We start from the raw sequence: 57671 nt of genomic DNA on the forward strand, positions 1-57671 counted from the left end.
ATGCATATCCAATTGAAGATGCACAAATAATAAATAATGACCAGGAATGGCTTAAAAGCAATCAAACTTATACCTTTTATAATACCCAATTTCTAATCTTCTCCGTTATATGGAACTTGCAGAAGAGATACCTATATGCCTAAAAAGATTAAAAATATTTCATCAATTTGATGATGAGAATTATATACCCAATGAAGCGTTAGCCTCTCATAAGCTCATAAATAACTTTTCTAATTTATTGAAGCATTTTAAACTAACTCCTCTTATAGATTCTACTGATTTTAATCCTAACTATTTTATGGTATGGAGTTGGGCAAAAAATTTAGGGAATATTCCTAAATATTTTGGTCAAAAACTAAAGCGTGTTTGTAATAATATAGAAGAAGCAGAAAATTATTGGGAGAGTTATGAACCGGAGGCATTCTCTCATTTTTCTACCTTTCATGAGTTTATAAATACAATAACACGTTGTAATGATGCATTATTAGGTTGTAGAGATATTAGATCAGATATATATTACAATGAACTATAGTTAATTCAGATGAATACAACTTTCTTCTTTAGCAAATAAAGCAATTAATGCCTATATAGTCAAATGCACATTTAAACCGCTTCAACACACATAGCCATACCCATACCGCCACCGATACATAAAGTAACTAAGCCTTTTTTAGCTTTAGCTCTTCGTAAGCCGTGTATCAGAGTAATCAGTACACGTCCGCCGCTTGCCCCGATCGGATGACCGATTGCTATTGCTCCACCGTTAACATTAACCTTCTCCATATCCCATTTCATTTCACGGTTTACATAAATACTTTGAGCGGCAAACGCCTCATTAACCTCGATAACTTCCAAATCATTAACGCTCCAACCTGCTTTACTTAAAGCTTTTTTGGATGCAGGAACAGGGGCAGTACCCATAATACTTGGATCAACACCGGCTGAAGCATAAGAAACAATACGAGCTAGCGGCGTTAAATTATGCTTTTTCAAAGCTTCTTCGGAAACTACCATAAGACATGCCGCACCGTCATTAATAGCGGAAGCATTACCCGCTGTAACTACACCGTTTTTATCAAAAGCAGGACGTAATTTACTCAGAATTTCAAGGCTGGTATCAGGTCTTACTGTTTCATCATGATCAAACAAACTAGTAGTTTTTTTAATCGTTACTTCGATAGGTAAGATTTCATCTTTAAAAACTCCTGCTAGCTGTGCTTTAGCTGCTTTCTTGTGAGAGCTTAAGGCAAACTCGTCCTGCTGTTGTCTGCTAATATTAAACTGTTTCGAGATATTTTCGGCTGTAATACCCATAAATACTCCTGAAAATACATCGGTTAATCCGTCATACTGCATTAGATCAACCATTTTAATATCGCCGAATTTAGCTCCTGCTCTGATATAGCTACCGTGCATACCGAGCGACATATTCTCCTGCCCACCTGCTATAACTATTTCATTATCACCCGTCATAATTGAATTTGCTGCAAGTGCTACGCTTTTAAGACCTGAGCCGCATACTTTATTAATCGTATAGCCCGGCACTTCTTTCGGTATTCCCGCATAAATCAGAGTTTGCCTCGCCGGATTCTGCCCGCTACCGCCGGTTATTACCTGTCCAAGGATTACCTCACCTACTAAAGCTGGATCGATTTTGCTGTTTTGCAGTATATCCTTTATTAAATGAGCAGCAAGCATAGGTGCAGCTGTTGTACTAAGGCTACCTATAAACGAGCCGAAAGCAGTCCTTTTCGCATAAGTTATATAAACCGGTTTTGTCATAATGTGTACTCCTTAAACAATTTATCTAGTTTATCATTTATTAAATAACTAATATGTCCGCCTGCTACATCTATAAGCTTAGAGTTTTTAATAATTTTTGCAAAGGTAAAATAGAAGCTTTATGTACTATTTGATCATCTTCTGCTGCTACTATATATACAGGACAATGAATTAAACTCGGATCAATAATAAAATTATCGATTTTCCATTTAAGATTTATAAACATATTTTCATCTAATATATTTTGTGTAATTTGATTATAAATCTCCTTAGATATACTATTTTACCTGACATAAGCCAATTCTCTATTCTCAATGCTAATTCTTGCTCCTTATCGGAAGTTATAGAGAAAAATTTTTTTAATTTAGCATTGAAATAATCAGGGAATAAAAGAAAAAATAAAATTTGAATATGAATTTTAGGAATTATCGGTAAATTGTCTATGCCACTATCTAGTTTTAAATATCGATGCAACATCCTTATATAGAAAAAATGAGAAAAATCCCACGGGCAGGTAAGTCAAGTCAGAGTTTTGATAAATTTAGGCATAAGTACGTTTGTAGCTATCGCAAGGTTACCGCCGATACAATGACCTATTAAATTAATGTCTTTAATTTTCAAATTATCTATTACTTCGATTATTTTATGCACATAGTCGTCTAGGTTCCTCAATCTCTAGCCAATCTATTAAATAAACTTCACCGTAGCTTCTCAAATTTTCAATAAAACTTTTGTCACGAGCTAACAGTGAGTTGAAGATAGAGAGGATGATTAGGAAAGTTTTGATGTCATCCTGATTTCTTTCTATGTCATTCCCGACTTCCCCTTTGTCATTCTCACAAAAGCGGGAATCCATTTTTAATTTATTTTTACTGGAACCTGTGGACAAACCACGGGATAACACCGAGTAATACAACACCCTATAATGCTCTGTTTGCATTACTATTTTACCTAATTTTAAATATTTATTACCTAAATTATGTGTCTTTGTATATATAATTATTATAAAGGTCAAAATATTCCTGTAGTTTATTACTATCTAGGCATTGAGAGTATCTAATCTTATATTAGTAATTCTTGACAAAAGGCTAAATATATTGTATAAGTTCAACACCTTCAGAATGTAATAACAAGTATATAGGCTCTAAAGTTTTAGGGGAAATACATAAAATCTTGAAGTGCTTAAGTTTTTTTTTTGTCCTTAGGGATTTATAATGCTAAGTACCTCATCACGATCGTTTAAAAACAAATTCAGAGCGGCATTTTGGCCTGTGCATAATTACGAACTCGGAAAGTTTATTCCGATGAGTACCTTAATGTTTTGTATTTTGTTTAATCAAAATGTTTTACGAATCTTAAAAGATAGTATTTTAATCTCCGAGATTAGTGCAGAAATAGCAGGTTTTGCTAAAGTTTATTGCGTTACGCCTGCCGCTGCTTTATTCGTGATTATTTATGCTAAAATGATTAATTATCTTACTTTTGAAAAGATCTTTTATTATTTAAGTGCATTTTTTATCAGCTTTTTTGTTTTATTCACTTTTGTAATTTATCCTAATATTCATATTTTTCATATACATCCCGATAATCTAGCTGACTGGATGGAACGTTATCCTCATTTTAAGTGGTATATCTCATTAGTAGGTAATTGGGGTTATATAGTATATTATAGTCTTGCCGAGCTTTGGCCTAATATTTTTTACGTATTATTATTTTGGCAGTTTGCTAATGAACTTACTACTACCGAAGAAGCAAAAAGATTTTATACTCTCTTTTCGCTATTCGGCAACTCTTCTTTAATATTAGTTGGCTTTTTAATGATGAATCTATCATCGGAAGATACTATTATTAAGAAGTTTATGAGTATTTCGGATAGTAAAATCACTTTAGTTCAAGTATCCACGACAATTGTGGCAATTGTTGCTATTATTTGTTGTTTGTTAGTTAGATTTATTAGCAAGAACGTTTTTACTAATCCGTTATTTTATGCTAAAGCAAAAAGCGGTAGCTCAACTTCAGAACGTATGGGGCTAATTAAAAGCTTTAAATATATTGCGAAATCAAAATATTTATGGCTACTTTTAATTTGTTCGGCAGCTTTCGGATTTGCTATTAACTTAGTCGAAGCCGTATGGAAAGCAAAAATTAAGGAATTATATCCGACTGTAAATACCTATGCTGAATTTAACAGTCTGTATATACTTTGGACAGGCGTGGCAATAATGGTTATGACCATCATCGGTAATAACATTATGCGTATGCACAACTGGTTTGTAGCAGCAGTTATTTCACCGGTTATAATAATGGTGACCGGCATTTTGTTCTTTGTACTTATCGTATTTGACCAACAAATTTTATCATTATTTGATGGAGCAATTTTAATGTCACCTCTTGCTCTTGCCGTTTCAATCGGTGGCATTCAAAATATTTTAGCTAAAGGTACTAAATATTCTATATGGGATACTTCAAGAGAAATGTTATATATCCCTCTTGATGAGGAGCTTAAAACCAAAGGCAAAGCTGCGGTTGACGTGATAAGTGCAAAAGTCGGCAAATCCTCTAGCGGTCTTGTGCAATCTATTATTTTTACTTTAGTTCCAACCGCTACTTTTACCTTAATCTCACCAATTCTAATGCTGGTATTTACTTTTGTATGCTTAGCATGGATTTATGCAGTAAGAAAAATATATTGTGAATATCAAAAAATAGCATAAAATAAATTATTATCATCCCGCGACTTGATCACGGGATCTAAGGATACAGTCTGTGACCAAGATACCGTTGCTTGACCACGGTATGACACCGAACGCGTTTTTTGATCCACGCGGGTAATGCCCTTTTTAGCTAGGAACCTTACAGCATAAAACTATCGATGTTACTATGAATCAATCTCTCCTAAAGCTTTAGTCTCTATAATAAGAAAATCTCAAAATCCTTTAAGATATTTTCAACATCTTTTAAGATAGGATCAAATTCGTCTTTACTTTGAGAAGAAGGCAGTTTAAATGAAGTTAGGGTAACTTTTTCACTCTTTATAAAATTATGAGGCTGAGGCTGATCCTTAAGTTTAATAGTAACAACTTCGCCTGCTAGAGAGTTTGGATGTCTGTTCTCATTAATTGAATCTGGATGCATAATTTCTAGGTTTTTTGGAGTATTATCTTCCTTGTTCTTACTACGGAATGAAAAAATTCTAGATGATGGCATTTGATTTACATTTTATTTAAAAAACGCTATTTATTATAGGGCAATAATTTATATTTAACAAGCAGGATGGTTAATTGTCATAAACTTTTCTATCATTCTAGTAACGGAACGTTCTAGTTCAATATCTAATTTTGAATAATCAGAAAAGTTAAACCATTTAAGTTCATTCGATTCGTTATTTTTTATAAAATTATCATTATTTACTGTTTTTAGTAAAAATCGTACATCATAGTGATAATGAGCAGGCTCCTTATGAGTTTGCGGAATATAATGGGTGTCTATATCAAAAATCTCCTTATTTATCGTTTTGATTTCATTAATTCCAGATTCTTCTATAGCTTCTTTAACCGCTACATTTAATATATTACTATCTCCATCACAATGACCGCCTGGTTGAAGCCACTTATCAAGCTTTTTATGGTGCATCAATAAAAATTTAGTTTTATCATTATTAAGTAAAAAAGCCGAAGCAGTGAAATGTCCTATTTGTAAATCTCGGCTAAAAGGGTTTTCATATTCATTTAAAAATTCAAGCATTTTTGTTTTTGTAACAATTTCTTCAGGATATGTACTACTGTAATTTTGTAGTTTAATATGTAATTCATTCATAATGATAATTTTTTATGTATAGAGCTTCGATATTTAACTCAAATTTCTCTGCTAAATCAAATGAAAATAATGTCATAAAATTATATTGTCCATGTTTCATGGTAATTATCATTGACAATTAGTTAATGTTTAGTTATATATCGCATAACTAAAATTTAATATTAACTAATTAGGTTTATTTTTATACTTAACAAAATAGTCGAGTTATTTAGAAGTGATGGTACCACCCCCTTGGTATGGTAAGATTGCAGTAGTAGGAGCATGTGCTGTTGGAATTTATGTGATAGCAGGTGATTTACTTAAATCTCCGGCTTTTATTCTCAAATGTGGTGCCGATGTAGTAGCAACAATGGGAGCAATTCTAGCATATGAGCATTATACAGACGCAACTTCGCAAGAAAGTCCGATGGAATTGATAGACAATGAAGCACAAGCTGAAATATAATAATAAAATATTTTTAACGAATTTAGAGGACACACCGACTCTAAATTCGTATTCATTTACCATTCAAACCGTTTTTTAGTCTAATTTTGACTTGTTTTAAAGAACGAGGAGTTGCGTCCGTAACTTCAATTTCAATATTTTCTGAAATATCTATTCTAGTACCGATAGCCGGAACACTACTGACTCTAGTCAATACTAATCCACCTATCGTATCAAACTCATCATAATCATTTTGTAGCTTTTCTCCTATTATTTCTTCAAGCACTTCTACTTCAACACGTGCATTTGAAATAATTGTTGAGTTATTAATAACCTTGAAATTATCGCTATCTAATTGCTGATCATGCTCATCATCTATTCGTCCTACTATTTCTTCTATAAGATCTTCAATAGTAACTAAACCGTCAGTACCGCCATACTCATCAACAACTATTGCAATATGTGTTCTCTCACGACGCATTTTTGCTAGCAAATCTAATAATTTCATAGAAGGAGCTGCAATTATATGCTTACGTATAAGCTTTTTTAAACGACCGTTTTGCTTTGTAGCCAATGCTTTAAATAAATCCTTGATATGAATGAACCCTACTACATTATCCAAAGTACCGTCATATATAAGAGTTCGTGTATGTGGGACTTCTAACTTAATAGACTCACTTAATTCTTCTAGATTCGTAGTTAATTTTATTGCCGCAATATCAGAACGCGGTACCATTATATCTTCAATAGTTTTATCTTCTAGCTCCAATAAATTAGCTAAAATATTACGCTCGTCTAAAGTCATTTTTTGGCTATTAATTTTAAGGCGTTTTATGACACCAAAAAAATTATCGGGCGTTTTTGTTTTTCTAAAAAAATTTTTTATCGGAGAGAATAATTTTCGTACAGTAAAAATTAACTTATTATTTTGATTTTTTTTACTAGAATCTTCTTTTTTTGAAGATTTTAACATAAATTTTTTTATTTAGTTAATAAGGGGGGAAAATACCGAAATATGATAATATTTCAATTTCTAGATTTTCCATAATATTTGCTTCTGTGTCATTTTGATGATCAAAACCAATTAAGTGTAAAATACTATGTATTAAAAGATGAATAAAATGATTCTCAAAAGTTTTGTGCTGCTCGCACGATTCATTATATATGACCTCATAACAAAATGCTATATCACCTAAATGCATATAATCAGAGTCACCTAAAAATTCAAGTTTAGAATATAAATCCTGCCAATTTAATTCGTTGCTTGGAAAAGAAAGAACGTTAGTAGCTTTTTCTATATTACGAAATTGTTTGTTTAAGGTCAATATTTCTGCAGCATTTGTTAGTAAAATTGATAATTCAAATTGTTTTATTTTACTAAAATTATCAAACCGCAATAAAATATTTTGAGTTATTTTTTTGATTAAACTCTTATTTATCTGCTTATGCTCACGCCATTTGTTGTAGTTTCTTACAATTTCTACGTTTATCATTGTACCAAATATTGAATAAATAGTCGTTATAGACTTAGCTGTAATTTAAGAACATATTTTAAAAGCTGTATATCTTCATTAGAGATAACGTTAATTTTAGATTTTAATCTTAATTTGCTTACTGTCATTATTTGATCAGTCATGGCTTTACCTTTTTTGCTACCTATCATTACGTAGGCTTCACAAAGATAGCATTTATCGATGTTACTAGTTAAAGGTATTACTTGAACACGATTTAATGAAGCATTTGAGTAATTATTGCCGGTCTTACCTTAGCGACTTCCCACCTAACAAAGGATTAAAGTCGACTACCATACCTCAGCTCTTTTCATAAAAATCGCGTTCTATTAACCCTTCTACCCACTCATTGGCCTTCGCCTCAGCTTTTGTATCTTGAGCCATGGCTTTGTAAGCGGCTCCAAGCTCCTTATTAATTACATACATAAGGTTTTACAAGTTGCTCAATAAATTTGCTAATTTTACGTTCACCTATTACAGAATAAAACCTATAATAAACCGCTTAATCTATAGTAATTGTCAATTTCTTCTGCATAAAATACTCGTATACACGTATGATATCATATATATAAATTAATCAACATGAGGATTATTTACTTTAGTAAACAAAGATAATAGCTATGAAAACTGACCACACAGGCAATAAGATGATATTTTAAGACACCAGTTTTTGTTGGTAATTCTCTTTTAATTTTTGAAAATCCTCATCGGCATGGTATGAAGAACGGGTTAGCGGGCTTGCCGAAACCATCAAGAATCCTTTTGTTTTTGCGACTCGCTCTAGATATTTAAACTCTTCCGGCGTAACATATTTTGCGACCTCAGCATGATTTTTGGTAGGCTGCAGATACTGCCCGATAGTTAGGAAATCAACCTTTGCTTCTCTTAAATCATCTATAACCTGTACTACTTCATTTATTTCTTCCCCAAGTCCTACCATCATACCGGATTTTGTAAAAATTTCAGGAGATAATTTTTTGATATTATGAAGTAAGCTTAAAGAATTATAATATCTAGCCCCCGGTCTAATCGTTTTGTATAAAGACGGTACTGTTTCGACATTATGGTTAAAAACGTCAGGTTTTGCGTTTGCTATTATTTCAGCTGCTCCTTCTTTTCTTAAAAAATCGGGTGTTAGAATCTCAATAGTAGTATTTGGCGATGATTTTCGGATTTCGCTAATACACTCCGCAAAATGTGAAGCTCCGCCATCCTCAAGATCATCACGATCGACGGAAGTAATTACTACATGCTTAAGATTTAGCTTTTGTACCGCCTCCGCTAACCTTTGCGGTTCATGCGGATCAAGTAAATCCGGTCTACCCGTTTTAACGTTACAAAACCTACAGGCTCTAGTACAAACCGAACCTAAAATCATCACAGTTGTATGTTTTTTTGACCAGCACTCACCAATATTAGGACAAGCAGCTTCCTCGCACACAGTATTTAACCTCAGATTCTTTATTAAATCTTTTGTATTATAGTACTCTGTAGAATTAGGAGCTTTTACTTTTATCCAATCAGGTCGTTTATTTAAATTAGCCATAAAACGGAAATAATTTAATTAATTTTGTCACTTCATTTAATACTTTCTGCTCAAGATCGCTATTATCTTCATTATTTTTTAAGCCGTCTAAAATATCTGCTACCATATGACCGACTAATACAAAATCCTTTTCTTTAAAGCCTCTAGTAGTACATGCGGGAGTACCAAGGCGAATACCTGAAGTGATAAAAGGTGAAGTTTTATCAAACGGGATAGCATTCTTATTACACGTAATCCCTGCTCTATCCAAAGAATTTGCTGCAAGCTTACCCGTGATTCCGTCTTTACACAAATTCACTAAAACAATATGATTATCGGTACCACCTGTTAATATATCATATCCTCTTTCTTGCAAGCTACTTGCTAAAGCTTTAGCGTTACTGATTACCTGCTGAATATAACTTTTATATTCAGGCTGCAAATTTTCTAAAAAAGCTACGGCTTTTGCAGCGATTATATGCATTAACGGACCACCTTGTAGTCCTGGAAATAATGCAGAATTTATTTTGTGACCTATCTCTTCATCGTTAGATAAAATTAAACCGCCTCTTGGACCTCTAAGTGTTTTATGAGTAGTAGAGGTAACAACGTGAGCGTAAGGAATAGGGCTTTGATGCTCACCTGTGGCAACAAGTCCTGCAATATGAGCAATATCTGCCATAAAGTAAGCTCCTACTTTATCCACGATTTCTCTAAATTTTGCAAAATCAATATTACGAGGATAAGCAGAAAAACCGGCTATAAGTAATTTTGGTTTATGCAAATCCGCTAAGCGTTCAATCTCATCATAATCGATTAAATAAGTCTCTTTATTTACGCTATAAGAAACAGCATTAAACCATTTACCGGACATATTAGGAGCTGCACCGTGCGTTAGATGCCCACCGCTATCTAAGGACATACCAAGAACCGTATCACCCGGCTGTAATAAAGCAAGATATACAGCCTGATTTGCTTGTGATCCTGAATGAGGTTGGACATTTGCATATTTGCAGTTAAAGAGTTTTTTTACTCGTTCTATAGCTAAATTTTCAGCTTTATCTACTTCCTCGCAACCGTTATAGAATCGCTTACTTGGGTATCCTTCGGCATATTTGTTAGTCAGAAGCGACCCTTGAGCTTCAAACACAGCAGGACTTACAAAATTTTCTGATGCAATAAGCTCGATTACGCTACTTTGACGTAGCTTTTCATGCTTTATTATTTCATTAATCTCTTTATCCGTTTCGTGTAAATTATTATTAAAAATATTCATTCATCCTCATATTTTTTTGGTTTTGTTGTGTGGATATCTAATCGTCATTGCGAGAAAAAATTGAAAATTTTGACGAAGCAATCTCATACCAAAATCCTAAGATTGCCACGCAGCCTACGGCTGCTCGCAATGACGGTTATTTATAAAATTAATCGCAATCTCAAGCCCCCGTCCATCTATTGAATGAGCAAGAGACGTTAATTTATGTCCGCTATGCTCTATATGCAGCTTAGATAAATAGTTTGAAGCATTATACATCTCGCTAACACCGACCACCTCATCTAATTCCCCATGAATCAAGCATATAGGAGTAAGCTTATTATTAACTTCCATAGGTGGAATTAATGCACCCGAAAAACCTATAGTACAGAAAAACGGCTCTTTTTGAACTAGTGTTAAATATAACCCTATCATCGTACCTTGAGAAAAGCCAATAATGATAGTATCTTTGTTGGTTAGATTTAACTCGTCCTGCTTTTGCTTTATTATATCTTCAACCTTAGAAATATTATTTGCAATTAGCTTTGCCATAATATGCGGGCCGCGGTCTTGCAAACTAAACCATTGTCTACCATAAGGCATCATATCATAAGCCTCGATACCATGCGGGGAAATAAAATGACAATTGGGTAAATAATTTTTGATATAAGGCACAAGTCCTATTAAATCATGTCCGTCCGAGCCGACACCGTGCAGTAATACTACTAGCTTCTTCGGCGGCTGCTCTTTACTTTCTACTTCGGGGTATTCTAAATATTTGCTCATGTTTTTATATGTTTATGTACTTAAAATATTAAGGTTGAGTAGTAGTATACGAAGGTCAATTTCAAAAAGAGCAAGGAGTCTGCAAGGCGAGGAGCGTATACTGAATACGTGAGCACCGCAGAACTTGCTAGACGACTACGCCAATTTTTGAAATTCACCGAGTATACGCTTTCAACATCTTCTCAAGTTCTCCACTTTGATATAACTCTCTAGCAATATCACACCCGCCGACTAATTCTCCGTTAATGTATAATTGTGGGAATGTCGGCCAGTCGCTAAATTTTTTTAAATCTTCACGTAATTCAGCATCAAAAAGTACATTAATATCACGAAATTCTACACCTAATTTATTCAAAATAGCTACTACGGTTCCTGAAAATCCGCATGCAGGCGACTTTTTAGTACCTTTCATGAACAATACTACTTTATTATTTTTTATTTCATTTTCTATAAATTTAAAATTTTTATTTTCTAGCATTTTAAGACTCAATAATTTATCTTCTAAAATACACTTTCTATAGCAATATATGCAAGCACAAATAGTTAATAAAATTTTTGAGATTTTTAGCAAGAATAATCCAAATCCGAAAACCGAATTAATATATAAGAATGATTTTACCTTATTAGTAGCGGTAATATTATCTGCTCAAGCCACCGATATATCAGTAAATTTAGCAACTAAATCTTTATTTGAAACTTATGATACACCAGAAAAAATTTTAGAACTCGGCGAAGAAGGACTTAAAAAATATATAAAATCTATCGGACTATTTAACAACAAAGCAAAAAATATTATCGCATTATGTAAAATATTGATAAGCAATTATCAAGCTTCAGTACCGAATGATTTTAAGGCATTAATTAAACTACCGGGCGTTGGCAGAAAAACTGCTAATGTTGTACTAAATTGCTTATTCGGCATGCCTACAATGGCAGTTGATACGCATGTCTTTAGATTAGCCAAAAGAATCGGGCTTGCTAAAGGCGGTACTCCTGAAATAGTAGAAAAAGAGCTACTGCAGATTATCGATAAAAAATGGCTAAAGCATGCCCATCACTGGCTAATTCTGCACGGCAGATATATATGCAAAGCTAAAAAACCCGATTGCGAAATCTGCCCTATTAAAGAGTATTGCGATTATTATTTTAACCTTAAATAAGAGTTATAGTAAATCTTATAAATTACCAATTATTTCTGAATAATCTTCATGTTCTATAGCATTAGGTTTAGGATCAAGTGTTGCTAATGTTTCTAAATGACAAGTAACGAACGGTGCACCTTTTACCTTGCCCCCTGAATAGATACAGATGTTTGCAAAACCAAGCGAATTCTCCTTCCATTTGTGCACTAGTTAATTCATGTAATATATTACAGTTTTTATCATAAAGACTAAATAAAGTTTTGTCATTATCCTCAATAAGTTTTATAGGGGTTTGTTTATTATCTAAATTTTCTTGCTGATGTCCTATATATATTTTATCTAAAACTCCTTTTTTCTCATATTCTTTAAAAATTATTTGTGTCATTTCCTTTACCGGTACAGTAATCATATATTCTTTTTTATTAGAATAAATATCTTTGGCATAGGCGGCAATAAAACTATGAAGTTTAACTGCAAGATTTTTATGTTTTATAATAAAAGGTTTTTCTTGATATATTGGAAGTCTTGCTATACCAGAATGCGAAATAAAGCTTGAATTTTGAGAAGTCAGCATGGTTATAAACATCTCTATAGATGAAGTATCACGCGAGTCATATTTTATTGGAAACAAAGGCTACATAATACATCGGTTAAGCCTTGATCATGATAATCTAAGCTAGCGGAAAAGGCATACTTCCCCTTATCAAAAATTTTTATCACCAGATCATTGCCTTGATAAGAACTTTGAAAGCTACTCTGCTTACCCAAAAAATCTTGCCAAGCAGACATATTCGCTCCGTTGACTTTTACCATATAAAAATGTAAATCATCTTCCTGTTTATAATGATGAATTTCTGAATTTACTTTTTGTATTTGTGTCTCTTGTAACTTTTTAAAAATACCCTGTAAATCAGAATATTGTTTATCTATTTTACTGAAATTATACTTAGAACCAAGCTGTAAAGCTCGCCCATATTGCATTTCGATTCCATCCGGGGTTTTAGCTTCTTTACACACAGCTTTTATAAATTGACTTAACTGTTCTTCATCTTTAGTAAAATTATTTTTTTAAATCTCTCTAAGAATTTTTTTAATAAAGCCTCTTTTCTGCGATCTGTCATATTAACATCAGTATGATTAGTAATATTTATGCCTGTTTTTAATCTTAAATTCAAAATATCTTCCATATATCTATAGAAGGTATAAATTTCTATAGTTTGGGGCTTAAAAGATGAATTATCATTTAATTGCAAAATAAAATCATTTACTTCTTTCCAATGTTCATAAGTTGATATATCAAGAGCGATAATTGTATCCTTTACTATATAAGGACTTTGCAGAAAATTAAAAATCTCTTGTAAGCTTATTCCCTCTAAATTTGTACAATCTAAGACACCGTCTTGCATAAAATATAGTGCTTCTTTCAATTGATCATTGATTTCTTTCATTTTATAAATACTTTTAAATATTAATTCTTAAAGAAATACTAAAAATTAATATTTTATCAACAAAATATCTTATGTGATTATAAAGATACGGCTAAGTGATGTGTACAAATACTTTAAATTTTAATATATTTTCAAGTTGACAATTTTTTACTTACTTCATAATATCTCAGCTCAATTTGATAAAGGTAAAATGTATGCGTTTAGCACTTATAACTTCTATATTAGTAGCTGTAGCTCTCTTAACAAGTGCTTGTAATACAATGCAAGGTGCAGGTCAAGATATGCAGGCAGCCGGTAAAAAACTTAAAGATTCGGCAGAAAGCAATAAGCCTCAAAAAGGTTGCGGCTGTCCTTACAGCTCAGCTAACTAAATATACTGTTTTTTATAATGGGTCGTCTGCCGATTCTTCATTTACTCGGAGTATATATCGCAAACGACTTTTTATTTTTCCGCCTTATCGATTTCCGCTTTTAGCTTTTCTATTTCTTCTTTTAAAAGTTTAGTATATTTAATTATTGTTTCTAGAGGCTCTTTATCAATTAGCATTTCTTTTGCTATTTCAATATTTCTTCTAGCTTCGCCTTCAGCTCTTCCTGCCTCTTTCATCTTTTTAAAAGCACTAGTTTCAATTCTAAGCCACTCTAAACGATTTTCATATTCCTCTCTTTCTGCATCATTTAAATTTATTACCTCAAGCACGGTTAATGCTTTTTTCAATACATCATTATCCAATTCTTTCGGTAAATTATCTTTATTTAATAAATCATTACGTGTTAAAAATGCTAGCCATATATCTAAAGCATTTTTAACTTTCTTGACGACATCAGATAACTCCTCCTTAGGATTCTTAGCAAATTTATTAAGCTCTATCGTATGTAACTCTATATCTTTAAAATATACTAAACCACTTTTTATTTCCTTTAACTGAAAAGAATTATGATATTCATCTGTATCTGTAATACTGGTAAAGTTAAGTATGTGTATCCCTATTGTTTTATTTAATGCCGCATAATCTGATCCCTCTTTCAGTTGCTCCGTATACATTTTTGCCCAGTAATACAAAGCTCTTTTATCGTAATCCGCTTCATCGGTTACTTGGATTTCGATATTATACCTTTTACTGCTTTCACTTTTGGCTTTTATATCAAGTATAGATAGTTTATCGGCTTTAAAATTCTTTGGATTATACGGATTTAAGTAATGTTACTTCTACAATCTGATCTTTCTCACTTACTATCGCATTAATAAGCGATATCAATAAATCTTTATTCTCTTCTACTCCAAAGATTTTTTTAAACGCTAAATCTACTCTAGGATTAACTTTTGACATATTATTATGTTACTGAATGTGATTTTCTCTTTATTTTAGCATATTCTGAGGTAAATATCTACTATAAATTTATATTAAATCTTTTGCTTATTCACTAATCTATATATCTCTTTTTTACTATAAACATCTTTGAATTTGTCATAAACAAGTTCGGTAGTAGTTTTGCTACTTAAGTTTTTACTTAAGCAAAGTTCTATAAATTTTTCTAAATTTTTGTGTTGGTTTTGTTCCTGTATATTTCCTGCAATCAACAATACTATCTCACCTTTTAAAATATTATTTTGATAGAACTTTATTATTTCATCTATATCCCCTGTTTTTATTTCTTGATACAGTTTAGTTAACTCACGAGCTACACATATTTCTCGGTTTCCTAATATTTCCTTAGCTACCGATAAAGTATTTATCAAACGAGGGGCCGTTTCAAAAAAAATCAAAGTAGCCTTAAGATTTACTAGTTCAGAAAAAATCTTTTTCTTACTTTCTATAGTTTTAGGTAAAAACCCGTGAAATAAAAATCGATCAGTAGGAAGAGCCGATAAAGTTAGAGCAGTAACCGGTGCAGATACTCCCGGTACTACGTCTATATAACAATTAAGATTGCGTATACCTCTAACTAACTTATAGCCGGGATCGGAAATTAAAGGAGTCCCTGCATCAGAAATTAAGCTTATTATATTGCCCGATCTTATTAAACTTATGATATTTTCTCTATCTTTCTCGTCACTATGATCATTATAAATTTGTAATTTTGTATGAATGTCATGTTTTGCTAGCAATTTTTGTGATATTCTAGTATCCTCGCATAAGATAATATCCGAATTTTTTAAAGTCGATATAGCACGAAGCGTTATATCTTCAAAATTACCGATCGGTGTTGAAACAATATATAATCCCGGTTTGGAAAGATATCTAATCATAGTTTTTTAATTTTTAAGTAACATTATGGCTAGTATAAAACATAAACTACGAATCGTTCTATTATTTTTTTGCTTTATATATTTAACGTCCTGTCAAACTCCTAAAGCAGAACCTATAAGTTTTCCTAAAAAAGAACAAACAGAAATTGAGATTGCAATTTTAATGCCAAATCAGGGTCCTGATAGTATTGTCGGGAAACAATATAAAGATTTAATTAAAATGGGACTTAACGACGGAACCAAATCTTACATACATGTTACTTCTTACGATGGTTCAGACGAAAAAAACGTTTTAGCCGCTATGGATAAAATAGTAGCACGTAAAACTAAGATTATTTTAGGTCCTTTATATTCTAACTTTACCTCTCTAATAGCAGAAAAAGCAAAGGCAAATGATATTATTATAATAACTATGTCAAATAATCCGGCTCTTGCAGAAGATAAATTATTTGTATTCGGTCATGCACCTTTAAAACAACTGATACGTATCATTAATTATTACGCAAGTAACGACCATAAAGATTTTATGGCATTATTACCTAAAGGGAAGCATTCGCAAACTATTAGTCAAGTAATGCAAAATATATTGATTCAGAACAATGCATCATTATCACGCACTGAATTTTATGAGGATAATCCTGAATCTATAGCAAAAGCCGCAAGAAATATTTCAGACAATACCGATATTATAAATGAACGTAGCGACACGACAAAACCGGTTATTTATCTATCAGATGATCCAAAAAATTTAAACCTACTCGCTGAGAGTATTCGTAAATATAATTTAGATAAAAAGGCTATTTTAATTGGTGATAATCGTATTGATATCGATTACCCTGAAAATATCGATATTAGCTTTACTGGCTCTTTAAATTTACTCAATAGCAACGTTCCGGATAGGGCAAAAGACTTAGGTATTAACCATATAGGCTTCATGCATCTTCTTTCTTATGATTTAGGACGTATGACTGCAAACTATATAGGCAATGAATTTGCATCTGAAAGGTTTTTAAATAGAATGAACAGTAGACAACCTTATATAGGTTTATCCGGTAATATTTATTTCATCGATGGAGTAGCTCAGAGACGATATGATATTATTAGGAAAGAGAATGGGATATATTCTACTGTTTCAGGAAATTAGGACGTTGTTGTATCTTAGTCACTCAGTGACCTGACCATGTGTTGTCCGAACGTTCAGGATGTCATTCCCGCGGAAGCGGGAATCCAGAGTAAAGCGAAATAAATCGAGCTTTTCAAAAAAGCTTTAAAGTACTGGATTCCCGCTTCCGCGGGAATGACATTGAGTAGGTTTTTCAAGCCATGCAACAAGGCTGGTCAAACCACGGGATGACAAAGGGACACTAAAGATTAATTATTTATTTTTATCATTATCACTACCGTCGTCTTTCATGCCGTCTTTAAAAGCTTTAAGACCTTTAGCAAGATCGGACATGACTTGCGGTAATTTGCCAGCACCGAATAATACAAAAATAATTAATAAAACTATTAATAAATGGCTAAAGCTCATTCCCATGATATTTTTGCTGTATAAGTTAAAATTTAATTATATAAGATATTATAGCTCTAATCTAGGATAAAATAATTAAAGAAATGTTTACTAAAAAACAATTTTCAGAATTTTTTGCTACTTTTTTTTATATCGGAAAAATAAAATACTGCCCAGGCACTTTTGGATCGATTGCTGCTTTCCCTCTAACTTATTTCTTAATATATTTTATTGTTAATAACAAAATAATCATTCCTTTCTTAAGTCTTACTCTCGGTGAAGCTCAACTTGTCAGTATATTTATTATAAGCTTTAGCCTATGTTTGATACTCTTAATACTCGGCACTTATTTTACTAAAATATATTTAAATTATACAAATTCAGAAGACCCTAAAGAAGTGGTCATTGATGAAGTAGTAGGGCAAATGCTAACTATTGTTTTAGTATTTTTTTCCGCTTTATTTGCTAATGAATCGTATTTAATTAAATATTTTAGTCCGCTAACAATAAATATTATATTACTTTTCGTATTACCTTTTTGTCTATTCCGATTTTTTGATATAGTAAAGCCCTGGCCTATTAATTGGTTGGACAAAAATATTAAGGGCAGTATCGGCGTTATGCTTGATGATTTGCTAGCCGCAATATTTGCTGCGGTAACTCAATACGCAATTATATTTGTGTTAATAGATATTCGACAATAGATTTGCTATAAAAAAAGATCATTGACTAATTTCTAATATAATAATATGATACGGTAAATATTTATAAATTTTTAAAGAGATAGTTTTCATGTTCGCAGTTATAAAAGCAGGTGGAAAACAATATAAAGTAGACAGAAATAGTATTATTAAAGTCGAAAAAATTGATGGAGAACTTGGCTCTAAAATTCAGTTTGATCAAATTTTAATGATTGGCGAATACTCAAAGCCTTCTTTTATTGGGACTCCAATAGTTAAAGGGGCTATCGTTACGGCTGAAATTACTAACCAACTTAAAGATAATAAAATTATAGTCTTTAAGAAAAAGCGTAGAAAAAATTATCGTCGTAAAGCCGGTCATCGTCAAGAATTGACAGAATTAAAAATATTAGATATTATCAAACAATAATAATAACTTAAAAGGAATTATAAAATGGCAACAAAAAAAGCCGGTGGTAGTTCTAGAAACGGAAGAGACTCGGCCGGTCGAAGGCTGGGAGTTAAAAAAGCCGATGGGCAATATGTAATACCCGGTAATATTATAGTTAGACAACGCGGCACAAAAATTCATCCTGGAACAAATGTAGGGCTTGGCAAAGATCATACAATATTTGCTTTGATAGAAGGTAGAGTAGAATTTTTAACTAAGCGAAATCATAAAATCGTGAATGTTAAAGAAATTGCCAGTGCTTAAGTATTGCGGTTTGATCTACTAGTGTTACGTGGAACGGAAAATGCTTTTTATGGCATTGTTGCGTTGATTGGTAAAATCCACTTGGTCACCCCGTGGCTTGACCACAGGGTCCGTAAAAACAATTTAAAGTACTAATATTATTAGTATTTTAAGCTGGATCCCGCGATCAAGTCGCGAGATGACAATTGAAAACCGTTCCACACAATAATGTCTGTAAGTGAGCTAGATGACAACAGACGGAAATTAATTATATAACATAATATTCTATTAGGCTTTCTTTACTTATGGCCTTAATAATTCAAAAGTTCGGTGGCACTTCCGTTGCAAATATTGATAGAATAAAAAAAATCGTTCCTATCATAAAAACCGAAATAGCTAAAAATAACCAAGTAATTGTAGTAGTTTCGGCTATGGCAGGTGTTACTAATCAACTTGTCACATTGTGTAATGAAGTATCAAGCCTTAACAACATTTCTCAATTTGCAGAATATGATGTAGCACTTTCTAGCGGTGAAATAGTCACTGCTTCATTACTAGCGCTCGCTCTTCAAGAAGAAGACATAAAGGCGCGATCATTTCTAGCTTGGCAATTACCGATGCTCACCGATAATAATCATAGTAAAGCTTTAGTAGAATCAATTACTACAGATTTACTAGAAAAATATTTACAGTTAAATACCGTTCCTATAATAGCCGGTTTTCAAGGAATTAACAAATCCAATAGATTAACTACTTTGGGCAGAGGAGGATCTGATACTACTGCCGCCTTAATCGCTGCAGCTATGAAAGCCGATAGATGTGATATTTATACCGATGTAGAGGGAATATTTACTACTGATCCAAGAATTATTCCCAATGCCAAGAAGATAAAAGAAATAGATTTTTTAGAAATGTTAGAACTAGCATCAAGTGGAGCAAAAGTACTACACCCTAGAGCCGGAGCGTTAGTAATGCGGTATAAAATAGATATGCGTGTGCTGTCAACATTTTCACCGGATACAGAAGGTACGTTAATCACTGCAAAGGATAAAAATATGGAGAATGGGATTATTAACAGCATTACTTCTAATAAAAATTTATTAAAAATATCTGTAAAGAGCATTTCTTTAAGTTTTTTGCAGGTTGCAAATATGATTACACAAAATAATAATCATATTGAGTTTATGCAAGAGATAAAAAATAATGAAGAATATAGTTTTATTACAAATTTAACCGATAAAAATAATTTACAAGCTTCACTGACTAATTTAAAAGATGATAAGCAGATACAAGATTTTACTTTTGATACCGAAATTGCTACAATCTCTCTTATTGGTTATGGGATTAAAAATGATTGTAAATTACTTGAAACGATATTATCAAAGTTAACGAACGATAATATAAATGTTCACATGATACAATTATCAGAAGTTAAAATTACCTTATTCATAAATGATCAAGATGCAGAAAAAACAATTTTTAATTTATATAATCTCTTAGATTCTGCATCTGAAATTTAATTTATAGTAAAAGAAGTGGAACAGACATGGCTCCTACTACAGAAAAATTTTATAATTTGTGACAAAAAAAGTTAAAATAGATTAATTTCAATTTCATATATAAGACCTAAATACTTAATTCAATAGTTTAAATTTATTATTTTCATTATAATTATCTTCTATTTACTATCTATTAGTTATATATTAATAAATAAGTCTAAGAGACTATCTATGAAGTTATTTTAACTCTCAATTTTTAGGAGTAAATTTTACAGGAAAAAATAATGAGCGAAGATATAAGGTCAAAAGAAAGATTTAATCAGATTAACGATATATCAGAAACAAATAAAGACGATCCAGAAGAAATTAGAAATAATTTTAAAAAATTTGTACTGAATATATTAGAAACAGACAATATAACCCCGTATAAGTTAAGTGAAAAAACAGGTACTCATGAAACAGCGTGGAAAAATTTTCTAGATGGTCGTACAAAAATGCCTGATATGGGAGCAATTGTTGCTCTTGCAGATTATAAAAATGTTCCACTAGATGAAGTAATAGGCAGAGATATAAATAAAGCAAAAAAGATAACGGTAGAAATAAAACAAACTCCGGAAATATCGGCATCTATAGCTAAACTACCAAAAGATATACTTCAAGAAGCCATGTTGATAGGAGAAAAAACTAGAGGATTTATTCATAAACCAACAAATAAAAAGACAAAATCTTTTGCTGAACAAGTTAAAAGCTCTAATAAACCGAAAGGAAGGTCTATCTAAATAAAAATATGTTTTTCAATATTGAGCCTAATATAAAACTTAAAACCTTACTTGATATTCTAAAATGGAAAATAACTTCAAAACGACCAAAATGGCCGACAGCACTGCCGCTTACTCCCACTGATATTCCACCACAAAAAATAACTAGAAGAAAAAATACACAGCTAAATCTCGATCGCTTCAGACAAGATGAATTTAAGGACGAGTCTGCACAGTGTACATTAGTACGTGACTACAGACGAGTTCCACGAAATTCATTAGTATCAAGCGATCGAGATGACGCTGTACGAGTAGCCTACGTAGAGCATGTAACCTTTTGAATTCAAATAGACGGTTTAAATATCTTAACCGATCCGGTATGGTCGGAGCAGGTTAGTCCTTTTACTTTTGCAGGACCAAAGAGAGTGGTAAAACCCGGTATTAATTTTACCGATTTACCTAAAATAAATGTTATATTAATAAGCCATAATCACTATGACCATTTAGACATCAGAACAATATAAGCCTAAGATTATTACACCGCTAATTAATGACGTAATAAATCAAAAAACATATTACCGATGCAGAAATTGTTACCTTATGGTGGGGAGAGTCATATAAAGAACAAGAAATACAGCTAAATTCAAAAAGTTTCCAAGAAGATGAAATTAAAGACGATGTAGAATTTTCTTTAGAACCGACACAGCATTGGTCGGCTAGAGGAATATTTGATAAAAATAAAGCATTATGGGGAACTTTGATCATTAAAACTAAGATAGGAGATATTTGTTTTATAGGTGATGCGGGTTATAACGATACTCTTTTTAAAGAGATCGGAAAAAAACATAATATTTTAATAAGCCTTATTCCGATAGAGGCTTATGAACCAAGATGGTTTATGAAACCGGTGCATATGCATCCTGAAGAAGCCATATTTACTCATTTGGACTTATGCGCTAAATATTTTACTATAGCTAGTCATTTTGACGTCTTGTAATTAGCTGATGAAGCATTTAATGCCGCTCCTTTGGAACTTCGACAAGCTATGAAAAAACATAATATTGATGAAAATAAGTTGATTATCCCTGAAATAGGTGAATTTTTCCTATTTGATAAAAACGATTTATAGTTTATGAACTTAAATTAAATGTGTTTTGTCTATCCATACTATATGTTTTACTGGATCCCGTGAATAAATCACGGGATGACAGAGAGGAATAATAAACCACACCAACCACCCCTGAACGACACAAAATTCAGTTTATAATGGAGATAAAAGCATATTTATTACTGAATGAAAATTGCCCATTTCTGATTTATCACGAGAAGAGAAAATAGAGCTACTAAATGGTTGTGCTTGGGGCATTTTGCATTAGTCCATAATATTCTACCACTTTTTGCTTCTACTACTCCTATAGACATAAATATATTATCTGCATTACTTACTGAACAACCCAAAGCACTCATTAAAAAGTCACGTGTACGAGCTCCATTAGTCTTTATTATTTGCACATAATTAAGTAATACAAATATATCGGCTCCTGTTTTTTCTCCTAACATTATAACAGGTTCACCTATATTTTGAGTCATTGAGAAAGCTTTTTCTTCAGATCATAATAAAGGCGTATATAAAGCAGTATAAGTATTATTATAGGAGCTACGGAAACGAGATACTAAATCATCAAGCTTTTGTGTTCTAATATCTTTGTTGTGCAATAGCTTAACTCTTAAACCATTCTTCTGCATTGCTAAAGAAATTTCTTGCTTCAACAATTCTTCCAAATGATCTTCATAGTTATATTTACGTTCTTTACAATTACCAATATCTAAAGTATATACTTCCGTTTGCATCGGTAAAACTAATATTTCCTTGTATACATAAGATAATAAAAATTATAGATTTGTGAAAAATTTTATGCATAACATTTAAAGTTAAAAAAAATACAAATAAAGATACTTACATTCATTATTTTCGTCAAGATTTATTTTTTACCTATTGCGGTTAAATAATATGGTCATAGAATAAGCAAGTACGGCAAACATGCAAAGATATAAAATCGGGAATAGGTTAAAATCAAATGATTTTATTACCTTTGCACAAATATAATTAGCAGTACCGGACATTAACATTGAACCGATATTATGTCCTAAACTTATAACACGATAGCGTTCTTTAACTACAAAAGACTTAATAACTATACTATGAGCAAGAGCATTAAAAGGTGCAACTGATGCAGCTAACATTAAACTAGCTGCAAGCCCTAAATTAGTCATTTGATATTTTACTGCTATCACAAAAAATACACTTGCTGTAATAGTACATATAAATGCGATTTTTAATACTGAATTAACTCCTAAGCGATCAGCAATAAAACCGGCAATCGGCATGCAAACAGCAAAACATATTACTATTAAGACCGAAAAAGCACTCATAATAATAACGACTGAAGGTAATACGATCGGTAAATATTGCTTCATAAAGATGATCGCAATTTGATATGTTGCTCCAAAACCTCCAGCTAAAAATATTAACCGTGCAATATTTTTCCATTGCTTTTTAATTATAGCGCTAAGTTTTTCAATAGCATCTTGGCTATAGTGTGCTTTTTTAAACTCCGGTGTTTCATCAAATTTCCGGCGATAATAAAGAGTTATTAATGCAAGTGGTAAACTTAGTAAAAACGGAATACGCCAACCCCACTCCGGCAAAATATGAGAATTAAAGAAATTAGTTGCACCGATTCCGCATAATAAACCTATTACTCCTGTACATCTAGTTATTGCCGAGGCAGTAAATCGGTATTTTGCTCCTAAATGTTCAATAACATAAATCGCTGCACCGTCATATTCCCCTCCAATAAAAATACCTTGCATGAAGCGACATAAAACTAAAATTATTGTACTCCAAATTCCTATCGAGGAATAATCAGGCAATAAACCTATTATTAAGGTAGGGATTACAATACCGATAATCGTAAAACTTAAGGCTTTTTTTCGACCGTATATATCCCCTATACGTCCAAAAATATAAGCACCCATAGGCTTTGATAAATATGCTGCTGCATAAACGGCAAAAACATTTACAAGCTTTGTTAATAGATCAGTATTGGCTGAAAAGAATTTATCAGCGATAATTGCCGCTGAAAAACCATATAAACTATAATCGTAATATTCAATAATAGTGCCTAAAAAAGCACCAAGAACTTTATTGCGTGATTTTGTTTGTTTCATTTTAAAGGTATACTGTGAGTAAACGAAAAGTAGGTAGACTAATTTGGAAAAGAGCAAGGCGTCTTGAAGCTGATAACCGCAGCGTATATACTAGTACGTGAGGATTATCAGCAAAAGACAACATAGCCAATTTTTCAAATTAAACGAGTATACATGACCGCTTTGGCCGTTACTTAAAATCCTTCAAAGACCTTTATGTAAAGGTGGACTTCATATATCTAAACTGAATTAGTATTAGACAGGGACGATGTCCTAAAAGTTAGTGGTAGTCCTAAGTTAATATTAAGCTCACGAACCAAGCAGCCAAGAGCTAATATATCACTTTCCCATTTTACGTGCAAGGTTTTCTAGGTAACCTGCTATAGTAGTTAAGGTTTCTGCGAATTTTTCTTCGTCTGGATGATTTTTTTGAAGACCGTTTTTATTAAGTTTTTCTGTTAGACTAGCTATTTCAGCTTGCGCATTAAGTGATGCCATAACTAATAATAGCTCAAAAGAGGCTGTGGGACTACCAAGTTTAATTTCCGCTATTTTATCATTCAATTTATTCGCTAAAGATAGTAATTCTTCCTCATCTCCATTATTACAATATAATTGAAAACTCTTGTTATTTAATGTTACCGTAACAATTGACATAATTATTTTTGCTGTTTTTTTATTTCTTCCAGTTCATTAATATAAATGTTAATTTGATCTAGCATTGTTATATAATTATCTTTTAATACTTTATTTTCGTTTTGTAATTTTTGAACTTCATTTTGATTATTTACAAGCATACTCAACAAATCATCGAGTTTATGTTCTACTTCTTCCATTAATTTCTTTAGACTGCTTACATAACTTGCTTCTAAAGGTAATTTGTACGTCGATCCTGTACTCGCATCCTCACGTACGTCTATGTACACTGCGGTGCCGCGTTCCGTGTCTCCTTCAAATGCCTCTTTATTAGCTTCGTTCTGTAAGCAGTCTAATATTTCATTATTCATTTTCGTTTAAGCGTTAATTATGAATGGATGACTTACAATAATAATTGATAACATTATAATAGATATAAGTACTAATTGTTTTTTATGTTTATAATTTATTAATACCGTAACTCTTTTATTATTTAATAATTTTTCGGTTTCGTTCTGTTTAGTAGCTTCTATCTGCTCTGCATTTCTATCTTTTACATTAAGATAATCCAAGTATAATTTTAAGTAACCTCTTACGTATACTTCTCCCGGTAAAACATCAAAATCACCCTCTTCTAAAGCCACTAAATATTTTTTTCTAATTTTTAAATCACTAGATACCTGATTTAAAGTTTTACCTAAATCTAACCTAATTTGCCTAAGCATTGACGACATAATTTACTCAAGTTTTTGTAAGAATATTTCAAATTTCTTGTTTGCTAAAATAATTATATTTAAGTCTATAGTTTCTTGAGCTTTAATTTCTTTAATAAAATCAAGCAAATTTCTAACTAAGTTATTATTATTATCAATCCATAAATCTAAATCAATAGTTGTTTTAGATTTATTAATTATTTTTATTAATAATCTACGTTGTTTGTCATATAAATCATCTTTTAGCGATTGAATACCTAAGCGACGCCAAAATGAATCGTTCAATTGCCTATCACAAGCTTTACGTAACCAATCAAGACTAAACATATCACTTATAACAAAATAAGCTTTTGCTATCTCTTTATTATTCCCTGAAGTCTGTTTTGTTACATATATAATGTCAAATACTGAAATTAAATTGTCAAATGTAGCGATAGTAGCAGCCAATGATTCCTCTACCCCGCTAGTGGTATAATAATTTAATTTTTCTTCAAATCTTATTTTAGTTTCTCCAACTAATAAAGTATCTACCGTTTTTCTTAAGTTTTGTGCAGGAACTCTAAACTCTTCTATAGTTTCACTAATATTAATAGGATGTTTTAAATTTTTAATAAACCACGAAATACCTCGACGCATTAATTTCGTTATTTCGGTAAACATGTCGATTTTTACATTGTAATCAATATTAGTAGGTAGCTTACTTATCGTTTCCCATATATCATCAAGATCAAAAATTTCACAAATAATGGTATATGACCTTATTATATCACAAAGAGGAGCCCCAATCTCACGCTTTACAATACTAATAAGCGGTCCTCCAAGCTGATTCATTATTTTATTTATAGTAACGGTTTTAATAATCTCATGTTTAAGTGGATGAGATAAAATTTCATTACGAAACTTTTTTTGCATCATTTCAGGAAAATAATCTATAAGATATGCATCAAAATATTTATCATGGGAAAAAGTAGAATTAATTAACTCATGATAAGCAGATCTCTTACTATATGATAGCAATATGCAAAGCTCAGGACGAGTTAATACTTCACCGCTAATAGCTCTGCTATTCAATTCTTCTGCACTAGGCAAGAATTCATTTTCCCGCTCTAATACTTTTTCTTCTTCTAAAATATCTATAAATTGACTAAGTATATTAACAGTTAAAGTAGGAGATAGTTGCATAATTGTTATTGCTTCGGTTTGCTTATAATTATCAAGTAATACTAACTCTTCAACTTGCCTTGTCATATCGTTTAGAAGTTTATTACGTTCTTCTAAAGTAATTTTGCCTGAGGTTATCGCACTACTTAAAGCAATCTTAATATTTACCTCATGATCGGAGCAATCAACACCTGCTGAATTATCAATAAAGTCAGCATTTATGCGCCCGCCTTTTTTAGCATATTCAACTCTACCTCTCTGTGATACCCCAACATTACCGCCTTCTGCTATAACTTTTGCTCTAATTTCTTCACCGTCACATCTAAGATTATCATTTGCTTTATCACCGATTTCTAAATTATTTTCCGTTTTAGCTTTGATATAAGTGCCTATTCCGCCATTCCACAATAAATCAACATCTGCTTTTAAAATAGCTTTAATTAATTCTTCCGGTGATAATTCATTATCATTTATATCAAGTAATTTTTTAATTTCTGGCGATAATTTTATTAATTTACTACTGCGTTCAAATACTTTGCCTCCTTTAGAAATAAGCTTAGAATCATAATCAGACCAATTAGAACCCTTTAAATTAAATAAACGCAAACGCTCATTAAAACTTGATAAAGGATCAGGAGTAGGATCAATAAATATATGTTTATGATTAAAGGCAGCAACTAACTTAATAGCCTCTGATCTGAGCATACCGTTACCGAACACATCTCCCGACATATCTCCTATACCTACGACGGTAATAGGGTCTTTTTGGACATCTAACCCTAAAGTTTTAAAGTGATTAGTTACGGAAATCCAAGCTCCTTTGGAAGTAATAGCCATTTTTTTATGATCGTAACCTGCAGAACCACCGGAAGCAAAAGCATCATCAAGCCAGTAATTATATTCTCTTGCCACACTATTAGCATAATCCGAAAATGAGGCTGTACCTTTATCGGCAGCAACCACTAAATAAGGATCTTCTTTATCATAAATAATAACGTCTTTTGGATGTACTACTTTACCGTCAATGATATTATCAGTTATGTCTAATAAACCTCTCAGGAAATTCTTATAGCATTCTACCACTTTTTCCATATATTCATCACGAGTAAGCCCTTCCTCAGTAAAATGAACATAAAAGCCGCCTTTAGAACCGACAGGGACAATAACGGAATTCTTAGTCATTTGTGCTTTCATAAGCCCAAGGACCTCAAGCCTATAATCTTCTGCTCTATCCGACCATCTAAGCCCTCCGCGTGATACGGGACCGCCTCTTAAATGAACAGCTTCAAAATTTCTAGAATAAACAAATGCTTCAGCAAACGGAACAGGTTTAGGTAAATCCGGTACTTTTGAAGAATCAAACTTAAATGAAAAAATATGTTTATGTGGTTGATAGTAATTTGTTCTAGTAATAGCATTAACTATACCAAGCATATTACGTAGTACTTTATCTTCACTACTCATCTCAACGGTTACTAAGTAATTATTTAGTTTATCTTTAATTACATCACAATTATTATCCGAATGTTTAGGATTAAATTTTATATCAAATAGATTTACCAACATTTTTGTATATTCGGGATGTTTAAGTAACGTTAACTGTACATAGCCTTTACCGTAACTAAATCCCGTTTGATGTAAATATCTTGTTAAAGCTTTGACGAGTTTAACTTGCTTCCAATTAAAACCGGCAAGCACTATCAATTTACTTAAAGAATCATTAGCAAGCATCCCAAGTGCCATTTTGTCTAAAGCTTCTTCAACATTTATTTTTAATTCGGTAATATTATCCTTTACAGGTACAATAGAAGTTAAGATAAAATTATATATCCAGCTTTCTTTGATTTCGCGAGCCTCCTTAATTGCAAAAGTTTGTTCATCAATTGCTTTAAAACCTAAATTTTCTATTGGCGGCAATATGTTAGAAAGTGCAAGTTTTACTTTTGGACTATATATTTTTAAGTAAAATTCCGTTTCATTTACAGAAACTAGATTAAACATACATTTTTGTGACTTACTTGCTTCCGTTAGATATTCAATATCTACTAAAGCTATTTCCGGAGAAAATTTTTGCCGATAATCTGCCGAAAAAACATTATCAAAAAGTTTTAAATTAATACCTGCTTGATATTCGCCAAATTTTTTAGAAAACTTAAAATAAAAATCTTCACTCCAACGTGTAGAGATACGATCTAAATCTTGCTGTATTATTTCTGCTTCAAAATTTATTTTATGTTCCCCTTGTGCTTCAAGCGTTACAAAAAGATAAGAAAAATTACCGGCTACTTCGGTGATATAGTTGGATAAAATTTTACTACCGAATTTTTCTGCTAAATAACAATCTATCATATTATGCATTTCAGCCGTTAAACGTTCTCGTGGCAGAAAAATTATGATATTAAGAAAAGAACTAGACCAATCATATTGAATAAATAATTTAAGCTTCTTACTCATCATACTTGAGAGCATATGTAAACACATACAATATAAATCGCCTTGATCAATTTGTATTAAAGCTTCTCTCGGTAACGACTCCATTAAAATTCTTAACTTATCGGCATTATAACCAGATAATGCAAAACCGGCTTTCTCAATTACAAAATTAAATTTTTGTCGTAGGATTGGAATATTACTTATTGAATGGTAATACATATTTGAATTATATATACCGAAAATTATACTTCCCGAAATATATTCACCCGAAGAGTCAAATTTTTTCACTAAGATATAGTCGATTAAATTATCTGAATGGATAAGCGACGCACTATTTATTTTACCGAGTATTATTAATTGATTTTGATATAAAGGATTAGCAGAACATTTTATAATATCATCAATCTCGTCTTTTACTTCTTGCCATATTTTTGCTGCTCCTATTTCATTGCTTAATTTTAAAGATTTTACTTCAAAATCAAGAGTCCCTAATAAAACCAAATTATCGTTTTGTAACCAATTTAAGAATTCTTTAGCCTCTTTAAAATGTAATTTATAATTATCAATTATATTTTTAGATAAATCTTGTAATTTTGTGAGTAATTGCGGTAAATGGCTATAGCTTTGCTCTAACTTTTCTAATCTTTCATTTATAGCCTCAGTTAAAAATGTAGTAGTTTTATCGTCAAAATTTCCTAAAATGGTTAAATGTAGTATTGATTCTGATTTTTCATCCGACACAGAATTTTCTAATATTTTTTCTAATTCTCCTTTACTATTTCGGACACAGTTTATTACCGGATGGAGTAAAAACTTAGTTTGCAAATTCATGTTTTTAAGCAGACATATGATAAAATCAACAATATGCGGCTTATTATCAAGTAATATCAAGACATTTATTGCCGGATCATTTTCGATAACTACCTTTGTTATTGCTATTTTTCTTGCTCTTGCTATCCTGTGCTTAAAAAACTTAAAGGCTTCATCTGCAAAATTTTGGAATAATTTTGCTCTATTCTCAAAATCATAATCTATCGGAATATAATTTAAAAACTTTTGAACAAAATCTATATATATGGCACTTGACTCACGTTCCTTGCTATGTTCTAGAATTTTAGTTTTATAATTCGGGATTTGACAATTTAAACGGCTAAAGTTTAAAGAGGTTGTTTTTGGGGTCATGATTTTCTTAAGTAATAATAATATGATTATTTCTGTTGTTATTATATTATATAAAATAACTTAAGCAAGAGGCATAGAAAATAAGTGGAAACGATATTTGCACAAAGCTCTGCATTCGGTAAAGCAGGCGTAGCAGTTTTTAGGATTTCTGGTCCTAAAAGTTTAGAAGTTTTACAGCTACTTACCGGTAGAAAGGACTTTAAATCGAGATTAATGTATTATCAACAAATTACAGTCCCTGAAACTAAGGAGCTAATCGATAATGTTATGGTTGTTTATTTTAAGTCACCTGGTAGCTTTACCGGGGAAGACGTAGTTGAAATTCACACGCATGGCAGTAAAGCTATATCTATAATGCTGACAAATGCATTATTAAATATAGCTGGTATTCGTTTGGCAGAAGCAGGAGAGTTTACCAAAAGAGCTTTTTTAAATAACAAATTTGATTTAACAGCAGCAGAGGGGATAGCCGATTTAATTAATGCCGAAACTATAATGCAGCATAAGCAAGCAATTAGACAAGCAAGCGGCAAACTTGAAGCATTATATAATAATTGGCGTAGTCAGCTTTTAAAAATTATCTCTCTGCTTGAAGCTTATATAGATTTCCCGGATGAAGATATACCTGATACCGTCCTTAATGAAGTTACTAATACTCATACAATTCTTGTAAATACAATATCGGAATATCTTAATGATAACAGAAAAGGAGAATTACTACGAAGTGGTCTTAAGCTTGCAATTATCGGTCCGCCAAACGTTGGTAAGTCTAGCTTACTAAACTTCTTAATGCAGAGAGATATAGCGATTGTCTCAAATATTGCAGGAACTACTAGAGATATAATTGAGGGACATTTAGACATTGGCGGCTATCCTATTATTTTACAGGATACAGCAGGTATAAGAGAAGAAAGTAGTGACATTATCGAGCAGGAAGGTATAAAACGAGCTATAAATTCAGCTAAAACAGCAGATATTAAAATTATAATGTTTGATGCCGAAAAATTAGACTCCTCTATAAATGAAGATATTATTAATTTAATTGATGAAAATACTATCACAATAATTAATAAAATTGATTTAATCGAAGCTAGTAAAATCTTTTCTATTGAAAATAAATATAAATGCTTAAGAGTTTCAGTAAAAAATAATATTGCTCTTTCAAGTATATTAAAAAATATTGAAAACATTGCCGAAAACATGGCAGGATTTACCGAAACTCCTTATATAACAAATCAGCGTCATCGTAACTATTTACAACAAGCTCTCTCACATTTAACGGCTTTTAGCTTAGATAATGATTTAGTTCTAGCAACTGAAGATATTAGAATGACAGCACGCTGCATCGGTGCAATTACGGGTGTTATCAACGTAGAAGAAATACTAGGCGAGATCTTTAAAAATTTCTGCATAGGTAAGTAATATTGTATAGCACGTTCTATGTCATCCCCGCAAGGTATCATTGCATGGACACCAAATCATCATTGCGAGCGACTGTAAGGAGCGTGGCAACCTCATGAAACAGTAGATTTCTTGCATAAACTCCTTCTAAAGATAATTTGTACGTCAACCCGGTACTCGCATCCGTTTCCTGTAAATTCCTTTTATAAGATAGGTTATGCAAGAAGTCTAGTACAAAATGATTGCCACGTCGAGGCTTTATCTCTCATCGCAATGACGAAAAAACGAAACATTACAGCATAACAATCATTTTTCTCAAATCTTTCCATATATTAATTTATTTTAACTTTATCTTGACAAAAACATTAACATACTTTAGAAACCACGTTTTATTAATTAAAGAAGTAACATTATGGTATCTATATTAAATATAAATTTTAAATGTGTTATGCCTATATTTAGCAATGAAATAGTAAGCCGTTTACCGGGTAATATAAGCCACATCATTCATAAATTAAGCAATACTATATTTTCATCAGTATATAGTACTGTTGAAGGAGCTTTTAAAAAAGGTTATATAGTGGATCATACACAGTGTAATTGGAAAAACATTGAACAATCTTTCAATGAGTCCCCAAATGATTTTTCAATACTACACCAAGAGTGCAACAATGGTTTAAATATTCCAATAAATAATATTTTTATCGATGCTGAAAATAATCCTCATATACTTTTACAACAAACCGTAACACCTAATCAAAACGGTACGGTTAGTATTCTTAGTCAACTTTATAAAGTAACGAATGATTATATATTCTCTCAAGGCAATATTACCGAAACTAGCGGAGCTGATTTCTTAGGTTTAAACGAATGCACTAAAGAAGAAGCTATGAGTGCTTTACAAAACTATAACGCTTATAAAGAAACTTTAATCCCTCGTGAATCGTTTATAAATACTCTTAAAAATACTCTAAATCACTTAGGTCTTTCTTTAGATAATGTCTCTCCTACAGAAATAGGTAAAGATATTTTAGATCAACTCGGTAAAGCTTACACTGACCCTACTACAGAAAGACCTAACGATGATACAAATGACGGTGGATATAGCGGTGTTTATATAGCTGGAGTAGCATTAGGAACATTAGCTGTAGGTACGATCTTAGGGTATTGCATTAAATATGGATGGGATTGGTATAAGGGAAGAAATATAAAAAATGAAACTTTAGATTTAGTAATGAAGAATAAAGAATTAAAATTTGTAGAACTACTACATGAAAATTTTAAGAAGAATGCAGTTATATTCGATGAAGTTATAAAAATAAATAATTTACATGATATTATAAAACTAGCAAAATCTATTAAGGAATATGAATTCTCAATACTACCACTAACTAATTTAAATAATGAAATTGTAAAATTAAATTCCCCATCCGCTATAGCAATAAACTTAGATTCTTCAAGCGGAATATTGCATGAAATATGTAAGAGTCTTGGCGGTGATGATAGTTTTCAGACTATCAACAACTTTGCACGCTTAATAACAATTATACGAACAGCAAATCCCAAGTCTGAAGAATATAAAGAAAGCATTATAGAAATATTTGAGATATTTAACCATAATTACACAGATATTGACTATCCAAATTGCGAAATACCGTTATTAGCCGATGTATCATCACCATATAACTCCTTAGGTATAGAAGTATAGAACGTTGTTAGTACCATAACAAACCATAATTTACTTTTTGAAAATTATATATAAAATGATGCTTAGAGTAGCAAAGTGCTATTTCGGGGTGTCGAAACCTCTGCCAAAAGTGAGAACCTTTCTTACACAACTGATGCAATCCTCGACTTCACGGTCGGGGTTATAATAGTTATGTCCAAGGTTTAAAGCTTAAGCTTAGAACCTAAAGGCTATTATGGCTATCGTTGATGGTTTTCTTACTCTCCCAACCACCAAGAGTTTATTTCTCTTCGGTGGTTGAAACCTGAGTAGTTTAAGTTTAATCAATCGGGAACAAATATGTCTGACCACAATACTAAAACCATCTCAAGACTCATCATAGAATTTATTTTAAATGAAAATAAAAAAACCTAAGAGCCAAGATAGCAGATTTACTAGAAAGACCTATAACAAAAAGCGATATCGAAAGAATAGAACAACGCTTAGCAGGATTAGAAAAAATATTTAGTAATGATTTATAGCCTTGAAAATATCATCATCTCATTTTATTAACTACCTACTATAAAAATAAGCACTAAGATCATTATTAACCATTATGGTAAATAGTAAATAGTACAAAAATAGCAAAAGACGGTAAGGTTTCTATACCAGTTTCATCATATTAATGTAGAGAGGTAGATGCTTTAAAAGGAGGAAGAACATACATAATCACACCCGCCAATATTAGCATGATTATTCCTAGAATAATACCTACTATATTAAATGCATTTATAAAAGTAATATTAACCTCTTTAATTAATTCGTGAGCACATGAAGGTGGTAGTTGTTGAGCAATAATTATTCCTTCACCGATTGAGTCATGAACTATTTCTGCCATTGATACAGAAACACCGTGAGGAATTACTAGATTGTTACTATATATAAAAGATGTAATACTCACAATAACAGCTATACCTAATACATTACCTAATTCATATGCTGTTTCTTGTAATGCTGCTGCACCTCCGGATCTCTCTGCCGGTACTGCATTCATCATAACTGTTACGGTGTAGAGAGGCATAGACTACTGCCTATACCAAGCAATCCAAGATATATAATATAGTATTCGATAATAAATCTCTATAGTCTCATATACTAGGTAAAATCAATGATATAGTAGTAAAAGCCCACTAAACATTATTACACGTGCGATAAATCGTGTGAGTAAATATGGCATAACTAAAGATGCAATTAAAGCAAAAACTGCTGCAGGCAACATATAAATACCTGCATACAAAGGACTTAACCCTTTGATAAACTGTAACCATAAGGACATAAGATACATTATGGATCCTAAGACACACGTAATCAGCAAATAAACTATTACTCCTATAATAAAATTGCTAATTAAGAATAAACGCATATCCACTAACGGATCATCACTTTTAAGTTGGTGTAAGGAAATATTATTAGTAACACAATGCCAATTAATAGCATTCCGCCGGATGCTAGATTCATAATACAGTATTTAGCCAACATCTTAATGCCTTGAACTAAAGCTGTCATCCCAAAAAACGATTGAAATACTCCTATCCAATCCCATGGGTTCATTACTAGGATCAGATGATTCAGGAATCCAAACTATACCAAAAGCAATAATTACTAATGCAATAGGTGCATTTATAAAAAATGCAAATTGCCAACTTAAAAGCTCAACCAATACTCCTCCTAGTACTGGTCCTATAGCTGTTCCTACGGTTGCCATTATTCCCCACACGGATATTGCGATCATACGTTCATGTGTATTATAAAGTGGAAGGCATCATCACTAATCCTCCTAACCCAAGTAAAGCACGACATAGTACTAATCCCCATGAGCTATCAAATACATAAACTAACATTGAAGCGATGGAAAAAACTAAAAACCCCCAAAGTAATAATCTTTTACGACCAAATCTATCTACTAATGCACCTGCGGTAATGAGAAGACCTGATAATACTAATGCATATGTATTGATTATCCATAATTGTTGTAAATTAGATGGTTTTAAATCAAGGATTATAGTAGGCATAACAGCATGCAAGACTGTAGCATCCATCGATACCAAAAGTAAGCAAATGCTTAAAATAATTAAAATATGCCATCTAAATTTATAAGATATAGATGATGAATTATCTTTAGCGATATATTCAGTTTGCGGAAATTGTGATACCATATGTAATAAGTTATTTAATAAGGGTTTTACTAAATCTATCTTTTTCGAGAACTATGGGACTGTTAACAAGTAATTTAATTAGCTTTAAAATTTATTTTGTTAATAGTCCTAGGTTAATTCAGTTGGTAACATAGTAAGCAAGTCCAAATCAATTAACCATAACACAAGTAAATTTAACATCTAAGCATCACCTAGTATGGAAGTCAAGATTTAATCTTACAAGCACAATAACATAAATAAAATTTGATTTTTCTTTCTCAAGCTTATATTTTAATTGGTAAGTTTATAATATGGAAATTTATGTCAAATACAGATAAGGAAAGAGCCATTGCCGCAGCACTCGCACAAATTGAAAAAAGCTACGGTAAAGGTTCGGTAATGAAACTAGGGCAGCGTCCGCATGTTGATATAGAAGCCGTATCGACCGGCTCACTTGGTCTAGATATAGCTCTTGGAATCGGCGGTGTTCCCAAAGGTAGAATCATCGAGATTTTTGGTCCTGAAAGCTCAGGTAAAACCACTCTAACATTGCATTTAATTGCAGAAGCTCAAAAAAAGGGGGGTACATGTGCTTTTATTGATGCCGAGCATGCATTAGACCCTGCTTATGCTAAAAAATTAGGCGTAAATATTGATGAGCTTATTATTTCACAGCCTGATACAGGTGAACAAGCCCTAGAAATTGCCGATACGTTAATTCGCTCCAGCGGTATTGATATGATAATAATAGATAGTGTTGCGGCTTTAGTACCGAAATCAGAGATTGAGGGCGAAATGGGTGATGCTCAAATGGCTTCTCAAGCAAGGTTAATGAGCCAAGCTTTGCGTAAACTTACTGCATCAATTAATCGCACCAATTGTATTACTGTTTTCATCAATCAAATCAGAATGAAAATAGGTGTGATGTTCGGTAGTCCTGAAACTACGACAGGCGGTAATGCCTTAAAATTCTATGCTTCTGTTAGGATCGATATAAGAAGAATCGGCTCCATTAAAGATAAAGAAGAAGTAATAGGCAGCCAAACCAAAGTAAAAGTAGTCAAAAACAAAGTATCTCCTCCATTTAAAACTGCAGATTTTGATATAATGTACGGTTCAGGTATTTCAAAAGAAGGCGAGATAATCGACCTTGGAGTTAAGCTTGATATTGTTGAGAAATCCGGCTCTTGGTTTTCCTACAAGAACGTACGCATAGGTCAAGGGCGTGAAAACGTCAAACAATATTTAAAAGAACATCCACAAATTTCCAACGAAATTGAGAAAATAATACGTGAAAAATCGTTAAAAATTACTAATATAAATCTTGATCAAACGGAGGAAGAAAATGATTGATTTAACAGGTAAAACTTCCTTAATTACGGGAGCTTCAGGAGGCATAGGCGGAGCTATAGCGAGGTTACTGCACAAACTCGGAAGCCATGTAATTATTAGCGGTAGTAATGAGGAAAAATTAAAATCCCTTGGAAAGGTTGTAAAAGATAATTATACGATAGAAGTATGTAATCTTGCCGATAAGGAAGAATGTAGCAATTTAATATCTAAAGCATCAAAGTTAGATATTTTAGTATGTAATGCCGGTATTACTAGCGATACGTTAGCAATTAGAATGAAAGATGAAGATTTTGACAAAGTTATTGATATTAATTTAAAAGCAAATTTTATTTTAAATCGTGAAGCAATAAAAAAAATGATACAAAACAGGTATGGACGTATTATTAACATATCTTCAATAGTAGGAATTTCAGGTAACCCCGGGCAGACTAATTATTGTGCTTCTAAAGCAGGTTTAATAGGTATGACCAAATCACTCTCTTACGAAGTTGCAACCAGAGGAATTACGGTTAACACAGTAGCTCCAGGATTTATTAAATCAGATATGACCGATAAACTAAATGAAAAACAAAGAGAAGCTATAGTACAAAAAATTCCGCTAGGCACTTACGGTATGCCGGAAGACGTGGCAAACGCAGTCGCATTTTTAGCAAGCGATCAGGCATCATATATTACCGGTCAAACTATACATGTAAACGGCGGTATGTTAATGGTATAAAAATTAATAAGATTATTTTGTGCTAGCATAAAATAATTTTTTGTGCTAGAAGTTCTTTTAAAGGTAAAATGCGATGAATATTTTAAATAAATATTCATACAGTTAAAATAAAGTCTAATATAAAGTCTAATAGCTGAATAACCGCTATTATACGGCATATAAAATTAAATGATTTATGGAGTTCAAAATTATGAGTACAACGGATAAGATCGAACAGAAAGTTATTGAAATGGTTGCTGAAAAGCTAAATAAAGATAAATCGATAATAACTACAGATTCAAGATTTATAGAAGATTTGAAAGCCGATAGCCTTGATACCGTAGAGTTAATGATGGCAATAGAAGTTGAATACGGTATTGATATCCCTGATGATGAAGCCACTAAAATTAAAACCGTATCCGATGTTATAAAATATATCAAAGAACGCCAATCTTAATCTGTATAAATTAAATCTATAATATATAATTAAAAATGTCGAATCAAAGAGTAAATAAAAGAGTAGTTATTACCGGGCTTGGACTTGTTACTCCTGTTGGACTTAATGTTAGCTCATCTTGGAAAAATATTGTAGATGGAGTAAGCGGTATAAAAACTATTACAGAATTTGACACTTCTAAACTTGCGTGTAAAATTGCCGGACTTATAGATAACTCTGAGAAAAATGGATTTAAACTTGAAAATTTCACACAAGCAGATGACATTAATAGACTAAGTAAAATGGATAAATTTATCCGTTACGGAGTAGCAGCCACAACCGAAGCAGTTGAAGATAGCGGCTGGTTACCCGACGATGAAAAATCTCGTGATAGAACCGGCTTGATATTAGGTTCAGGAATCGGCGGGCTTAAAATGATCGAAGATACCTCTATCAAACTTTATCAAGAAAATAACGGCAAAGTTAGTCCTTTCTTTATCCCCGCTTCATTAATTAATCTTTTATCCGGTCTTGTTTCTATAAAATACGGTTTTAGCGGTCCAAACCAAGCGGCAGTAACAGCTTGCTCTACAGGGGCACATGCTATAGGCGATGCTATGCGTATGATAAAGCACGGCTATGCCGATGTTATGATCGCAGGCGGTGCAGAAGCTCCAGTTACACCTGTCGGAGTTGCAGGTTTCGTTGCTGCTAGAGCATTATGTACTAAATATAACGATAATCCTAAAAAAGCCTCAAGACCTTGGGATAAAGACCGCAGCGGCTTTGTTATGGGTGAAGGAGCAGGCGTTGTAGTCTTAGAAGAATATGAGCATGCCTTAAATCGAGGGGCTAAAATTTACGGTGAAGTTATAGGATACGGCTCTACAGGTGACGCCTATCATATGACAGCTCCACATCCTGAAGGTAGAGGAGCTTATAGAGCGATGAGAGACGCAATGCTAGATGCAACTATCACGCCCGATATGATTGATTATATTAATGCACACGGTACTTCTACTACACTTGGTGATGGAATAGAATTAGCAGCCGTACAAAAATTATTTTTAGAAGCGAATCCCAAAGTTTTAATGTCTTCTACTAAATCATCAATAGGACATTTGCTTGGTGCGGCAGGAAGTGTTGAGTTTATCTTTTCAACTCTTGCAATTAGAGACCAGATTGCACCGCCAACCTTAAACTTAGATACCCCTATGGATGAGGTGAATATAGATTTAGTTGCACTTAAAGCTAAGAAAACTAAGATAGATTACGTGCTTTCTAACTCGTTCGGATTCGGTGGTACTAATGCTAGTTTAGTGATTAAGAGCATACTCGTTTAATTTGAAAAATTGGCACAAAGTCCTATAAGCACTGTGGTACTCACGTATTAAGTATACGTTCCGCTCCTCATCTTATGGACTCCTTGAGCTTTTCCAAATTAAACTTCGTCTACCAACCTTTAACTAATGTCATTCCTGCGAAAGCAGGAATCCAGTAAAACATATAAAAACTTATTTTTATATGTTTATTCTATCAAATATGTAATTTTGTACCAATATTAAGGTTCTTTTTCTAGATTCCTGCTTTCGCAGGAATGACATAAAAACTAGCCAATAATCAACTATGACCCCAATTTATTACATTAAAGACGGTAACTTAAGTTTTGCGGATAAAGTAATTTTATCTGATTTAGAGCTTTATTTGTACACAGGCGATAAGATTTGTCTTATAGGACGTAACGGCTGCGGGAAATCAAGCTTAATGAAAGTCATATCAGGTGATTATGAGTTAGATAACGGTGAATTATTTCAAGATCCTTTAGTTACAACCGGTTATTTAAGACAAGATATTTCTATAAAAACTCATCTAACTGTTTATGATTTTGTCTTACAACAAACAGATAGTACAAAAGAAATAGATAAATACCAAATCGATATAATTCTAGAAAAATTACAAATCAACGGAACAGATAATTTATCCACCTATTCAGGCGGTCAACTGAGAAGAGCAAGCCTTGCTAAAGCTTTAATATTAGAGCCAGAAATATTACTACTTGATGAACCGACTAACCATCTAGATATTGCAACAATCGAATGGTTAGAAGAATTTGTTAAATCTTATAACGGTGCTATTATTTGCGTTAGTCATGATAGAACATTCCTCTCAAATGTTACTAATAAAATTTGGTGGCTTGATAGAGGAATTTTACGTAAATCCGATAAAGGATTTAAATTTTTTGATGAATGGCAAACAATTATCATAGACCAAGAAGAAGCCGCTCTTCGGAAATTAAATAAAAAATTATCTCAAGAAAATGAATGGTTAAATGCCGGTGTTACTGCTAGACGTAAACGGAATCAAAAGAGACTTGCGGATTTGAAAGCTTTAAGAGCAATAACACAAGAACAGACTGCAAAACTAGCTAGTGCAACACAAAGAGTTAGGGTAGAGCTTGCCGAAAATATAGCTAAAAGTAAATTCATTATTGAAGCAGATAATATTACTTTTAGTTATAAAAATACTAAAATTATCGATAATTTTAGCTTTCGTGTAAAAAAAGGCGAGAAAATTGGTATCATCGGTGCAAATGGCTCAGGCAAATCTACCTTTATCAAACTACTAACAAAACAGCTTACCCCTGAAAGCGGCAAAATTATATATGGCGGTAATTTAGATATTTCATATTTTGATCAACATAGAGAAAAACTAGAGCCTAATCATACATTACAACAAACTTTATGTCCTACAGGCGGTGATCAAGTATTTTTGCCAAACGGTAAAACCATGCATGTTGCCGGTTATTTAAAACAATTCATGTTTAATCCTAAACTACTTAATGCAAAAACCGCTATTTTATCAGGCGGTGAAGCTAATAGATTATTACTTGCAAAAATTCTAATTAACCCTGGCAATCTGTTAATTTTAGATGAACCGACTAATGACCTCGATATGGATAGTCTGGAAATTTTACTAGATATACTTGCAGATTATTCAGGTACTTTAATAGTCGTGAGCCATGATCGTGACTTTTTAGATAGGTTAGTTACTAGAACTTTAGTTTTCGCTCAAGGTAAAATTCATGATTTAACAGGAGGTTATGAAGATTATAAGCAGTATTTTACTACCTCTCCTATAGCCAAAAAAGCTTCAAAACCACTACCACTAACTTCTCAAAAAGAACCTCTAAATAAAAAGCTATCTTATAAATATCAGCGTTTGCTTGAAACATTGCCCAACTATATTGAAAAGCTAGAAATATCCATCAAACACTTAGAAAAAGAACTTGAAGACGTTAATCTATATTTAGATAATCCTCAAAAATATAACCGCATTACTAGCCAATTAATTAATGATAAAAAGAAACTAGACGAGTTATTAAATCAATGGCTAGAAATACAAGATTAATTTTTATTAAAATTTTCTTGACTTAATTATTAACTTTTGTTAACGTTTCTTAGCGTTAATATTAAAGATGATGAGCATGTATGTCTGATATAACAGCTACATTAAAATATAAATTCGATAATTTAAAAGAGCATCTTAACAATTCTTATTCTCGCTCTCAAATAGAAATAATTCTAGGAGAATTGAGTAGTTTACAAAACGAAGCAGCTTCATATGGCTTGAGTTTTGACATATCCATTCTAAAAGAGAATGCTGAAACTAAGATCAAGCACTATGAAGTAGAACAATCTATTGAGAAAGCTAGGGTTCAAGAAGAAGAATTTCTAAAATCACAAAGAGCAATAAAATTTGCCGAAGAAGAAAAAGAAATCGCACAAAGAATTGCTGCACTTAATAATTTGCATAATGAATTTATAAAAAATATTACTAAAGATACTAAAAGAATTGAAGAAAGTAATAAACGTTTAGATAAGATAATAAATAAACTGGAAAAGGAAAACATTATTGATCATGAATAGTTAAATCGTGAAATATTAACTCATGAAGAAATATTTAAACTAAATCAAGCGTATAAAGTATTACATAAAAACCATAAAAAAATAACTGAAGAACACAAACAAGCACATACAGAATTAAATGAATTAAATAAAACAATAACGAATTTATCACAACAATTACAAGAAAAAGGCTTAGCACCCCAAAAAGTTAAAGAATTAAAAGGAGAATTAGAATTTCACCAAGAAATGTTAAAAATACATAAGGTACATGTAGAGAAGATTGAAAATAGTAAAAAAATATTAGATCAAGAAATTATTAAACATGAAAAAGAACACAACATAAATAAAGATAAAATAAAGAAATTAGGAAGTGATATTAAAGAGCGTTATAAAAAAGAACCAGAAAAATATTTAGATGCATATGAAAAATATATAGTTCTAAAAAATCAGCATAAAGCAATTAAGACAGACGGCGTTATAAAGGATATAGATCATCATAATAAAGTAATAAATAAAATTAACGTTGATAAAACTAAATCTTTAGCTAATAAAATCAGAGGACAAACACAAGTAAAAGATACTAATACTAGGAGTTTATCTCCTGCTCGTACTCCTAATATTAAAGTTACAAATAATAAAACGAGAGGAATTTAACTAAATTAGTAATTATATGTCTAAATTTAAAAATTTAACTCCTGAACAAAAAAAAGCAGCTTTAGAAGCTGCAAAAGTACAATTGAAGAGCAACAGCAAAAACATAACGCAATATTTAAAGAAGCTATGCAAGCGAGTAGTCAAATCCACCAATATAATCAAGATTTAGGTAATTGTGTGGATAATGCTTCCAAAGATATCAAACTTGCCGGTAAAACTTCTAAATGCGGATGTGAAATAATATAACATTCTAAAAGCTGTAACTATATAGTTGCAGCTTTTGTATCATTTTGAATTAAGCTCGAAAGACCTATTGCCTGTATTTTTTCTGACAATTTAAAGCTAATCTCACCTGGAAATATTACATTAATTTGATCAAGTTTTAAATCTTCTAAAGATATTTGCATTGATTTTGTAATACTCGGTGTATTTGTATATTTAATTTCAAACCCCAAACGTTTTCCATTTTTAAAAATTAAAAGATCTATTTCCGCTCCATTATGAGATGACCAAAAATAACATTCTTCGGGTTCGGCTTTATAATATCTAATAATTTGTTCTAAGGCAAATCCTTCCCATGATGCACCTATTTTAGGATGAGTGCTTAAAGCTTCATAATTATTTAAGCCTAATAAAGCGTGATATATTCCACTATCTCTAAAAAAGATTTTTGGAGTCTTAACTTGTCTTTTTTTAAGGTTTTCATACCAAGGCTGCAAAATACGGATCATAAAAGTTCCCTCTAAAATATCTAAATAATGCTTTGCGGTATGATATGAGATAGATAAAGAATTTCCAAGTTCTGAAGCATTCAATATATTAGCGTGATAATGGCAAAGCATTAACCAAAACCTACGTAACTGCATATACGGAATTGTAAAACCTAAATTTGGTATATCTCTTTCTAAAAATGTTTTAATGTAATTCTGACGCCATAAAGCACTTAACTCTTCATCATCTGCAAGATATGATAAAGGAAATCCGCCGCGTATCCATAATTGCTGAGTACCTGACACTTCAGATAAGGTAAACGGTGTCATTTCAATATAACCTATTCTACCTGCTAGTGTTTCAGAACCTTGTTTAATTAAGTCTCTTGATGCACTGCCTAGTACTAAAAATTTAATATCAGTTTTATCAACAAGAACTCTTAAAATAGGGAATAGATTCGGTTTATACTGAATTTCATCAATAATAACAAATCCTTTTAAATCAGACAAAGCAAGCATCGGTTCATTTAATCTTGCTAAATCTAAAGGATTTTCAAGATCAAAAATATTGATTTTAGGAATATTATAAGCTTCTACGAATTGTTTAGAAAGTGTAGTTTTTCCGCACTGCCTTGGTCCTAACAAGGCACAAACTTTATGAGTTTTAAAATGTTTTATTATTGATGAAAGGAATTGTTTTCTAAGCATTGAAATTAGTACCATGAAAATTAGAAACATAACTTCTAATTCTCAGTATAGAAAGAAACAACGACAAAGTCAAAACGCTTTGTCTCGTTCTGCAACTATAATCGCATGTATTTTTTTAAGCGTCCGGTCAAAGTCATCGTTAGTCACTACATAATCATACTCATTAGCATGTGATATTTCGTTTTGTGCCGACTGCATACGTAATTTTATTGCTTCTTCATTATCGGTCGCTCTATTTCTTAAGCGTTGTTCTAATACTTCAATATTAGGAGGCAATACAAATATAGCAACAACATTAGTAGCATTTTTCTTAATACTCCTTGCTCCTTGCCAATCAATATCAAACAAAACATCTAAGCCTTGATTTAATAACATTTCGACATATTCTTTAGGCGTACCGTAATAATTATCGTATATTTTAGCATATTCAAGGAATTTATTCTGCTTAACTAATTCTTCAAACTCTAGACCGGTCTTAAAGTAATAGTTTATGCCCTCTACTTCTCCTAAACGTGGTTTTCTTGTAGTTGCAGAAATAGATAAACGCAAATTATTATCTATTTTCAATAATGCTTTAGCTAAACTCGACTTACCTGTACCTGAAGGGGAAGATAAAATTATAATCAGTCCTTTAGAGTTCCTCGAAAGCTCTACTTCTAGAGGTAATTTAGACGTCGCTGCGGTACTACGTTCCATGTCTCCTTTAAATTCCTCTCTATAAGCGCATTTCTGAAGAACTCTTTTATTTTTTGTTGTCATATTTTATGTTTTATTTCGTAGGTACAGCATATTTCAGAAAGATTTAGACAAGATGAATTTAAATGCGCGCCTGCGAAAGCAGTAGGTAAACTACGTGAGTACAGGTGAGTCATGCAAAATTCGCTTGTATCAAGCTTTATGAATTATTCTGTACTTTTCTTTTTATTACCTCATCCATAGTACAATTAAAATATTTTGCTATTTTTAAAATAGTATCTATTTCAGGGTTGAATTCACGATTAGCTTCCGCTCTCATAATTCTGCTAATAGTCGTATAAGGGATATTAGTGACTTCGGCAAGATATTTACGATCTATCTTTTCTTGTTTTAATTTTTCTTCTAAAAATTCTTTTACTTTAGTAGCAAGTGCCATATTAATAACCTCTGAATAAATAAAGGATAGATATATACAAAGTGTGTCGAGTATTACCAGCCTTGTTACATGGATCGAAAAGCCTACTCAATGTCATTCCCACGTAGGCAAAAATCTAGTAAAACCATATAAAAACAAGTTTTTATATGGTTATTTTATCAAATATATAACTTCTGTAACAATATTAAAGTTATTTTGCTGAATTTCCACCTACACGGAAAAGCTTTGTTACTAGTATTTTTCATTGTTGTTTGGCCCCCGTGGTCAAGCCACGGGGTGACACACATGGGATTGTACCGGTCCATGCAACAATGCCTACGCGGTAATGACATAGAGTACAAAAAAAACAGCAATTACTCCTTAGGCAATAATACTTGTACAAATTCCGTTTTAGATAGATCAGCTGCTACGTTTACCATAACATCATGTTCCGTCACTTTAGACACATAGCCCACTAAAATACCTGCAGGATAAATATTACCGTATCCAGAGGTTACTATCTCCTCATCTTTCTGTACTAAATGATTGTTAGGCAAGTATAAAATTTTACTATTATTATTATTACCTGCTAAAATACCTTGTTCTCTTGAAGAATTAGCCTTAATAGGTATTCTAGAATTAACATCGCTAATTAACATTACTTTAGCATAATTATTACTCACTTCTATTACTTTTCCTACTAATTTGCCTGAATTAACAACGATTTGATCAGGTTCAATGCCTTGCTTTTTACCTGCAGAAATCAAAGCAGTTCTAGAAAAGGGATTAAAGGAAACACTCAGTAATTTAGTAGTAATATATTCAAATTCTTCTTCCTCAGCAATCGTTAACAAATCTTTTAATGCAATGTTTTCGGCTCTTACCAATTCTACTTCACTTTGTAAATGTTGTAATCTTGCTATCTCAAGTTTAAGTTCTATATTTTTTCGTTCTAAATCTTGAAAATAAACAAATTTTTGTGTTATTGAATTTATATATTCAAATATATCTTCATACACTGCTAAACCGGTTGATACTATACTACCGGTTACTTCAAGTGATATACTAGATATTTTTTTAGGTGTATTAAAAAATAAATATACAGACAATCCAAGCCCAAATATAACAAAAAAACGCTTAAGAGTATTTGATATTATTCTTATTAATTCTAATGAATTTGAAGAATTTTTTACTCTATTTGCAAGTATTGCCATTTTTAATCCTGTTTAAATAGTACATGTTTTAGCTTTGTAAAATCTTCAAGTACTTTTCCTGTTCCAAGTGCAACACAAGAGAGGGCATCATCTGCAACTATTACTGGCAATTTAGTGGCTTCACTAAGAACAAAATCAAGATTTCGTAACAATGAGCCGCCGCCTGTTAAAACAATTCCCTTATCAACTATATCTGAAGATAATTCAGGAGGTGTTGCTTCTAAGGCTACTTTGACCGCTTCAACAATTTGACTTACCGGTTCAATTAGACTATCAGCAATTTGTCTTTCGTTCAATATCATTTCTTTAGGAATACCGTAAATTAAATCACGTCCTTTAATTTCCATCTTTCTCGGCTCAGCATTTTCATCTACATAAGCCGTACCTATTTCTTGCTTTATCTTTTCGGCAGTAGCCTCACCTATCAATAGGTTATAGTGCCTTCTTATATATGAGATAATAGCTTCATCCATCTTATCACCGCCGACTCTTACCGACCTTGCATATACTATGCCCCCTAGTGACAAAACTGCAACTTCGGTAGTGCCTCCTCCAATATCAACAATCATCGAACCGGTTGCTTCCGTTACGGGTAGCCCTGCTCCGATCGCTGCCGCCATAGGTTCTTCAATTAAATAGACATCCCTACCCCCTGCACTTTCTGCTGCTTCTTGGATAGCACGACGCTCAACCGGCGTAGAACCGGAAGGCACACAAATAACAATTGTCGGCCCAAAAAAAGAGCGACGATTATGTACCATTCTAATAAAATACTTTATCATTTCCTCTGCACCCTTAAAATCGGCAATAACACCATCTTTTAAAGGTCTTTTTGCTTCAATATCCGTAGGAGTACGCCCAAGCATCATTTTTGCTTCATGACCATAAGCATAAGGCACAAAAGCACCGTCTTTTTTTATTAATGCAATAACAGAAGGTTCCCTTAGAACAATTCCACAATTTTTTTGATAGACAATAGTATTTGCCGTACCAAGATCTATTGCCATACCGGAAGAAAACCCTTCCAAAAATTTCATTATCATTTTATTTTTTCTCTCTAAATTCTAAAAACACTTCTATAGAATAGTTAACAAAATAAACAGCCCCATAGTAAATAAAATTAATATAGACGAGGTTTAATTTGGAAAAGAGCGAGAAGCCTCGGAATTTTTGACCGCAGCGTAGAATACTACGTGAGGATCAACAATGAGAAGCGATGATGCTAATTTTTCAAATTAAACCTCGTCTATATTAAATTTCTTTATAATGTAACATAATAAAGTTACTAATAAAAAATATTAGCATACTAGGTAATAAAATAGCAGCAATTAAAGACAAATTATTATAAGTAAGTATTTTTAATAATATTTCTGATAACGAATATGCTATAAAACCTGAAAATAAACCTAATAGCAGTATTTTTTCTTGGGAATTATCACGCTGTTTAAGACTAATAAAACAACTTGCTAAAATTACGGTTGCCATCATCATTATAGGCTTAAATAATTGCTTGTAATAATAAATTTGATAATTAATAGCCGGTAAACCTGAATTTAATAATTCATTAATTAATTTAGGTAAAGCCCAAATAGAAACCATTTCGGGACGAATAAATTTATTTACTAAACTATTAATTGATAAATTTGTCTGCATAGTTAAATTATTGTAAGCCTTAGTTTCCTCTTTTGTGAAAACCTTAACTCTATTTAAATGTAACATTTTATTTTCAATAATACCGTATAATGCATCAATTCTCTTTAAAAAAGAATTATTATGATCAACAAATAAAATTGTAATATTATTTAATTTTTTCTCGGCAACATTAATAAATTGTGTTTGGATAATTTGAGTTTCATCATTTAAAGATTCAAAAAATAATAAGCCTGATTTAGATATTATACCCTCACTCAAGGCTTTTTTAGTTAGTTTTGCTTCTAATAACTCATATTTTTGTAAGCCTATAGTACCGATAGGATTCAATATAGTCGTAAAAACTATACCTAACATTAAAGTTACAATACATGGAATAACAAGCACTTGCCAAATATGAATACCGCTAGATAACATAGCCGTTAATTCATTATTTTTTGTTAGATTTCTAAGAAAAAATAACATAGCGGTAAAACTAATTAACGAAGATACTTGACCTAGTAAATAAGGAATCTTATATAAGATAAGTCTCCAAAAAAAACTAAAAGGAACATAAATATTTTTGAATTTTTGTAAAAGATCAAAAACATTTGAGATAATTAATAGCCCGATTAAAAGAAATAATATAATAAAAAAACACTTAGAATATAATTTAGTAAGATACCAAGAAAGTGTTTTTAGATTAATCATTATAAATTCAGTGCTAATGCGAATTTAAATAAGAATTTGTGTGGTGGGGCTGGTAGGACTTGAACCTACGACCACACCGTTATGAGCGGCGTGCTCTAACCAACTGAGCTACAGCCCCTTTTCATTTGAAATTTATATAATTATTATGCAATTAAGTCTAGTAAAATTTTTATATTTTTGAGGTATCGCCTAAAAAACAGGGCAATATGGTTCAGTTTTTTCGTCATTGCGAGGAAATTACAAAGTAATTGACGAAGCAATCTCAGGAGTTTGTTGTGCTTTCATGAGATTGCCACGCAGCCTATGGCTTGCAATGAAGATTTGGTATCCACACATCAACGCTTTCGCAATAATAACATCAAATAAAAAAAGGCCGAGTAGTAAACTCGACCTTTTAGGATACTATAATGAGTAAATTCGGCAATTTTAGTGGTGTACAACTGTTACAGCTCTACGATTATAAGCAAAAGCTTCTTCAGTATTACCCATCATAGCAGGTCTATCTTTACCATAAGAGATTGTATTTAATCTGTTATGATCGATTCCTTTATGAGCTAAGAATTTTTTCGCTGCTGCTGCTCTTCTTTCACCTAAACCTAAGTTATATTCTTTGGTACCTCTTTCATCGCAATGTCCTTCAACAGTAACTTTTACTTCAGGATGCTTTGATAACCAGCAAGCTTGTCTCTCTAGTTCTTCTTTAGCCTTTGGTGATAAAGCAGAGCTATCAAAAGCAAACCATACCGCATTTCCTGCATGCTTCTCGAAATCTTTCATTAATGAAGTTTCTTCACCTTGGTTCATATTACCGTCAAATTGTGGTGCTCTTTTTGTTGTAGTACACCCTGCAAGTACACATAATGCAAGAAAAGCTAATGTAATTTTTGTTTTCATAATTAAACTCCTTGAGATTATAATTTATTAATATTGAATTCATTTTAGCTAGTCATAAAACTAAACTAACCAAAAGCTATGTGAGTTAGTATATATCATTATTTTATTAGTTTAAAGGCTAAAATATTATAAAATGCAATTACTCATGTATATAATGTGGTAAAAATATCATTTTTATAATACAAGTATATACTTTGGATAAATAGATAGATGCAGTTTAATGGGGAAAAGAGGAATCGATTTTGAAGCTTATAACCGCAGCGTATATATAATATGTGAGGATTATAAGCAAATAAGTAGCGTTGCCAATTTTTCAAATAGACATCTTCAGAAACTCGCTTATAGAGAGGAATTTGAAGGAGATACGGCACGCAGAACCGCAGCGTACATAGAGGTACGTGAGGATTTGAGTACAGGATCAACGTACAAATTACCTCTAGCAGTAGAGTTTCTGAAGATGTCTAATAAAACTAGTATATTCACCATCTAATGAATGCACTGCCCCAAGTAAGACCTGCACCGATAGCTGAAAATAGTAGAATATCACCTTTTTTTATTTTGCCTGATGCTTTGAGAGTACTCAAAGCAAGCGGAATAGAAGCAGCAGAGCAGTTAGCATGTTTGTCTACGATTTTCACTACTTTATGCTCTTCTATATTTAATAGTTCAGCGAGTTTATTTATAATACGGATATTTGCTTGATGAGGTATAAAATAATCAATATCGCTTACACTGAATTGATTAGCATGCAGTAAATCTTTTATAGATTGTTGCATTTTTTCTATTGCATGACGAAATAATTTTTGCCCCTGCATAACTATTTTGCCACCAATACCGTTCATACTTACACCACCGTTTGTGTATAATATTTCATAATCAGCCCCGCTTGAGAAGATATTACTATCTATTAAACCGGAATCATCACTACTACGCTGTAATATTACGCTACCGGCCCCATCACCGAATAAAACGCAAGTAGTCCTATCATTCCAATCTAATAACGACGTCATTTTCTCGGCTCCTATAAGCAAAATAGTTTTATATTTATCTGATGAGATAAGAGAATTTGCTACTTGTAAACCATAAACAAAGCCGGCACATACTGCTTGTAAATCAAAAGATGGTATATTAGTTAAACCAAGATAACCTTGAAGCTTAGAGGCAACCGAAGGGAAGCTATTATCGGGAGTAGTAGTACATGTAATAATTAAATCAATATCATTTACCGATATCCCTGCATCTGCTATAGCTTTTTCAGCTGATTTTAAAGCAAGGTGGGAAGTATATTCTGTATCACCTGCTATATGACGCTGCGTAATACCTGTTCTTGTTCTAATCCATTCATCGTTAGTATCTACGAATTTTGCAAGCTCGTCATTACTAACTATTTTTGAAGGAAGATACCCGCCGCAACCAATAATTTTACAGGTCATAAATCTTTTAGGCTACTTCTTCTTCAGTTTTAATTTTCTTTGTTACTACTGGACGATTATTATAAGTACCGTCGACTAAAGAAATGTGATGAGGAAGCTTATATTCACCGGTTTGCGAATCAACTATTACGTTAACTTTGCCAAGTGCTAAGTGTGAACGTCTCATGTTACGTCTTGATTTTGATGTTTTTTTCTTTGGAACTGCCATTATTAGCCTCTCTAAATATAAATTAAAAAGTATTTGTCAAATTAGTGAAGCAGTATATTATAATCTTGTAATAAAATCTAGATAAAATTAAACTTATGAAAATTTTTATAACATACATTTTTAGTATATTAGCCTTTTTTTCCTTAAGCGGCTGCAAAACTATCGAAAATAGAGGGCAATCCATAGATGATTCGGCACTTGTAAAATTAGAGTCTAAAAAACTAAATAAAACAGAAGTCGTAGGGTTAATAGGTACGCCTACTATAGTACCGGAATATTCCCAAAATACCTGGTATTATGTTGAAAGAGTTATGTCTCAAAGAGCTTGGCTCAATCCAAAAGTTGAAAAGCAGAAGATAGTAAAAATTACGTTTGATGCTAGTAATTTTATGCAGGAAGTAGTAGTAATAGATGATTCTCATAGACAAGATATAGAAATAGTCCATGAATATACTAGGACATATGGAACGGAACTTAACGGACTACAAAAATTTGTTAAAAATTTAGGTAGATTCAATAAAACCACTGACGGAAATAAAAACAAAAGCAAAAATAAGAAAAAGAGATAAGTACCTTAATCATAATTGCAAGATGGCTTATCTGTATAGATACCTAATCGTCATTGCGAGCCATAGGCTGCGTGGCAATCTCATGCAATAACAACAAACTCCTGAGATTGCTTTGTCAATTACTTACGTAATTTCCTTGCAATGACGATTTGATACTCACGCAGGCGTAACACCAACACCCATAAAATAAAAAACTATCTAATATGATTTCGATATTTAGTAAATTAAAACAAAGTTTATCTAAAACTTCTAATAAAATATCGGAAGGTATCGACAAAATATTTTACAAGAAAAAATTAGATGCAGAAACTCTAGAAGAGCTAGAAGAGCTACTTATCTCAAGTGATATGAGTGTTTTGGTAGTAACTAATATTATTGAAGAGTTTAAAAAGGTAAAATTTGACAAAGAAATAGATAGTGATACAGTAAAAGAAGCCCTTGCTAAATTAATAGAGCAGCAGCTATCAAAATCAGAAATTCCTTTTACTTTAAGCGAAAATAAATTAAACGTAATTTTAGTTTGCGGTGTTAATGGAGCAGGTAAAACCACAACTATAGGTAAGCTTGCTGCAATGTACTCAGCACAAGGGAAAAAAGTAGCAGTTGCAGCCTGCGATACTTTTAGAGCAGCTGCCGTAAATCAGCTAAGTACTTGGGCAGATAGAGCAAATGCACTACTTATTACCGGTGAAGAATCGGCTGACCCTGCGAGTGTTGCTTATCGCGGGATGGAAGAATCGATAAAACAAAATATCGATATACTTTTTATTGATACAGCAGGTAGGCTTCATAATAAGAAAAATTTGATGGATGAACTGTCTAAGATTGTAAAAGTTATAAAAAAACTAGACGAGAATGCCCCCACTCATAGCGTTTTAGTCGTTGATGCTATTACCGGACAAAATACTTATAACCAAGTAGAACATTTTAATGATGCTACTAATTTGACGGGGCTTATCGTGACTAAACTAGACGGCAGTGCTAAAGCGGGCGTCATTGTCGGAGTAGTACAAAAATTTAATTTACCCTTATACTTTATCGGTATAGGCGAGAAGATAGAGGACTTAAAAATATTTAACCAACATGATTTTGCTAGAAATCTATTGGGGTTGTGAGGTTTTACTACGTCATTGCCCACATGAATATTGAGTCATCATTGCGAGCAACCGTAGGCTGCACGGCAATCTCATGAAGTAATAATAAACTCCTGAGATTGCTTCGTCAATTGCTATGCAATTTCCTCGCAATGACGATCTAATTAAAAACAAAATCATAAAATGACTCAAAAAAATACCTTATTGCTCATAGATGGATACGGATTTGTTTTTAGAGCCTATTATGCACAACAGCCTTTAACTTCACCAAAAGGCGAGCCTGTCGGTGCTCTTTACGGTTTTACTTCAATGCTGCTAAAATTACTGAGCGACTTTAAGCCTAAACATGTCGCTGTAGTATTTGATAGCGGCGGGAAAAATTTTCGCCATCAGATTTATCCCGACTATAAAGCTAACCGCCCTCCACCCCCTGAAGATTTAATTGTACAATTACCTTTAGTTCGTGATGTTGCAAGTAACTTAAATTTTCCTATTCTAGAGAAGAACGGTTATGAAGCCGATGACATTATCGCAACCTTTGCTACTAAAACTGCTGCACTTGGCGCACATGTAGTCATTATCTCTTCCGATAAAGATTTATTGCAGTTAATGACTGAAAACATCAAGATATATGATCCGTTAAAAGGGAAATATATTACGGAGGATGATGTGGTTAAAAAATTTGGCACTACTTCTGATAAATTACGTGAAGTAATGGCTTTAATCGGCGATAGATCGGATAATATTCCGGGTGTGCCATCTATTGGACCAAAAACTGCAAGTAGTCTTATAACGCAATTTGGTTCTGTAGAAAATATATTTAACTCTTTAGACCAAGTCTCAAGCGTAAAACAACGTGAAACTTTACAAAATTCAAGAGAAGCGGCGTTAATTTCATGGCAGTTAATAGGGCTTAATTCTAATGTTGATTTAGATTTTCAGCTAAATAATTTAGAATGGTCACCTCCAAATAGCGATAAATTAACAGGATTTTTACAGGAATACGGTTTTAGATCTTTATATACAAGAGTAGAAAATTTATTGGATATTAAAATTAATGATCACAAAGAGATAGCAGATAATAAAGTAACGGAAATAAAAGAAATTAATAATGCTAATGAGTTAGCAGACTTTGCTAAAGAAGCCACGAAAATAGGAATATTCGGGATATATTTATTACAGCATAAAGGAGCTAATCTTGCTTTTATTTTATCACTGCAAAACCAAAGCTATATTATTAAAATTTCAAACACTTCTCATGATCTATTTTCTTATAATACTAAAACTAATAACAACTGGTTTTCGGATATAATATTCAATTTACTAACCGATAAATCCATAAAAAAAATTACTTACTCTCTTAAACCTCTACTTAAATTTTATGCAAACCAATCTCATGACATTACGGCTATAGAAGATTTAGAATTAATGCAGTATGCGTTATCTGCCGGTTTACCACAGAAAAATTTATTTAAAGAAGTTCTGAAAGAAACTTGGATAGAAAATATAATTATCGAATCAGCAAAAATAGTAATAAACTTTATCGCACTTTATAAGCAAACTATATTGGAGCTTAAAGACAACAAAACCTTTAGACTTTATAGCAACATTGATTTACCTATTTGTTTTATTTTAGATAAAATGGAGAAAGTGGGTATTACAGTAGATGCTAATTACCTAAAACAATTATCCGCTGAATTTGGAACAGAAATTCTAAAACTTGAAGAAGAAATTTTTGCTCTTAGCGGAACTAAATTTAATATTGGTTCGCCCAAACAATTAGGAGAAATCTTGTTCGAAAAAATGCAATTACCTTTCGGTAAAGCTTCAGCTAAAGCAGGCTCTTACTCAACAGGAGCGGAAATACTAGAAAAACTTAGTGAGCATGGATATAATATTGCAGATTTGTTATTAAGATGGCGGCAACTGACAAAATTAAAGAATACCTACACCGATAGTTTGCCGAAACAGATAGATAATATAACACATAGGGTACATACGACATTTTTACAAACTTCTACCACTACAGGAAGACTTAGCTCACAGGAACCTAATCTACAAAATGTACCTATTCGCTCTAGTGAGGGGAATCAAATCAGACAAGCTTTTATTGCTGAAGAAGGTTATAAATTAATATCTGCAGATTATTCTCAAATTGAGCTTAGAATATTAAGCCATATCGCAAATATAGATGCACTAAAACAAGCATTTATCAATAAAGACGATATCCATACTCTAACTGCTTGTCAGATCTTTAACTTACAAAAACACAAACTAACTAACGAACATAGGCGTAAAGCAAAAGCTATAAATTTTGGTATCATTTACGGTATAAGTGCTTTTGGGCTTGCTAAGCAATTAAACGTTACTAACGGCGAAGCATCCGAATATATCAAGAAATATTTTGCTGAATATAAAGGAGTGCAAGAATATATGGAGCAAACAAAAGCTTTTGCAAGTAGCAACGGCTATGTCACAAATTGCTTTGGCAGAAAATGTTTTGTACCTCTAATTCATGATAAAAAGCTTAAACAATTCGCAGAACGTGCGGCTATTAATGCTCCGATTCAAGGAACTAATGCCGATATAATTAAAATTGCTATGATCAATCTAGATCAAGAAATAGAAAAACGTAAACTTAAAACAAGATTAGTACTGCAAATTCATGATGAATTACTATTTGAAGCACCGATTGATGAAGTAGCAATTATAACACCTATTATTAAAAAAATCATGGAAAATTCTACTAATATGGATGTACCGATTATAACCGAAATTAGAGCAGGTAATAACTGGATGGAAATTCATTGAAGGTGTATCATTCCTAGCTAAAGGCGGCGTTATTGCATGACTTGCTGTCATTTCCGCAAAAGCTGGCATCCAGAAAAATAACTTCAACATATAATACAGCATACATATTTGATAAAATAAGCATATAAAAAATCATATATTAATATAACATTTGAAGAATTTTAAAAGGAGCGTAATGTATGAAAAATTTTATATTCACGTCTGAGTCAGTTGCTGAAGGGCATCCGGACAAAATTGCCGATCAAATTTCAGATACGGTACTTGATGAGATTCTAAAACAAGACCCTAACGGTCGTGTTGCCTGTGAAACATTTGTAACAACCGGTCTAGTTCTAGTGAGCGGCCTAGTACCTATGTGGATATTGAGCAAATAGTACGTAGCAAGATACAAGAAATCGGCTATAATAATCCAAATTATGGATTTGACGGTAGCTGTTGTGCAGTAATTTCAGCTATCATTAAACAATCACCCGATATAGCTATGGGTGTTGACAATGCAAATGACGATGAAATAGGTGCAGGAGACCAAGGTATGGTTTTCAGTTATGCCTGTAATGAAACGGATAGTTTCATGCCCGCACCGATTTACTACGCTCATTTATTAATGAAAAGGCAAGCATATTTACGTAAACAAAATGTCTTGTCTTGGCTTAGACCCGATGCAAAATCTCAAGTCACGTTACGATATGAAAATAACAAACCAATTGCCATTGATACAGTAGTTTTATCAACTCAGCATCATCCGGAAATACAACAAAAAGACCTGATTGAAGCAGTAATGGAAGAAATTATTAAACAGGCATTACCAAGCAATTTACTTCATCAAGACACTAAATACCTAATTAATCCGACGAGTCGGTTTGTTATAGGCGGTCCCGTTGCAGATTGCGGTTTAACCAGTAGGGAAATTATCGTGGACAGCTATGAAGGAGTGGCAAGAAACGGCGGCGGTTGCTTTTCTGGAAAAGATCCAACAAAAATAGATAGATCGGCTGTTTACATGGCACGCTATATTGCTAAGAATATAGTAGGAGCAGGACTTGCCGATCGCTGTGAAATACAAATATCCTACGCAATAGGCGTAGCTGCTCCCGTATCTGTTTATGCTGAAACTTGCGGTACTAGCACATTAAGCAACGAACAAATTACTAAGCTCATAACACAGTATTTTGATATGCGTCCAGGAAGAATTTATTAAACATCTTAAGCTTCGCACTCCATGTTATCAAAAAACGGCTTCTTACGGTCATTTCGGCCGAGAAGACGCAAATTTTACATGGGAACAATTAGATAAAGTAAATATATTGAGGTGAGTAATTATTGACATTTATTTATTCGTAATACATGATTATTTTTATCCCTGTTTAACTAATTAGTTGAAAATATAGCTGAGAATATAAATAATGATAGAAAGTTCGGTAACTTAGAAAATTATGATAATCAACTTACAAATACTGCTCTAAAAGAGAATAACCAAAATAAGCTGAAAGAACATTATGAAAATATCACTCAAGCCTTAAATAACATACGGAAATATGAGTATGAAGCAAAAGCAACTCAGTACTGCGAAATGCTTGACGATGCCCGTACCTATGATAAATCCACAAAAGATTATAATTTAGGCTCAGTTCATTTTATAACGGCTAGCGTATAAAGCTTTAAATCCTGACGAAAATACAGGTAAAAAATTAGATCATTTTATGGATAGCTTAGATGAGATTTATAAGCAATCCTTTTTACGTAATTTAACTAGCTCAACTGAATTACCACCAGCAGAACAGTTAAAAAAAATTTTTAGAAAAAACTACAGATGAAATATATGATAAACTGCAAAAAACCGGAGAAGCATATTTATC

At 32.2% G+C, this 57671-nt stretch carries 61 protein-coding genes, 1 tRNA gene, 1 other RNA gene and 7 pseudogenes (1 of these 70 running past the window's edge); 30 read left to right on the top strand and 40 right to left on the bottom strand.

Annotated elements, in window-relative coordinates; all coding sequences use genetic code 11:
- The first annotated feature begins 109 nt into the window (after positions 1-109).
- Entirely contained in the window at positions 110-532 is a 423-nt protein-coding gene (locus RJP_RS05820) for a hypothetical protein (protein WP_037215173.1), read from the top strand.
- 71 nt (positions 533-603) lie between these two features.
- Here RJP_RS05820 and RJP_RS05825 read toward each other — a convergent pair whose 3' ends face one another.
- Together RJP_RS05825 and RJP_RS11615 are read right to left on the bottom strand one after the other, a co-directional pair.
- Positions 604-1782 (bottom strand): acetyl-CoA C-acetyltransferase, encoded by a 1179-nt coding sequence (locus RJP_RS05825; protein WP_014014737.1) that lies wholly within the window; start codon positions 1780-1782, stop codon positions 604-606.
- Positions 1779-2843: pseudogene (locus tag RJP_RS11615) on the bottom strand (alpha/beta fold hydrolase). Before RJP_RS11615 ends, RJP_RS05825 begins: the two are co-directional and overlap by 4 nt.
- A gap of 153 nt (positions 2844-2996) precedes the next feature.
- Here RJP_RS11615 and tlc5 point away from each other — a divergent pair.
- Positions 2997-4496 carry a GTP/GDP exchange transporter Tlc5 gene (gene tlc5 / locus RJP_RS05835; protein WP_014121056.1) on the top strand — a complete coding sequence of 500 codons (1500 nt, stop codon included), beginning with the start codon at positions 2997-2999 and terminating at the stop codon, positions 4494-4496.
- A 196-nt stretch (positions 4497-4692) separates the two neighbouring features.
- Here tlc5 and RJP_RS05840 read toward each other — a convergent pair whose 3' ends face one another.
- Positions 4693-4989: a hypothetical protein gene (locus RJP_RS05840; RefSeq protein ID WP_014121057.1), complete on the bottom strand. Its 297-nt coding sequence runs from the start codon at positions 4987-4989 to the stop codon at positions 4693-4695.
- 54 nt (positions 4990-5043) lie between these two features.
- Positions 5044-5475: an NUDIX hydrolase gene (locus RJP_RS05845; RefSeq protein ID WP_077181656.1), complete on the bottom strand. Its 432-nt coding sequence runs from the start codon at positions 5473-5475 to the stop codon at positions 5044-5046.
- 340 nt (positions 5476-5815) lie between these two features.
- Here RJP_RS05845 and RJP_RS05850 point away from each other — a divergent pair, with 340 nt between their 5' ends.
- A complete protein-coding gene (locus RJP_RS05850) occupies positions 5816-6043 on the top strand; it encodes a hypothetical protein (RefSeq protein ID WP_024704353.1) in 228 nt (75 codons plus the stop codon).
- Positions 6044-6095: 52 nt separating this feature from the next.
- Here the strand turns inward: RJP_RS05850 and tlyC are convergent, their stop codons facing one another.
- The 8 genes and pseudogenes from tlyC to grxD all read right to left on the bottom strand — a co-directional run bounded on the left by tlyC (position 6096) and on the right by grxD (position 11577).
- On the bottom strand, positions 6096-6995 hold the full coding sequence (tlyC, locus tag RJP_RS05855; RefSeq protein WP_014014744.1) for a hemolysin C: 900 nt from the start codon (positions 6993-6995) through the stop codon (positions 6096-6098).
- A gap of 16 nt (positions 6996-7011) precedes the next feature.
- Positions 7012-7515: an rRNA maturation RNase YbeY gene (ybeY, locus tag RJP_RS05860; protein ID WP_010977713.1), complete on the bottom strand. Its 504-nt coding sequence runs from the start codon at positions 7513-7515 to the stop codon at positions 7012-7014.
- Positions 7516-7541: 26 nt separating this feature from the next.
- A pseudogene (locus RJP_RS05865) lies at positions 7542-7763 on the bottom strand (type II toxin-antitoxin system PemK/MazF family toxin); the annotation flags it as partial.
- A gap of 70 nt (positions 7764-7833) precedes the next feature.
- Positions 7834-7959 (bottom strand): hypothetical protein, encoded by a 126-nt coding sequence (locus tag RJP_RS11120; protein WP_269446265.1) that lies wholly within the window; start codon positions 7957-7959, stop codon positions 7834-7836.
- Positions 7960-8188: 229 nt separating this feature from the next.
- Positions 8189-9079: a lipoyl synthase gene (gene lipA / locus RJP_RS05870; RefSeq protein WP_014121060.1), complete on the bottom strand. Its 891-nt coding sequence runs from the start codon at positions 9077-9079 to the stop codon at positions 8189-8191.
- The gene (gene glyA, locus RJP_RS05875) at positions 9072-10334 is read right to left on the bottom strand and encodes a serine hydroxymethyltransferase (RefSeq protein ID WP_014121061.1); all 1263 of its coding nucleotides are present in this window, start codon (positions 10332-10334) and stop codon (positions 9072-9074) included. Before glyA ends, lipA begins: the two co-directional genes overlap by 8 nt.
- A 114-nt stretch (positions 10335-10448) precedes the next feature.
- The gene (locus tag RJP_RS05880; protein ID WP_014121062.1) at positions 10449-11099 is read right to left on the bottom strand and encodes an alpha/beta hydrolase family protein; all 651 of its coding nucleotides are present in this window, start codon (positions 11097-11099) and stop codon (positions 10449-10451) included.
- A gap of 154 nt (positions 11100-11253) precedes the next feature.
- A complete protein-coding gene (grxD, locus tag RJP_RS05885; RefSeq protein ID WP_024704355.1) occupies positions 11254-11577 on the bottom strand; it encodes a Grx4 family monothiol glutaredoxin in 324 nt (107 codons plus the stop codon).
- 49 nt (positions 11578-11626) lie between these two features.
- Between grxD and nth the strand changes: the two genes are divergently transcribed.
- Positions 11627-12259, top strand: coding sequence for an endonuclease III (nth, locus tag RJP_RS05890; RefSeq protein ID WP_014121064.1), 633 nt, complete (start codon positions 11627-11629; stop codon positions 12257-12259).
- Positions 12260-12332: 73 nt separating this feature from the next.
- Here the strand turns inward: nth and RJP_RS05895 are convergent, their stop codons facing one another.
- From RJP_RS05895 to RJP_RS09895, 3 genes are read right to left on the bottom strand one after another with little or no spacing between them, the layout of a single operon-like run.
- Positions 12333-12872, bottom strand: coding sequence for a hypothetical protein (locus RJP_RS05895; RefSeq protein ID WP_024704356.1), 540 nt, complete (start codon positions 12870-12872; stop codon positions 12333-12335).
- Positions 12860-13258 carry a hypothetical protein gene (locus RJP_RS10805; RefSeq protein WP_225981265.1) on the bottom strand — a complete coding sequence of 133 codons (399 nt, stop codon included), beginning with the start codon at positions 13256-13258 and terminating at the stop codon, positions 12860-12862. The genes RJP_RS05895 and RJP_RS10805 overlap by 13 nt, the downstream gene beginning before the upstream one ends.
- Before the next feature lie 17 nt (positions 13259-13275).
- Complete coding sequence (locus RJP_RS09895; protein WP_014121065.1) at positions 13276-13689, bottom strand: hypothetical protein; 414 nt, start codon at positions 13687-13689, stop codon at positions 13276-13278.
- 194 nt (positions 13690-13883) lie between these two features.
- Between RJP_RS09895 and RJP_RS05910 the strand changes: the two genes are divergently transcribed.
- Positions 13884-14060, top strand: a complete 177-nt coding sequence (locus RJP_RS05910) for an entericidin A/B family lipoprotein (protein WP_024704359.1) — start codon at positions 13884-13886, stop codon at positions 14058-14060.
- Between the two features lie 71 nt (positions 14061-14131).
- Here RJP_RS05910 and RJP_RS05915 read toward each other — a convergent pair whose 3' ends face one another.
- The 3 genes from RJP_RS05915 to rsmI all read right to left on the bottom strand — a co-directional run bounded on the left by RJP_RS05915 (position 14132) and on the right by rsmI (position 15940).
- Positions 14132-14842 (bottom strand): Rpn family recombination-promoting nuclease/putative transposase, encoded by a 711-nt coding sequence (locus RJP_RS05915; RefSeq protein WP_081497941.1) that lies wholly within the window; start codon positions 14840-14842, stop codon positions 14132-14134.
- A 31-nt stretch (positions 14843-14873) separates the two neighbouring features.
- Positions 14874-15020 (bottom strand): PD-(D/E)XK nuclease family transposase, encoded by a 147-nt coding sequence (locus tag RJP_RS09210; RefSeq protein WP_109559318.1) that lies wholly within the window; start codon positions 15018-15020, stop codon positions 14874-14876.
- 74 nt (positions 15021-15094) lie between these two features.
- Positions 15095-15940: a 16S rRNA (cytidine(1402)-2'-O)-methyltransferase gene (gene rsmI, locus RJP_RS05925; protein WP_014121068.1), complete on the bottom strand. Its 846-nt coding sequence runs from the start codon at positions 15938-15940 to the stop codon at positions 15095-15097.
- Between the two features lie 25 nt (positions 15941-15965).
- Here rsmI and RJP_RS05930 point away from each other — a divergent pair, with 25 nt between their 5' ends.
- On the top strand, positions 15966-17084 hold the full coding sequence (locus tag RJP_RS05930; RefSeq protein WP_014121069.1) for a penicillin-binding protein activator: 1119 nt from the start codon (positions 15966-15968) through the stop codon (positions 17082-17084).
- Positions 17085-17315: 231 nt separating this feature from the next.
- Here RJP_RS05930 and tatA read toward each other — a convergent pair whose 3' ends face one another.
- The gene (tatA, locus tag RJP_RS05935) at positions 17316-17477 is read right to left on the bottom strand and encodes a twin-arginine translocase TatA (RefSeq protein ID WP_004997483.1); all 162 of its coding nucleotides are present in this window, start codon (positions 17475-17477) and stop codon (positions 17316-17318) included.
- A gap of 77 nt (positions 17478-17554) precedes the next feature.
- Between tatA and RJP_RS05940 the strand changes: the two genes are divergently transcribed.
- The 8 genes and pseudogenes from RJP_RS05940 to RJP_RS11135 all read left to right on the top strand — a co-directional run bounded on the left by RJP_RS05940 (position 17555) and on the right by RJP_RS11135 (position 22078).
- Positions 17555-18154, top strand: coding sequence for a phosphatidylglycerophosphatase A family protein (locus tag RJP_RS05940; protein WP_014121070.1), 600 nt, complete (start codon positions 17555-17557; stop codon positions 18152-18154).
- Positions 18155-18242: 88 nt separating this feature from the next.
- Positions 18243-18560 carry a 50S ribosomal protein L21 gene (gene rplU, locus RJP_RS05945; RefSeq protein ID WP_014014759.1) on the top strand — a complete coding sequence of 106 codons (318 nt, stop codon included), beginning with the start codon at positions 18243-18245 and terminating at the stop codon, positions 18558-18560.
- A 24-nt stretch (positions 18561-18584) separates the two neighbouring features.
- Complete coding sequence (gene rpmA, locus RJP_RS05950; RefSeq protein ID WP_011271503.1) at positions 18585-18845, top strand: 50S ribosomal protein L27; 261 nt, start codon at positions 18585-18587, stop codon at positions 18843-18845.
- A gap of 284 nt (positions 18846-19129) precedes the next feature.
- Positions 19130-20344, top strand: coding sequence for an aspartate kinase (locus RJP_RS05955; RefSeq protein ID WP_014121071.1), 1215 nt, complete (start codon positions 19130-19132; stop codon positions 20342-20344).
- Positions 20345-20607: 263 nt separating this feature from the next.
- Positions 20608-21102 carry a hypothetical protein gene (locus RJP_RS05960; protein WP_014121072.1) on the top strand — a complete coding sequence of 165 codons (495 nt, stop codon included), beginning with the start codon at positions 20608-20610 and terminating at the stop codon, positions 21100-21102.
- An 8-nt stretch (positions 21103-21110) separates the two neighbouring features.
- The gene (locus RJP_RS09985) at positions 21111-21422 is read left to right on the top strand and encodes a palindromic element RPE3 domain-containing protein (RefSeq protein ID WP_014121073.1); all 312 of its coding nucleotides are present in this window, start codon (positions 21111-21113) and stop codon (positions 21420-21422) included.
- A 21-nt stretch (positions 21423-21443) separates the two neighbouring features.
- Positions 21444-21736 (top strand): annotated as a pseudogene (locus RJP_RS11485) (MBL fold metallo-hydrolase); the annotation flags it as partial.
- A gap of 69 nt (positions 21737-21805) precedes the next feature.
- On the top strand, positions 21806-22078 hold the full coding sequence (locus RJP_RS11135; protein ID WP_269446268.1) for an MBL fold metallo-hydrolase: 273 nt from the start codon (positions 21806-21808) through the stop codon (positions 22076-22078).
- A 290-nt stretch (positions 22079-22368) separates the two neighbouring features.
- Here the strand turns inward: RJP_RS11135 and RJP_RS05975 are convergent, their stop codons facing one another.
- The 8 genes from RJP_RS05975 to RJP_RS06005 all read right to left on the bottom strand — a co-directional run bounded on the left by RJP_RS05975 (position 22369) and on the right by RJP_RS06005 (position 30416).
- Positions 22369-22671 carry a hypothetical protein gene (locus RJP_RS05975; RefSeq protein WP_014121075.1) on the bottom strand — a complete coding sequence of 101 codons (303 nt, stop codon included), beginning with the start codon at positions 22669-22671 and terminating at the stop codon, positions 22369-22371.
- Between the two features lie 21 nt (positions 22672-22692).
- Positions 22693-22932 (bottom strand): hypothetical protein, encoded by a 240-nt coding sequence (locus RJP_RS05980; RefSeq protein WP_024704360.1) that lies wholly within the window; start codon positions 22930-22932, stop codon positions 22693-22695.
- 138 nt (positions 22933-23070) lie between these two features.
- A complete protein-coding gene (locus RJP_RS05985; RefSeq protein WP_024704361.1) occupies positions 23071-24312 on the bottom strand; it encodes an MFS transporter in 1242 nt (413 codons plus the stop codon).
- 150 nt (positions 24313-24462) lie between these two features.
- A non-coding RNA gene (gene ssrS, locus RJP_RS07190) (6S RNA) lies at positions 24463-24621 on the bottom strand.
- Positions 24622-24630: 9 nt separating this feature from the next.
- Positions 24631-24948 carry a cell division protein ZapA gene (locus RJP_RS05990; protein WP_004997454.1) on the bottom strand — a complete coding sequence of 106 codons (318 nt, stop codon included), beginning with the start codon at positions 24946-24948 and terminating at the stop codon, positions 24631-24633.
- A gap of 2 nt (positions 24949-24950) precedes the next feature.
- Positions 24951-25298 carry a palindromic element RPE1 domain-containing protein gene (locus RJP_RS05995; RefSeq protein WP_014121077.1) on the bottom strand — a complete coding sequence of 116 codons (348 nt, stop codon included), beginning with the start codon at positions 25296-25298 and terminating at the stop codon, positions 24951-24953.
- A 6-nt stretch (positions 25299-25304) separates the two neighbouring features.
- Positions 25305-25661 carry a helix-turn-helix domain-containing protein gene (locus RJP_RS06000; RefSeq protein WP_014121078.1) on the bottom strand — a complete coding sequence of 119 codons (357 nt, stop codon included), beginning with the start codon at positions 25659-25661 and terminating at the stop codon, positions 25305-25307.
- A 3-nt stretch (positions 25662-25664) separates the two neighbouring features.
- On the bottom strand, positions 25665-30416 hold the full coding sequence (locus RJP_RS06005; protein WP_014121079.1) for an NAD-glutamate dehydrogenase: 4752 nt from the start codon (positions 30414-30416) through the stop codon (positions 25665-25667).
- An 84-nt stretch (positions 30417-30500) separates the two neighbouring features.
- Here RJP_RS06005 and mnmE point away from each other — a divergent pair, with 84 nt between their 5' ends.
- The gene (gene mnmE / locus RJP_RS06010) at positions 30501-31838 is read left to right on the top strand and encodes a tRNA uridine-5-carboxymethylaminomethyl(34) synthesis GTPase MnmE (RefSeq protein ID WP_014014769.1); all 1338 of its coding nucleotides are present in this window, start codon (positions 30501-30503) and stop codon (positions 31836-31838) included.
- A gap of 391 nt (positions 31839-32229) precedes the next feature.
- A complete protein-coding gene (locus RJP_RS06015; protein WP_014121080.1) occupies positions 32230-33525 on the top strand; it encodes a DUF5460 family protein in 1296 nt (431 codons plus the stop codon).
- A gap of 640 nt (positions 33526-34165) precedes the next feature.
- On the opposite strand, the gene RJP_RS10815 is transcribed toward RJP_RS06015, so the two are convergent.
- The 3 genes from RJP_RS10815 to RJP_RS11145 all read right to left on the bottom strand — a co-directional run bounded on the left by RJP_RS10815 (position 34166) and on the right by RJP_RS11145 (position 35699).
- A complete protein-coding gene (locus RJP_RS10815; protein WP_225981266.1) occupies positions 34166-34564 on the bottom strand; it encodes an MFS transporter in 399 nt (132 codons plus the stop codon).
- 459 nt (positions 34565-35023) lie between these two features.
- Complete coding sequence (locus RJP_RS11140) at positions 35024-35248, bottom strand: MFS transporter (protein WP_024704363.1); 225 nt, start codon at positions 35246-35248, stop codon at positions 35024-35026.
- Positions 35249-35288: 40 nt separating this feature from the next.
- Positions 35289-35699, bottom strand: coding sequence for an MFS transporter (locus RJP_RS11145; protein WP_024704364.1), 411 nt, complete (start codon positions 35697-35699; stop codon positions 35289-35291).
- Between the two features lie 300 nt (positions 35700-35999).
- Here RJP_RS11145 and recA point away from each other — a divergent pair, with 300 nt between their 5' ends.
- The 7 genes and pseudogenes from recA to RJP_RS06075 all read left to right on the top strand — a co-directional run bounded on the left by recA (position 36000) and on the right by RJP_RS06075 (position 42969).
- Positions 36000-37031, top strand: a complete 1032-nt coding sequence (gene recA, locus RJP_RS06045) for a recombinase RecA (protein ID WP_024704365.1) — start codon at positions 36000-36002, stop codon at positions 37029-37031.
- On the top strand, positions 37024-37749 hold the full coding sequence (gene fabG / locus RJP_RS06050) for a 3-oxoacyl-ACP reductase FabG (protein ID WP_014014776.1): 726 nt from the start codon (positions 37024-37026) through the stop codon (positions 37747-37749). The genes recA and fabG overlap by 8 nt, the downstream gene beginning before the upstream one ends.
- Positions 37750-37924: 175 nt before the next feature.
- Positions 37925-38185, top strand: a complete 261-nt coding sequence (gene acpP, locus RJP_RS06055; RefSeq protein WP_008579292.1) for an acyl carrier protein — start codon at positions 37925-37927, stop codon at positions 38183-38185.
- A gap of 35 nt (positions 38186-38220) precedes the next feature.
- On the top strand, positions 38221-39507 hold the full coding sequence (gene fabF / locus RJP_RS06060) for a beta-ketoacyl-ACP synthase II (protein ID WP_014014777.1): 1287 nt from the start codon (positions 38221-38223) through the stop codon (positions 39505-39507).
- Between the two features lie 283 nt (positions 39508-39790).
- Entirely contained in the window at positions 39791-41572 is a 1782-nt protein-coding gene (locus RJP_RS06065) for an ABC-F family ATP-binding cassette domain-containing protein (protein ID WP_014121084.1), read from the top strand.
- Between the two features lie 80 nt (positions 41573-41652).
- Positions 41653-42723: pseudogene (gene roaM / locus RJP_RS06070) on the top strand (actin-based motility regulator RoaM).
- A gap of 16 nt (positions 42724-42739) precedes the next feature.
- A pseudogene (locus RJP_RS06075) lies at positions 42740-42969 on the top strand (hypothetical protein).
- A 17-nt stretch (positions 42970-42986) separates the two neighbouring features.
- Here the strand turns inward: RJP_RS06075 and RJP_RS06080 are convergent.
- From RJP_RS06080 to pal, 8 genes are all read right to left on the bottom strand, one after another.
- Positions 42987-44141 (bottom strand): ATP-binding protein, encoded by a 1155-nt coding sequence (locus RJP_RS06080; protein WP_014121087.1) that lies wholly within the window; start codon positions 44139-44141, stop codon positions 42987-42989.
- A 69-nt stretch (positions 44142-44210) separates the two neighbouring features.
- Positions 44211-44900 (bottom strand): guanylate kinase, encoded by a 690-nt coding sequence (gmk, locus tag RJP_RS06085; protein WP_014014781.1) that lies wholly within the window; start codon positions 44898-44900, stop codon positions 44211-44213.
- 136 nt (positions 44901-45036) lie between these two features.
- Positions 45037-45273, bottom strand: a complete 237-nt coding sequence (locus RJP_RS06090) for a helix-turn-helix domain-containing protein (protein WP_014014782.1) — start codon at positions 45271-45273, stop codon at positions 45037-45039.
- A gap of 353 nt (positions 45274-45626) precedes the next feature.
- A complete protein-coding gene (mreC, locus tag RJP_RS06095; protein WP_014121088.1) occupies positions 45627-46466 on the bottom strand; it encodes a rod shape-determining protein MreC in 840 nt (279 codons plus the stop codon).
- 2 nt (positions 46467-46468) lie between these two features.
- Positions 46469-47509: a rod shape-determining protein gene (locus tag RJP_RS06100; protein ID WP_010977764.1), complete on the bottom strand. Its 1041-nt coding sequence runs from the start codon at positions 47507-47509 to the stop codon at positions 46469-46471.
- A gap of 208 nt (positions 47510-47717) precedes the next feature.
- Positions 47718-48806 (bottom strand): LptF/LptG family permease, encoded by a 1089-nt coding sequence (locus RJP_RS06105; protein WP_010977765.1) that lies wholly within the window; start codon positions 48804-48806, stop codon positions 47718-47720.
- A 41-nt stretch (positions 48807-48847) separates the two neighbouring features.
- Positions 48848-48924, bottom strand: a tRNA-Ile gene (locus RJP_RS06110).
- 308 nt (positions 48925-49232) lie between these two features.
- Entirely contained in the window at positions 49233-49700 is a 468-nt protein-coding gene (gene pal, locus RJP_RS06115; RefSeq protein WP_014014784.1) for a peptidoglycan-associated lipoprotein Pal, read from the bottom strand.
- Positions 49701-49920: 220 nt separating this feature from the next.
- Here pal and RJP_RS06120 point away from each other — a divergent pair, with 220 nt between their 5' ends.
- The gene (locus RJP_RS06120) at positions 49921-50190 is read left to right on the top strand and encodes a palindromic element RPE1 domain-containing protein (RefSeq protein ID WP_024704367.1); all 270 of its coding nucleotides are present in this window, start codon (positions 49921-49923) and stop codon (positions 50188-50190) included.
- On the opposite strand, the gene RJP_RS06125 is transcribed toward RJP_RS06120, so the two are convergent.
- Together RJP_RS06125 and rpmF are read right to left on the bottom strand one after the other, a co-directional pair.
- Complete coding sequence (locus RJP_RS06125) at positions 50180-51133, bottom strand: beta-ketoacyl-ACP synthase III (RefSeq protein ID WP_014014786.1); 954 nt, start codon at positions 51131-51133, stop codon at positions 50180-50182. The genes RJP_RS06120 and RJP_RS06125 overlap by 11 nt on opposite strands.
- A gap of 7 nt (positions 51134-51140) precedes the next feature.
- Positions 51141-51341: a 50S ribosomal protein L32 gene (gene rpmF / locus RJP_RS06130; protein WP_014121089.1), complete on the bottom strand. Its 201-nt coding sequence runs from the start codon at positions 51339-51341 to the stop codon at positions 51141-51143.
- A gap of 95 nt (positions 51342-51436) precedes the next feature.
- Between rpmF and RJP_RS06135 the strand changes: the two genes are divergently transcribed.
- The 6 genes and pseudogenes from RJP_RS06135 to RJP_RS06160 all read left to right on the top strand — a co-directional run.
- The gene (locus RJP_RS06135; protein WP_014121090.1) at positions 51437-51910 is read left to right on the top strand and encodes an outer membrane protein assembly factor BamE; all 474 of its coding nucleotides are present in this window, start codon (positions 51437-51439) and stop codon (positions 51908-51910) included.
- A gap of 203 nt (positions 51911-52113) precedes the next feature.
- Entirely contained in the window at positions 52114-53025 is a 912-nt protein-coding gene (gene ftsY / locus RJP_RS06140) for a signal recognition particle-docking protein FtsY (protein ID WP_014014789.1), read from the top strand.
- A gap of 162 nt (positions 53026-53187) precedes the next feature.
- Positions 53188-55815, top strand: coding sequence for a DNA polymerase I (polA, locus tag RJP_RS06145; RefSeq protein WP_014121091.1), 2628 nt, complete (start codon positions 53188-53190; stop codon positions 55813-55815).
- 179 nt (positions 55816-55994) lie between these two features.
- Positions 55995-57128, top strand: a pseudogene (gene metK, locus RJP_RS08770) (methionine adenosyltransferase).
- A 71-nt stretch (positions 57129-57199) separates the two neighbouring features.
- Positions 57200-57469, top strand: a complete 270-nt coding sequence (locus RJP_RS08400) for a hypothetical protein (RefSeq protein ID WP_081497945.1) — start codon at positions 57200-57202, stop codon at positions 57467-57469.
- Positions 57470-57515: 46 nt separating this feature from the next.
- Positions 57516-57671: pseudogene (locus RJP_RS06160) on the top strand (hypothetical protein) (it continues 106 nt past the right edge of the window).

The sequence above is a fragment of the Rickettsia japonica YH genome, assembly GCF_000283595.1.
GTDB lineage: Bacteria > Pseudomonadota > Alphaproteobacteria > Rickettsiales > Rickettsiaceae > Rickettsia > Rickettsia rickettsii.

Excerpts from the sequence above, each read along its gene's own strand:
- ftsY (WP_014014789.1), top strand. The coding sequence starts at position 52,114 with ATGATTTCGATATTTAGTAAATTAAAACAAAGTTTATCTAAAACTTCT.
- mreC (WP_014121088.1), bottom strand. The coding sequence starts at position 46,466 with ATGGCAATACTTGCAAATAGAGTAAAAAATTCTTCAAATTCATTAGAA.
- lipA (WP_014121060.1), bottom strand. The coding sequence starts at position 9,079 with ATGGCTAATTTAAATAAACGACCTGATTGGATAAAAGTAAAAGCTCCT.
- RJP_RS06015 (WP_014121080.1), top strand. The coding sequence starts at position 32,230 with ATGGTATCTATATTAAATATAAATTTTAAATGTGTTATGCCTATATTT.
- glyA (WP_014121061.1), bottom strand. The coding sequence starts at position 10,334 with ATGAATATTTTTAATAATAATTTACACGAAACGGATAAAGAGATTAAT.
- RJP_RS05955 (WP_014121071.1), top strand. The coding sequence starts at position 19,130 with ATGGCCTTAATAATTCAAAAGTTCGGTGGCACTTCCGTTGCAAATATT.
- RJP_RS11120 (WP_269446265.1), bottom strand. The coding sequence starts at position 7,959 with ATGTATGTAATTAATAAGGAGCTTGGAGCCGCTTACAAAGCCATGGCT.
- RJP_RS05995 (WP_014121077.1), bottom strand. The coding sequence starts at position 25,298 with ATGAATAATGAAATATTAGACTGCTTACAGAACGAAGCTAATAAAGAG.
- polA (WP_014121091.1), top strand. The coding sequence starts at position 53,188 with ATGACTCAAAAAAATACCTTATTGCTCATAGATGGATACGGATTTGTT.
- RJP_RS05975 (WP_014121075.1), bottom strand. The coding sequence starts at position 22,671 with ATGACTCAAAATATAGGTGAACCTGTTATAATGTTAGGAGAAAAAACA.
- RJP_RS05820 (WP_037215173.1), top strand. The coding sequence starts at position 110 with ATGGAACTTGCAGAAGAGATACCTATATGCCTAAAAAGATTAAAAATA.
- RJP_RS05850 (WP_024704353.1), top strand. The coding sequence starts at position 5,816 with ATGGTACCACCCCCTTGGTATGGTAAGATTGCAGTAGTAGGAGCATGT.
- RJP_RS09210 (WP_109559318.1), bottom strand. The coding sequence starts at position 15,020 with ATGTCAAAAGTTAATCCTAGAGTAGATTTAGCGTTTAAAAAAATCTTT.
- rpmF (WP_014121089.1), bottom strand. The coding sequence starts at position 51,341 with ATGGCAGTTCCAAAGAAAAAAACATCAAAATCAAGACGTAACATGAGA.
- RJP_RS05990 (WP_004997454.1), bottom strand. The coding sequence starts at position 24,948 with ATGTCAATTGTTACGGTAACATTAAATAACAAGAGTTTTCAATTATAT.
- RJP_RS06100 (WP_010977764.1), bottom strand. The coding sequence starts at position 47,509 with ATGATAATGAAATTTTTGGAAGGGTTTTCTTCCGGTATGGCAATAGAT.
- rsmI (WP_014121068.1), bottom strand. The coding sequence starts at position 15,940 with ATGATTAGATATCTTTCCAAACCGGGATTATATATTGTTTCAACACCG.
- RJP_RS05985 (WP_024704361.1), bottom strand. The coding sequence starts at position 24,312 with ATGAAACAAACAAAATCACGCAATAAAGTTCTTGGTGCTTTTTTAGGC.
- RJP_RS05940 (WP_014121070.1), top strand. The coding sequence starts at position 17,555 with ATGTTTACTAAAAAACAATTTTCAGAATTTTTTGCTACTTTTTTTTAT.
- RJP_RS06005 (WP_014121079.1), bottom strand. The coding sequence starts at position 30,416 with ATGACCCCAAAAACAACCTCTTTAAACTTTAGCCGTTTAAATTGTCAA.
- nth (WP_014121064.1), top strand. The coding sequence starts at position 11,627 with ATGCAAGCACAAATAGTTAATAAAATTTTTGAGATTTTTAGCAAGAAT.
- RJP_RS05980 (WP_024704360.1), bottom strand. The coding sequence starts at position 22,932 with ATGCAAACGGAAGTATATACTTTAGATATTGGTAATTGTAAAGAACGT.
- RJP_RS11140 (WP_024704363.1), bottom strand. The coding sequence starts at position 35,248 with ATGGCAACCGTAGGAACAGCTATAGGACCAGTACTAGGAGGAGTATTG.
- fabF (WP_014014777.1), top strand. The coding sequence starts at position 38,221 with ATGTCGAATCAAAGAGTAAATAAAAGAGTAGTTATTACCGGGCTTGGA.
- RJP_RS05930 (WP_014121069.1), top strand. The coding sequence starts at position 15,966 with ATGGCTAGTATAAAACATAAACTACGAATCGTTCTATTATTTTTTTGC.
- RJP_RS06080 (WP_014121087.1), bottom strand. The coding sequence starts at position 44,141 with ATGCTTAGAAAACAATTCCTTTCATCAATAATAAAACATTTTAAAACT.
- RJP_RS11145 (WP_024704364.1), bottom strand. The coding sequence starts at position 35,699 with ATGGTATCACAATTTCCGCAAACTGAATATATCGCTAAAGATAATTCA.
- recA (WP_024704365.1), top strand. The coding sequence starts at position 36,000 with ATGTCAAATACAGATAAGGAAAGAGCCATTGCCGCAGCACTCGCACAA.
- RJP_RS06065 (WP_014121084.1), top strand. The coding sequence starts at position 39,791 with ATGACCCCAATTTATTACATTAAAGACGGTAACTTAAGTTTTGCGGAT.
- rplU (WP_014014759.1), top strand. The coding sequence starts at position 18,243 with ATGTTCGCAGTTATAAAAGCAGGTGGAAAACAATATAAAGTAGACAGA.
- RJP_RS09895 (WP_014121065.1), bottom strand. The coding sequence starts at position 13,689 with ATGAAAGAAATCAATGATCAATTGAAAGAAGCACTATATTTTATGCAA.
- acpP (WP_008579292.1), top strand. The coding sequence starts at position 37,925 with ATGGAGTTCAAAATTATGAGTACAACGGATAAGATCGAACAGAAAGTT.
- RJP_RS06105 (WP_010977765.1), bottom strand. The coding sequence starts at position 48,806 with ATGATTAATCTAAAAACACTTTCTTGGTATCTTACTAAATTATATTCT.
- RJP_RS09985 (WP_014121073.1), top strand. The coding sequence starts at position 21,111 with ATGTTTTTCAATATTGAGCCTAATATAAAACTTAAAACCTTACTTGAT.
- RJP_RS06090 (WP_014014782.1), bottom strand. The coding sequence starts at position 45,273 with ATGGCACTTGCTACTAAAGTAAAAGAATTTTTAGAAGAAAAATTAAAA.
- RJP_RS05910 (WP_024704359.1), top strand. The coding sequence starts at position 13,884 with ATGCGTTTAGCACTTATAACTTCTATATTAGTAGCTGTAGCTCTCTTA.
- RJP_RS05880 (WP_014121062.1), bottom strand. The coding sequence starts at position 11,099 with ATGAGCAAATATTTAGAATACCCCGAAGTAGAAAGTAAAGAGCAGCCG.
- RJP_RS05825 (WP_014014737.1), bottom strand. The coding sequence starts at position 1,782 with ATGACAAAACCGGTTTATATAACTTATGCGAAAAGGACTGCTTTCGGC.
- RJP_RS10815 (WP_225981266.1), bottom strand. The coding sequence starts at position 34,564 with ATGCCTCTCTACACCGTAACAGTTATGATGAATGCAGTACCGGCAGAG.
- gmk (WP_014014781.1), bottom strand. The coding sequence starts at position 44,900 with ATGACAACAAAAAATAAAAGAGTTCTTCAGAAATGCGCTTATAGAGAG.
- fabG (WP_014014776.1), top strand. The coding sequence starts at position 37,024 with ATGATTGATTTAACAGGTAAAACTTCCTTAATTACGGGAGCTTCAGGA.
- grxD (WP_024704355.1), bottom strand. The coding sequence starts at position 11,577 with ATGCTAGAAAATAAAAATTTTAAATTTATAGAAAATGAAATAAAAAAT.
- tlyC (WP_014014744.1), bottom strand. The coding sequence starts at position 6,995 with ATGTTAAAATCTTCAAAAAAAGAAGATTCTAGTAAAAAAAATCAAAAT.
- RJP_RS06000 (WP_014121078.1), bottom strand. The coding sequence starts at position 25,661 with ATGTCGTCAATGCTTAGGCAAATTAGGTTAGATTTAGGTAAAACTTTA.
- tlc5 (WP_014121056.1), top strand. The coding sequence starts at position 2,997 with ATGCTAAGTACCTCATCACGATCGTTTAAAAACAAATTCAGAGCGGCA.
- RJP_RS06135 (WP_014121090.1), top strand. The coding sequence starts at position 51,437 with ATGAAAATTTTTATAACATACATTTTTAGTATATTAGCCTTTTTTTCC.
- RJP_RS06120 (WP_024704367.1), top strand. The coding sequence starts at position 49,921 with ATGGGGAAAAGAGGAATCGATTTTGAAGCTTATAACCGCAGCGTATAT.
- RJP_RS05840 (WP_014121057.1), bottom strand. The coding sequence starts at position 4,989 with ATGCCATCATCTAGAATTTTTTCATTCCGTAGTAAGAACAAGGAAGAT.
- rpmA (WP_011271503.1), top strand. The coding sequence starts at position 18,585 with ATGGCAACAAAAAAAGCCGGTGGTAGTTCTAGAAACGGAAGAGACTCG.
- ybeY (WP_010977713.1), bottom strand. The coding sequence starts at position 7,515 with ATGATAAACGTAGAAATTGTAAGAAACTACAACAAATGGCGTGAGCAT.
- pal (WP_014014784.1), bottom strand. The coding sequence starts at position 49,700 with ATGAAAACAAAAATTACATTAGCTTTTCTTGCATTATGTGTACTTGCA.
- RJP_RS06125 (WP_014014786.1), bottom strand. The coding sequence starts at position 51,133 with ATGACCTGTAAAATTATTGGTTGCGGCGGGTATCTTCCTTCAAAAATA.
- tatA (WP_004997483.1), bottom strand. The coding sequence starts at position 17,477 with ATGGGAATGAGCTTTAGCCATTTATTAATAGTTTTATTAATTATTTTT.
- RJP_RS05960 (WP_014121072.1), top strand. The coding sequence starts at position 20,608 with ATGAGCGAAGATATAAGGTCAAAAGAAAGATTTAATCAGATTAACGAT.